Source organism: Candidatus Limnocylindrales bacterium, assembly GCA_035626395.1.
Classification (GTDB): domain Bacteria; phylum Desulfobacterota; class Binatia; order UBA1149; family CAITLU01; genus DASPNH01.
Window position 1 is genome coordinate 2,501 of sequence record DASPNR010000002.1, and the last position, 56,857, is coordinate 59,357.

General features: G+C 65.9%; 57 protein-coding genes, 4 tRNA genes, 2 rRNA genes and 1 pseudogene (2 of these 64 cut by a window edge). 49 read left to right on the forward strand and 15 right to left on the reverse strand.

All coding sequences use genetic code 11. The annotated features are described in order from the left end of the window. From VEC57_00340 to VEC57_00360, 5 genes are all read left to right on the forward strand, one after another. Positions 1-1,827 (forward strand): 23S ribosomal RNA (locus tag VEC57_00340) (it extends 1,178 nt beyond the left edge of the window). 106 nt (positions 1,828-1,933) lie between these two features. Continuing rightward, positions 1,934-2,047, forward strand: a 5S ribosomal RNA gene (rrf, locus tag VEC57_00345). Between the two features lie 146 nt (positions 2,048-2,193). Next, entirely contained in the window at positions 2,194-4,488 is a 2,295-nt protein-coding gene (locus VEC57_00350; GenBank protein ID HYB97564.1) for a nitrite/sulfite reductase, read from the forward strand. Positions 4,489-4,491: 3 nt separating this feature from the next. Next, positions 4,492-5,070, forward strand: a complete 579-nt coding sequence (locus VEC57_00355; protein HYB97565.1) for a hypothetical protein — start codon at positions 4,492-4,494, stop codon at positions 5,068-5,070. Positions 5,071-5,461: 391 nt separating this feature from the next. Continuing rightward, complete coding sequence (locus tag VEC57_00360; GenBank protein HYB97566.1) at positions 5,462-6,613, forward strand: sigma 54-interacting transcriptional regulator; 1,152 nt, start codon at positions 5,462-5,464, stop codon at positions 6,611-6,613. Positions 6,614-6,632: 19 nt separating this feature from the next. Here the strand turns inward: VEC57_00360 and VEC57_00365 are convergent, their stop codons facing one another. Continuing rightward, on the reverse strand, positions 6,633-6,845 hold the full coding sequence (locus tag VEC57_00365) for a hypothetical protein (GenBank protein HYB97567.1): 213 nt from the start codon (positions 6,843-6,845) through the stop codon (positions 6,633-6,635). A gap of 549 nt (positions 6,846-7,394) precedes the next feature. Here VEC57_00365 and VEC57_00370 point away from each other — a divergent pair. The 16 genes from VEC57_00370 (at position 7,395) to VEC57_00445 (ending at position 23,057) form a co-directional block, all read left to right on the forward strand. Further along, the gene (locus VEC57_00370) at positions 7,395-7,535 is read left to right on the forward strand and encodes a Flp family type IVb pilin (protein ID HYB97568.1); all 141 of its coding nucleotides are present in this window, start codon (positions 7,395-7,397) and stop codon (positions 7,533-7,535) included. 90 nt (positions 7,536-7,625) lie between these two features. After that, positions 7,626-8,162 carry a prepilin peptidase gene (locus VEC57_00375; GenBank protein HYB97569.1) on the forward strand — a complete coding sequence of 179 codons (537 nt, stop codon included), beginning with the start codon at positions 7,626-7,628 and terminating at the stop codon, positions 8,160-8,162. Positions 8,163-8,172: 10 nt separating this feature from the next. Further along, positions 8,173-8,997 carry a Flp pilus assembly protein CpaB gene (gene cpaB, locus VEC57_00380; protein HYB97570.1) on the forward strand — a complete coding sequence of 275 codons (825 nt, stop codon included), beginning with the start codon at positions 8,173-8,175 and terminating at the stop codon, positions 8,995-8,997. Positions 8,998-9,104: 107 nt separating this feature from the next. Then, positions 9,105-10,526 carry a type II and III secretion system protein family protein gene (locus VEC57_00385; GenBank protein ID HYB97571.1) on the forward strand — a complete coding sequence of 474 codons (1,422 nt, stop codon included), beginning with the start codon at positions 9,105-9,107 and terminating at the stop codon, positions 10,524-10,526. An 11-nt stretch (positions 10,527-10,537) separates the two neighbouring features. Continuing rightward, positions 10,538-10,849 (forward strand): hypothetical protein, encoded by a 312-nt coding sequence (locus VEC57_00390; protein HYB97572.1) that lies wholly within the window; start codon positions 10,538-10,540, stop codon positions 10,847-10,849. A gap of 46 nt (positions 10,850-10,895) precedes the next feature. Then, a complete protein-coding gene (locus VEC57_00395) occupies positions 10,896-11,312 on the forward strand; it encodes a TadE/TadG family type IV pilus assembly protein (GenBank protein HYB97573.1) in 417 nt (138 codons plus the stop codon). Between the two features lie 13 nt (positions 11,313-11,325). After that, on the forward strand, positions 11,326-12,384 hold the full coding sequence (locus tag VEC57_00400; GenBank protein ID HYB97574.1) for a pilus assembly protein TadG-related protein: 1,059 nt from the start codon (positions 11,326-11,328) through the stop codon (positions 12,382-12,384). Between the two features lie 80 nt (positions 12,385-12,464). Continuing rightward, entirely contained in the window at positions 12,465-13,538 is a 1,074-nt protein-coding gene (locus VEC57_00405) for a pilus assembly protein TadG-related protein (GenBank protein HYB97575.1), read from the forward strand. 247 nt (positions 13,539-13,785) lie between these two features. Further along, entirely contained in the window at positions 13,786-14,994 is a 1,209-nt protein-coding gene (locus VEC57_00410) for an AAA family ATPase (GenBank protein HYB97576.1), read from the forward strand. Positions 14,995-15,023: 29 nt separating this feature from the next. Continuing rightward, positions 15,024-16,346, forward strand: a complete 1,323-nt coding sequence (locus VEC57_00415; GenBank protein HYB97577.1) for a CpaF family protein — start codon at positions 15,024-15,026, stop codon at positions 16,344-16,346. An 11-nt stretch (positions 16,347-16,357) separates the two neighbouring features. Next, entirely contained in the window at positions 16,358-17,326 is a 969-nt protein-coding gene (locus VEC57_00420; protein HYB97578.1) for a type II secretion system F family protein, read from the forward strand. 12 nt (positions 17,327-17,338) lie between these two features. Further along, complete coding sequence (locus VEC57_00425) at positions 17,339-18,301, forward strand: type II secretion system F family protein (protein HYB97579.1); 963 nt, start codon at positions 17,339-17,341, stop codon at positions 18,299-18,301. Between the two features lie 36 nt (positions 18,302-18,337). Then, entirely contained in the window at positions 18,338-19,333 is a 996-nt protein-coding gene (locus VEC57_00430; GenBank protein ID HYB97580.1) for a tetratricopeptide repeat protein, read from the forward strand. Between the two features lie 48 nt (positions 19,334-19,381). After that, entirely contained in the window at positions 19,382-20,371 is a 990-nt protein-coding gene (locus VEC57_00435) for an NADPH:quinone oxidoreductase family protein (GenBank protein ID HYB97581.1), read from the forward strand. Further along, positions 20,368-21,669: a D-alanyl-D-alanine carboxypeptidase gene (locus VEC57_00440; GenBank protein HYB97582.1), complete on the forward strand. Its 1,302-nt coding sequence runs from the start codon at positions 20,368-20,370 to the stop codon at positions 21,667-21,669. The genes VEC57_00435 and VEC57_00440 overlap by 4 nt, the downstream gene beginning before the upstream one ends. Before the next feature lie 122 nt (positions 21,670-21,791). After that, positions 21,792-23,057, forward strand: a complete 1,266-nt coding sequence (locus VEC57_00445) for a hypothetical protein (protein HYB97583.1) — start codon at positions 21,792-21,794, stop codon at positions 23,055-23,057. 55 nt (positions 23,058-23,112) lie between these two features. Here the strand turns inward: VEC57_00445 and VEC57_00450 are convergent, their stop codons facing one another. The 8 genes from VEC57_00450 to VEC57_00485 form a co-directional block, all read right to left on the reverse strand. Next, positions 23,113-23,973, reverse strand: a complete 861-nt coding sequence (locus VEC57_00450; protein HYB97584.1) for a GDSL-type esterase/lipase family protein — start codon at positions 23,971-23,973, stop codon at positions 23,113-23,115. 145 nt (positions 23,974-24,118) lie between these two features. Beyond that, entirely contained in the window at positions 24,119-24,787 is a 669-nt protein-coding gene (locus tag VEC57_00455; protein ID HYB97585.1) for an SCO family protein, read from the reverse strand. Beyond that, complete coding sequence (locus VEC57_00460; protein HYB97586.1) at positions 24,784-25,578, reverse strand: ABC transporter permease; 795 nt, start codon at positions 25,576-25,578, stop codon at positions 24,784-24,786. Before VEC57_00460 ends, VEC57_00455 begins: the two co-directional genes overlap by 4 nt. 4 nt (positions 25,579-25,582) lie before the next feature. Further along, positions 25,583-26,506 carry an ABC transporter ATP-binding protein gene (locus tag VEC57_00465; protein HYB97587.1) on the reverse strand — a complete coding sequence of 308 codons (924 nt, stop codon included), beginning with the start codon at positions 26,504-26,506 and terminating at the stop codon, positions 25,583-25,585. Continuing rightward, complete coding sequence (gene cyoE, locus VEC57_00470; GenBank protein ID HYB97588.1) at positions 26,503-27,417, reverse strand: heme o synthase; 915 nt, start codon at positions 27,415-27,417, stop codon at positions 26,503-26,505. Before cyoE ends, VEC57_00465 begins: the two co-directional genes overlap by 4 nt. Continuing rightward, entirely contained in the window at positions 27,414-28,343 is a 930-nt protein-coding gene (locus tag VEC57_00475) for a COX15/CtaA family protein (GenBank protein ID HYB97589.1), read from the reverse strand. The genes cyoE and VEC57_00475 overlap by 4 nt, the downstream gene beginning before the upstream one ends. After that, a complete protein-coding gene (locus VEC57_00480) occupies positions 28,333-28,557 on the reverse strand; it encodes a hypothetical protein (GenBank protein ID HYB97590.1) in 225 nt (74 codons plus the stop codon). Before VEC57_00480 ends, VEC57_00475 begins: the two co-directional genes overlap by 11 nt. 76 nt (positions 28,558-28,633) lie before the next feature. Then, positions 28,634-29,347 carry a carboxypeptidase regulatory-like domain-containing protein gene (locus tag VEC57_00485; protein ID HYB97591.1) on the reverse strand — a complete coding sequence of 238 codons (714 nt, stop codon included), beginning with the start codon at positions 29,345-29,347 and terminating at the stop codon, positions 28,634-28,636. A 245-nt stretch (positions 29,348-29,592) separates the two neighbouring features. On the opposite strand from VEC57_00485, the gene VEC57_00490 reads away from it, so the two are divergent. Genes VEC57_00490 through VEC57_00500 form a run of 3 tightly spaced genes read left to right on the forward strand, consistent with a single transcriptional unit; the run spans position 29,593 to position 32,503 of the window. After that, entirely contained in the window at positions 29,593-30,987 is a 1,395-nt protein-coding gene (locus VEC57_00490; protein ID HYB97592.1) for a glutamine synthetase family protein, read from the forward strand. Positions 30,988-30,995: 8 nt separating this feature from the next. Continuing rightward, positions 30,996-31,727, forward strand: a complete 732-nt coding sequence (locus tag VEC57_00495) for a gamma-glutamyl-gamma-aminobutyrate hydrolase family protein (GenBank protein ID HYB97593.1) — start codon at positions 30,996-30,998, stop codon at positions 31,725-31,727. After that, positions 31,724-32,503 (forward strand): glucose 1-dehydrogenase, encoded by a 780-nt coding sequence (locus tag VEC57_00500; GenBank protein ID HYB97594.1) that lies wholly within the window; start codon positions 31,724-31,726, stop codon positions 32,501-32,503. The genes VEC57_00495 and VEC57_00500 overlap by 4 nt, the downstream gene beginning before the upstream one ends. Before the next feature lie 50 nt (positions 32,504-32,553). On the opposite strand, the gene cysC is transcribed toward VEC57_00500, so the two are convergent. From cysC to VEC57_00525, 5 genes are all read right to left on the reverse strand, one after another. Then, the gene (gene cysC / locus VEC57_00505) at positions 32,554-33,168 is read right to left on the reverse strand and encodes an adenylyl-sulfate kinase (GenBank protein ID HYB97595.1); all 615 of its coding nucleotides are present in this window, start codon (positions 33,166-33,168) and stop codon (positions 32,554-32,556) included. Between the two features lie 109 nt (positions 33,169-33,277). Next, on the reverse strand, positions 33,278-33,478 hold the full coding sequence (locus VEC57_00510) for a hypothetical protein (protein ID HYB97596.1): 201 nt from the start codon (positions 33,476-33,478) through the stop codon (positions 33,278-33,280). 183 nt (positions 33,479-33,661) lie between these two features. Next, the gene (gene rpsU, locus VEC57_00515; protein HYB97597.1) at positions 33,662-33,859 is read right to left on the reverse strand and encodes a 30S ribosomal protein S21; all 198 of its coding nucleotides are present in this window, start codon (positions 33,857-33,859) and stop codon (positions 33,662-33,664) included. A gap of 155 nt (positions 33,860-34,014) precedes the next feature. Beyond that, a tRNA-Arg gene (locus VEC57_00520) sits at positions 34,015-34,090 on the reverse strand. A 78-nt stretch (positions 34,091-34,168) separates the two neighbouring features. Then, on the reverse strand, positions 34,169-34,972 hold the full coding sequence (locus tag VEC57_00525; GenBank protein ID HYB97598.1) for an inositol monophosphatase family protein: 804 nt from the start codon (positions 34,970-34,972) through the stop codon (positions 34,169-34,171). Positions 34,973-35,049: 77 nt separating this feature from the next. On the opposite strand from VEC57_00525, the gene ispE reads away from it, so the two are divergent. The 10 genes and pseudogenes from ispE (at position 35,050) to VEC57_00575 (ending at position 42,703) form a co-directional block, all read left to right on the forward strand. Continuing rightward, positions 35,050-35,952 (forward strand): 4-(cytidine 5'-diphospho)-2-C-methyl-D-erythritol kinase, encoded by a 903-nt coding sequence (gene ispE / locus VEC57_00530; GenBank protein ID HYB97599.1) that lies wholly within the window; start codon positions 35,050-35,052, stop codon positions 35,950-35,952. 9 nt (positions 35,953-35,961) lie between these two features. Continuing rightward, a tRNA-Gln gene (locus VEC57_00535) sits at positions 35,962-36,033 on the forward strand. A 112-nt stretch (positions 36,034-36,145) separates the two neighbouring features. Then, positions 36,146-37,087: a ribose-phosphate pyrophosphokinase gene (locus tag VEC57_00540; protein ID HYB97600.1), complete on the forward strand. Its 942-nt coding sequence runs from the start codon at positions 36,146-36,148 to the stop codon at positions 37,085-37,087. 27 nt (positions 37,088-37,114) lie between these two features. Next, on the forward strand, positions 37,115-37,747 hold the full coding sequence (locus VEC57_00545) for a 50S ribosomal protein L25 (protein ID HYB97601.1): 633 nt from the start codon (positions 37,115-37,117) through the stop codon (positions 37,745-37,747). Positions 37,748-37,750: 3 nt separating this feature from the next. Further along, positions 37,751-38,362, forward strand: coding sequence for an aminoacyl-tRNA hydrolase (gene pth, locus VEC57_00550; GenBank protein HYB97602.1), 612 nt, complete (start codon positions 37,751-37,753; stop codon positions 38,360-38,362). A gap of 8 nt (positions 38,363-38,370) precedes the next feature. Then, positions 38,371-40,056, forward strand: coding sequence for a sodium/proton-translocating pyrophosphatase (locus VEC57_00555; protein HYB97603.1), 1,686 nt, complete (start codon positions 38,371-38,373; stop codon positions 40,054-40,056). 31 nt (positions 40,057-40,087) lie between these two features. Beyond that, positions 40,088-40,531 (forward strand): 30S ribosomal protein S6, encoded by a 444-nt coding sequence (gene rpsF / locus VEC57_00560; GenBank protein ID HYB97604.1) that lies wholly within the window; start codon positions 40,088-40,090, stop codon positions 40,529-40,531. Positions 40,532-40,674: 143 nt separating this feature from the next. Continuing rightward, positions 40,675-40,878, forward strand: a pseudogene (gene rpsR / locus VEC57_00565) (30S ribosomal protein S18). Between the two features lie 13 nt (positions 40,879-40,891). Continuing rightward, on the forward strand, positions 40,892-41,416 hold the full coding sequence (gene rplI, locus VEC57_00570; GenBank protein HYB97605.1) for a 50S ribosomal protein L9: 525 nt from the start codon (positions 40,892-40,894) through the stop codon (positions 41,414-41,416). 6 nt (positions 41,417-41,422) lie between these two features. Beyond that, on the forward strand, positions 41,423-42,703 hold the full coding sequence (locus tag VEC57_00575) for a DUF1329 domain-containing protein (protein ID HYB97606.1): 1,281 nt from the start codon (positions 41,423-41,425) through the stop codon (positions 42,701-42,703). A gap of 152 nt (positions 42,704-42,855) precedes the next feature. Here VEC57_00575 and VEC57_00580 read toward each other — a convergent pair whose 3' ends face one another. After that, positions 42,856-43,944, reverse strand: coding sequence for an AI-2E family transporter (locus VEC57_00580; protein ID HYB97607.1), 1,089 nt, complete (start codon positions 43,942-43,944; stop codon positions 42,856-42,858). A 115-nt stretch (positions 43,945-44,059) separates the two neighbouring features. Here VEC57_00580 and VEC57_00585 point away from each other — a divergent pair. The 15 genes from VEC57_00585 to VEC57_00655 all read left to right on the forward strand — a co-directional run. Beyond that, a tRNA-Val gene (locus tag VEC57_00585) sits at positions 44,060-44,134 on the forward strand. Between the two features lie 124 nt (positions 44,135-44,258). After that, positions 44,259-46,175 carry a threonine--tRNA ligase gene (thrS, locus tag VEC57_00590; protein ID HYB97608.1) on the forward strand — a complete coding sequence of 639 codons (1,917 nt, stop codon included), beginning with the start codon at positions 44,259-44,261 and terminating at the stop codon, positions 46,173-46,175. Next, positions 46,172-46,768 (forward strand): translation initiation factor IF-3, encoded by a 597-nt coding sequence (gene infC, locus VEC57_00595; GenBank protein ID HYB97609.1) that lies wholly within the window; start codon positions 46,172-46,174, stop codon positions 46,766-46,768. Before thrS ends, infC begins: the two co-directional genes overlap by 4 nt. Continuing rightward, on the forward strand, positions 46,755-46,952 hold the full coding sequence (gene rpmI / locus VEC57_00600) for a 50S ribosomal protein L35 (GenBank protein HYB97610.1): 198 nt from the start codon (positions 46,755-46,757) through the stop codon (positions 46,950-46,952). The genes infC and rpmI overlap by 14 nt, the downstream gene beginning before the upstream one ends. 33 nt (positions 46,953-46,985) lie before the next feature. Continuing rightward, positions 46,986-47,342, forward strand: coding sequence for a 50S ribosomal protein L20 (gene rplT / locus VEC57_00605; protein HYB97611.1), 357 nt, complete (start codon positions 46,986-46,988; stop codon positions 47,340-47,342). 22 nt (positions 47,343-47,364) lie between these two features. Then, positions 47,365-48,390, forward strand: a complete 1,026-nt coding sequence (pheS, locus tag VEC57_00610; protein HYB97612.1) for a phenylalanine--tRNA ligase subunit alpha — start codon at positions 47,365-47,367, stop codon at positions 48,388-48,390. A gap of 9 nt (positions 48,391-48,399) precedes the next feature. Continuing rightward, complete coding sequence (gene pheT / locus VEC57_00615) at positions 48,400-50,796, forward strand: phenylalanine--tRNA ligase subunit beta (protein ID HYB97613.1); 2,397 nt, start codon at positions 48,400-48,402, stop codon at positions 50,794-50,796. Continuing rightward, a complete protein-coding gene (locus tag VEC57_00620) occupies positions 50,793-51,125 on the forward strand; it encodes an integration host factor subunit alpha (GenBank protein ID HYB97614.1) in 333 nt (110 codons plus the stop codon). Before pheT ends, VEC57_00620 begins: the two co-directional genes overlap by 4 nt. Further along, entirely contained in the window at positions 51,122-51,517 is a 396-nt protein-coding gene (locus VEC57_00625; GenBank protein HYB97615.1) for a MerR family transcriptional regulator, read from the forward strand. Before VEC57_00620 ends, VEC57_00625 begins: the two co-directional genes overlap by 4 nt. A gap of 9 nt (positions 51,518-51,526) precedes the next feature. Continuing rightward, positions 51,527-52,831 carry an ammonium transporter gene (locus tag VEC57_00630; protein HYB97616.1) on the forward strand — a complete coding sequence of 435 codons (1,305 nt, stop codon included), beginning with the start codon at positions 51,527-51,529 and terminating at the stop codon, positions 52,829-52,831. 87 nt (positions 52,832-52,918) lie between these two features. After that, a tRNA-Pro gene (locus VEC57_00635) sits at positions 52,919-52,995 on the forward strand. A gap of 135 nt (positions 52,996-53,130) precedes the next feature. Continuing rightward, on the forward strand, positions 53,131-53,871 hold the full coding sequence (gene surE, locus VEC57_00640; protein ID HYB97617.1) for a 5'/3'-nucleotidase SurE: 741 nt from the start codon (positions 53,131-53,133) through the stop codon (positions 53,869-53,871). A gap of 29 nt (positions 53,872-53,900) precedes the next feature. Continuing rightward, the gene (locus tag VEC57_00645) at positions 53,901-54,413 is read left to right on the forward strand and encodes an adenine phosphoribosyltransferase (protein ID HYB97618.1); all 513 of its coding nucleotides are present in this window, start codon (positions 53,901-53,903) and stop codon (positions 54,411-54,413) included. A gap of 40 nt (positions 54,414-54,453) precedes the next feature. Then, positions 54,454-55,674: a Coenzyme F420 hydrogenase/dehydrogenase, beta subunit C-terminal domain gene (locus VEC57_00650; GenBank protein HYB97619.1), complete on the forward strand. Its 1,221-nt coding sequence runs from the start codon at positions 54,454-54,456 to the stop codon at positions 55,672-55,674. Between the two features lie 130 nt (positions 55,675-55,804). Further along, a protein-coding gene (locus VEC57_00655; GenBank protein HYB97620.1) for a hypothetical protein crosses the window boundary here: on the forward strand, positions 55,805-56,857 show its 5' portion. It continues 2,805 nt past the right edge of the window; 1,053 of the gene's 3,858 nt are visible here — the first part of the coding sequence; it begins with the start codon at positions 55,805-55,807; its stop codon lies beyond the right edge, outside the window.

A 56,857-nucleotide genomic window follows, 5' to 3' on the forward strand; every position in this document is an offset into this window, starting at 1 on the left:
ACTGGTCGAGTCAGTCCGCGCCGAAAATTCAACGGGGCTAAGCATGTCACCGAAGCTGCGGATCGGATCACGCCTACGGGCGTGGTCAGGTGGTAGGGGAGCATTCCACTAGCCTGCGAAGCGTGACCGTAAGGACGCGTGGAGGTCGTGGAAGAGCTTATGCAGACATAAGTAGCGATAAAGAAGGTGAAAAACCTTCTCGCCGAAAGTCCAAGGTTTCCTGAGTAAAGATAATCTTCTCAGGGTTAGTCGATACCTAAGCCGAGGCCGAAAGGCGTAGGCGATGGAAATCCGGTTAATATTCCGGAACCGTCGAGTCAGCGTTTGACTGAAGGGGTGACGGAGAAGGGCAGGTCAGCCAGGTGTCGGACATCCTGGTTTAAGCGCGTAGGCGGGAGCAGTAGGCAAATCCGCTGCTCCGTTAACGCCGAGACGTGATGACGAGTGGTTCCTACGGGAACCACGAAGTGATTGATCCCATGCTTCCAAGAAAAACCTCGTAGGGAGTTGGCTAGACGATCGTACCGCAAACCGACACAGGTGGACGGGTAGAGAATACCAAGGCGCTTGAGAGAACTCTGGTTAAGGAACTCGGCATAATGACACCGTAACTTCGGAAGAAGGTGTGCCACCGGTAAGTGAAGGGACTTGCTCCCCTAGCTGACGGTGGTCGCAGAGAGCAGGGGGTAGCGACTGCTTACCAAAAGCACAGGACTCTGCGAAGTCGCAAGACGACGTATAGGGTCTGACGCCTGCCCGGTGCCGGAAGGTCAAGAGGACTCGTTAGCCCGCAAGGGCGAAGCGGGGAATCGAAGCCCCGGTAAACGGCGGCCGTAACTATAACGGTCCTAAGGTAGCGAAATTCCTTGTCGGGTAAGTTCCGACCTGCACGAATGGCGTAACGACTTCCCCACTGTCTCAACCAGGGACTCAGCGAAATTGCACTCTCGGTGAAGATACCGAGTACCCGCAGAAGGACGGAAAGACCCTGTGCACCTTTACTACAACTTTGCAGTGAAGCTAGGGACAACATGTGTAGGATAGGTGGGAGGCTTTGAAGCGTGGGCGCTAGCCTGCGTGGAGCCAACCTTGAAATACCACCCTTGTTGTTTCTGGTTTCTAACCGCAGCCCGTTACCCGGGTTCGGGACATTGCATGGTGGGTAGTTTGACTGGGGCGGTCGCCTCCAAAAGAGTAACGGAGGCGCGCTAAGGTTCCCTCAGGCCGAATGGAAACCGGCCGTCGAGTGCAAAGGCATAAGGGAGCTTGACTGCGAGACAGACATGTCGAGCAGGTGCGAAAGCAGGTCTTAGTGATCCGGTGGTTCCGCGTGGAAGGGCCATCGCTCAACGGATAAAAGGTACGCCGGGGATAACAGGCTTATCTCCCCCAAGAGTTCACATCGACGGGGAGGTTTGGCACCTCGATGTCGGCTCGTCACATCCTGGGGCTGGAGCAGGTCCCAAGGGTTCGGCTGTTCGCCGATTAAAGTGGCACGCGAGCTGGGTTCAGAACGTCGTGAGACAGTTCGGTCCCTATCCTCTGTGGGCGCAGGATACTTGAGAGGAGCTGTCCTTAGTACGAGAGGACCGGGATGGACGCACCTCTGGTGTTCCGGTTGTCGCGCCAGCGGCATTGCCGGGTAGCTACGTGCGGACGGGATAACCGCTGAAAGCATATAAGCGGGAAGCCCCCCTCGAGATAAGGTATCCCTGGGCCTTCGGGCCCCTGAAGACCCCTCGTAGACCACGAGGTTGATAGGCTGGGTGTGGAAGCGCAGTGATGCGTGGAGCTAACCAGTACTAATAGGTCGTGAGGCTTGGTTTTCCTCATGTGTGAGTTACCAGCAGAGACTGCTGAAGCACCTCCAACTCGATTGCAGTTGTCGAAAGCCTGCTCGTCCGGGCGTCATCGCCAGCGACGAGCGACTGTTTCCGGTGGCCATAGCGGAGGGGATCCACCCGTTCCCATCCCGAACACGGAAGTTAAGCCCTCCAGCGCCGATGGTACTGCACACACAGTGTGGGAGAGTAGGACGCTGCCGGATCTCTTGAAGGCCTGGATCATAGGATCCAGGCCTTTTTTTGTTCCCGTACCGCAACCGCGCCTGCGCGCTCCGTCGCTGCGATGGTAGTTGAGGGAGGTTTCAACCGTGTTAAGACTCGGGTTCGCCGGGAGGCGACGAGGTCCCCTATGCTGACTTGGAAGGAAGCGCTGGCAGATCGCATGCCACCCGAACTGGCGCGCGAGATCGACATCTACGAGACGCAGATCGAGCTGAAGCGCCAGGGCAAGATTGACGACAAGGTTTTTGCCGAGACGCGATTGCGACGCGGGACCTATGGCCAGCGCTATGACAACGGTCAGCGCGACGACGGTACGGGACCGAAGGAGCTCGAGTTCCCGGACCGCTCCCTCACCAAGGGCCCGGAGACGTTGTGGCACGCGCCGGGAATGCAGCGGATCAAGATTCCCTTCGGCGGGCTGACGGCGCGGCAACTCGAGGTACTGGCAGACCTCGCTGAAGAGTACTCCGACGCCATTTGTCACGTCACGACGCGACAGGACATCCAGCTCCACTTCGTCCACATCGAGGACACGCCGGACCTGATGCGCCGCCTGGCCGCGGAGGGGATAACGACCCGCGAAGCCTGCGGCAACTCGATTCGCAACGTGACCGGCTGCCCGCTCGCCGGCGTGTGTCGAGCCGAGACGTTCGACGTCACACCCTACGCCAAAGCGACATCGCGTTTCCTGCTAGGTCATCCCGACTGCCAGGACCTCGGGCGAAAGTTCAAGATCGCTTTTTCGGGCTGCGCTGAAAACCCGTGCGGTCTGGTGTTCATGCACGACCTCGGCTTCATCGCACGTACGCGCGTGGTCGACGGACACGAGCAGCGCGGCTTTGAAACGTACGTTGGCGGCGGGCTCGGCGCGGTACCGTACCAGGCCAAGCTGTATGATGAGTTCATACCGGAGTCGGAAATTCTGCCATTGGCGCAGGCGATCGCGCGCGTTTTCGCCAGGCTCGGCGAGAAGAAGAACAGAGCCCGCGCCCGCATGAAGTTTCTGGTGGCCAAGCTCGGCTTCGAGGAGTTTCGCCGGCTGGTCGAGGAAGAGCGGCGCATCCTTCCGGCGGACGACGCCTGGACCGCCTTCCTGTCGGGCGTGCGCGCAGTAGAGGCGGCTCCAGTGATCGACGGCGGCGTGCCTGGCGGCGCCGACATCGATGCCGGGCGCTTCGAGCAGTGGCAGCGGACGAACATCTACCGTCAGCGTCAGCCAGGCTACGTCGTAGCCACGGTGACCCTGCCGCTGGGTGATGCCACCTCATTCCAGATGCGGCGGCTCGCGGACATCGCGCGCCGCTTCTGCGGTGACAGCATTCGCGCCACGGTAGACCAGAACATTCTTCTGCGCTGGGTACGTGAGGCCGACCTGCCGGCTTTGTACGCGGCACTCGAGGAGATCGGCTTGGGCGAGCCTGGCGCCGGCAGCATCGTCGACATCACGGCATGCCCCGGGACCGATACCTGCAAGCTCGGAATCGCCTCCTCTCGCGGACTGGCGGCGGAGCTCCAGGAACGGCTGGTCGCGCGCTCCATCCATCTCGATCAGGCTGTTCGTGACCTCCACATCAAGATCAGCGGCTGCTTCAACTCGTGCGGACAGCATCACGTTGCCGACCTCGGATTCTACGGCGTCAGCCGCAACGTCGGCGGCCGAACGGTACCCCATTTCCAGGTGGTTCTGGGTGGCCGGTGGGATCGCAACGGCGGGGCCTATGGTCTGGCGATCGGAGCCGTCCCATCAAAGAGAATTCCGGACGTCGTCGACCGGATGACGGAGCGTTACGTTCGCGAACGAAACAAGGACGAGCGTTTCCAGGATTTCTGCGCACGCATCGGGAAGCGGGAGCTGAAGGCGCTGCTGTCGGACCTGATGGAAGTCCCGGCGTACGACAAGGACCGCGATTTCTACTCCGACTGGCGCGATCCTCGCGAGTTCACGCTCGGCGACCTCGGTGTCGGCGAGTGCGCCGGCGAGGTCGTATCTCTGGTCGAGTTCAGCCTCGCCGAATCGGAAAGACGGGCTTTCGAAGCTCAGTTGCTGCTGGAATCGGGGCAGGTCGAAGCCGCGGATCACATGGCTTACTCGGCGATGATTGAAGCGGCCCGCGCGCTGGTTCGCGTCCAGTACCCCGACCTCCGCGACGATGCCGAAGAGATCGTGCGCGAGTTCCGCACCCGCTTCTACGACACCGAGTTGTTCTTCGACAAGTACGCCGGTGGGCGTTTCGCACAGTTCCTGTTCAAGCGTCACGAGGATGCGCAGCGCCGGAGCTTCAGCGAAGAGCGTGTGCGCCAGCTCATCGAGGAAGCTTCGCTGTTCATCGAAGCGGCGCATGCCTGCGACGCGAAGCTGGCCTCGCGCGGGGTGATGCCCGCCGTCTCTTCGTCCGGCGACGATCCCGCTCGGGTACAGTAGCCGATGGAGCCGTATCGACTCGGTCTGAAGCTGTTTGCCGAGGGCGCGAAGGAGATCGCGCTCACGGAGTTCATTCCGATCTTCCACCGCTGGATTCGGGATCGCACCTTCGACGGCCCGCTGCTCGACGTTGCCGACTACAGCCACGTCCACCACGGGCCGGGCGTGCTTCTGGCGGGGTTCGACGCCAACTATTGTATGGACGTCGGCGACGGCAGCCTTGGGCTGATGTGGTACAACAAGCGACCGACGCAGGAGTCGGTCGCCGACGTCCTCGTACGCGGGGCTCGGCGGGCGGTGGAGATGGCCCTACGTCTGCAAGACGAGCCTGAGTTGCGCGGCAGGCTGTCATTCACCGGGTCCCCAGTCCTGGTGTTCGCCAACGATCGTCTTCATGCGCCCAACACGACCTCTGGCTGGTCCTACGTAAGTCCGGGGTTCGAGTCCCTGGCGGCGCGGCTTTATGGCGGCAACTCCCGTATCGAACGACAGGACGACCCGCGAGAGCGCCTGGCGGCGCGACTGCACAGCAACGACGGTAGCGCCGGCTCTCTTGACGATTTGGCCGCTCGGCTCCGATAACTCCCCCATCTGGGCGAAGGCGCGTTGCAGAGCAGCCTGTGGGGCAGCCTGCCGCGCGGGATCATTGCCGCACCGTCAACTTATCATTTCATAACTTCCTGCCGTGGCGGTCTGCGCAGGTGCCGCTGGCATTGGACCACCCATTTTGGTGCGGGGATTGATCCGCATGCGCCAATCCGCCCCGACTTCCGTGGCATTGCACGATCGCCATCGATCGCTGGTGCTGATCTTTCCGGCCCACGCCGATCGCGTCGTCTGAACACGGCGTAAGCAAATGGTTTGAGGCACTGCAGCGATAGGGCTTGCCGCACCATCGCAGACACGGCTAATTCGCCGGAGCGTACACCGGTCTGCGACCGAGTGACGCGCTTCGGAGAGGAGCCGAAGGCAAATGCGTGCAGAATTTTTCGAAGAGGGCGAGGTCCGCAGAGGCGACGGGGTGGACGCGGGTCGAGGCGGCGATGGGATGGCGATCGTGTCCGAGGAGCGGCCAATCTTTGGCGGACACGGCGAGGCGCTGATCGGGCAAAGCCCCGCTTTTTTGCGGGTGCTACGCAAGATTCCGAGACTCGCGGCGTCCGACGCCACCGTGCTCATCACCGGTGATACCGGCACCGGCAAGGAGTTGATTGCGGAGGCGATCCACAACTGCAGCAACCGGCGGGGCCGTGCCTTCATTGCCGTCAACTGCGGCGCTCTTCCGGAAGAGCTGGTCGAGAACGAGCTGTTCGGCCATGCCCGCGGCGCCTATACCGGAGCTGCGGCCACCGGCAAAGGGCTTCTGGCAGAAGCCGAGGGCGGCACCCTGTTCCTGGACGAGTTGAACAGCTTGAGCCTGTCGGCTCAGGCCAAGATCCTTCGCTTCCTGCAGAACCGCGAGTACCGGATGCTTGGCTCCACGAAGCTGCTGCGAGCCAACGTTCGGATCATTGCCGCAACGAACGTGGACCTGCGAAAGCACGTCGATCAGAGCCTGTTCCGGGCCGACCTCTTCCATCGCCTCCACGTGCTGTCGATCGAGCTCCCGCCGCTGCGCGAACGTCTCGAGGACATCCCGCTTCTGGCCCAGCACTTCCTTGGCAAGTATGCCCGCGACTACGGAAAGGGAACGATGCGGCTTTCGCCAGCGGCCCTGCGAAAGCTTTCGGCCTATCCTTGGTACGGAAACGTGCGAGAGCTCCAATCGGTGCTCGAGCGCAGCGTGCTTCTGGCGGGATCGCCGGAGTTGCAGGCGGACGATGTCGACCTGCCAATGCTGGACACCCCCGAATTCCGTGAGGATGAGCTGGAGGATGAGCCCGAGGAGGCTCGGTCAGGTGCTGAGGCGTTGGGACAACGCGAAGCGACGACGACTTTCCGAGAGGCGAAGGAGCGGATGATTCGCCAATTCGAGCGCACCTACCTGATCCAGGTGATGGGAGCGGCCCAGGGAAATGTCTCGAGAGCTGCGCGGCTCGCTGGAATGCAGCGCAGGGATTTCCAGCGGCTGCTTCGTAAGCACGACGTGCGGCGCCCGGAGCCGCGCGGATGGTTCGATACGTAAACCGGCAGCGGCTGGCTGCTCAGTGCAGCCAGCGGCGGTCGGGCTTCGGCAGGGCAAAGCCGTTGCGGTCGATGAGACGGGAGCGCGTGCGCGGAAACACGGCCGCCACGTTCTCCTTCTTGGCTTGTGCGGGAGTCTCGGTCACCGGAGCCAGCATCAACTCACGCTCCAGCGCGAGCTCTTCCGCTTGCTTCCTTTCCTGCTCCACATCCTTCTTTTCGCGCTTGGGCATGTCCCCCTCCTCGCCGGATCGAATTGCCGCGTCGCTACGAATCCCACCGAGCACGCGTTCCGGCTGCCCGTGGCAGTGCAAAGCGAGTGCCATAGCAACGGCCGCTCGTGCGCCCTTTCCAAGGCAGATCGCGGACCAGCAGGGGGCGGAGATGACCCGTGTGCTGTCGCGGTCTACCCAGTGGCACCATTGTCCGCACGGCCGTGCGGGCGGCAACCCGCATGCTGTGCGGCAGTTTTGTCGCACCGACTGCGGGGGCACGCCCGCAGGACATCCTGCGCGATTTTACTGAGGATTTGCGCGAACTGATCGAAAGACACGTACGCGGTGGATCGTCTCGGCGCGCGTTTGTGCGGGGTACGAAGCGGGGGCAAAGCGCAGCCCCACAAAAACGCGTGTCAATTCCACATCTTTCATGAATCCGACGACCTGGCATCCCGATTGCATAATGGGGGCAGGAGCCGATTGGCAGGGGAGTAGGGACGAACGACTCTGACCAGGCTTCAGTAAACAAAGGAGTGCAGAAAAATGGGACGTTTTGTTGCTTTCTTGAAGGATGAGACTGGCGCGACGGCGATTGAATACGGCCTTCTGGCCGCTCTGATCTCGATCGCGGCCATCACGGCCATGACCTCCGTGGGCACGAACCTGTCGGCCAAGCTCGACGAGGTCGCCACGGCGCTCAGCTAAGACCTAAGGACGAGGCAACTCCGAACAATGCTCGCCTCGGCTCGCAAGGGCCGAGGCGAGCGTGTCTCGCGCACCGGGGAGAGAAGTGAGGTGGACTTCACGATCCAGGTGGCTCTAGTAGGAACCGTCGCTATCGCGGCGGTGACCGACATCATTGGAAGCCGTGTTCCGAATTGGCTCACGCTTTCCTCGTTTCTACTCGCAGTCACTCTTCATACCATCGCAACCGGCACCGACGGCCTGCTCTTCAGCCTGGCCGGCGCGGCGGCCGGATTCGCACTTTTGATCCCGTTCTATGCCCTCGGCGGCATGGGCGCGGGCGACGTCAAGTTGCTCACCGCTGTCGGCGCCTTCATGGGCGCGCAGCAGGTCCTCTGGGTCTTCATTTTCGCAGGTCTTTTTGGCGGGCTGTATGCCGTCGGCCTGCTGCTTCTGCAGGCGTTTCTGCAGTTCGGCGCCGCCGGTGCCGCCAAGGACGTGCAATCGCATCTGAAGACCATCGTGCTGACGGGCGGCGACTTCCGATCCTGGACTTCCACCCTCCGCTCGTATCCCAAGCTCCGCTACGCAGTGGTGATCGCACTTGGCGTGGCCGTGACGCGATTCCTGGAAGGATCGCTATTGTAGGAGGTAGACCATGCGCCGTTATCGACCGTTCATTCTTTTGGGCCTTGCTGGAGTTATTGCTTTCTCGACCAGCAGCATGGTCTACCGATGGCTTCGAGCCCAGGCCTTTGCCAGTCAGGCCGTGGTGGAATCTCCGATCAAGACCGAGGAGATTGCCGTCGCCAGCTACAACATCCCGCGCGGTGCGACGATCACGCCGGAGATGCTGAAGACCGCGGCGCTGCCCACCGAAAGCCTGCCCGAGGGGTGCTTCAAGTCGGCGGAGCTGCAGACGCTGGTCGGCCGCGTGGCGACCATGGACGTCGTCCAGAACGAGCCCCTTCTGCAGGCCAAGCTCGCTCCCGTGGACGGCAGCGGCGGCGTCGCGGCCATTCTCGATCCGAACAAGCGGGCGATGTCGGTGGCCGTCGATGACGAGGTCGGCGTGGCCGGGTTCGTGAAACCCAGCGATCGGGTTGATCTTTTTGCGACCCTCGAGACCGAGGACGAGGACCGCGGCGTGGTCACGAAGCTGGTGCTGGCCAACACCCTGGTCCTGGCCATCGGGACGGAAATGATCCGCACGGGCAAGGACGAAGAGGCCAAGCCGGTCAAGGTCATCACTCTGGAAGTGACGCCGGAGGAGGCCGAGAAGCTTGCGTACGCTTCGACGCGCGGAAAGTTCCGCCTCGCCCTTCGCAGCCCGCTGACCAAGGATGATATCCTCACGAGCGGCGCGACGATCGACACGCTGCTCAACTCGTACAACGAGGGACCCGAGCGTGGTCAGGGCGCGAAGCCCGGCGCCAGCGTGCAGCTGATCAAGGGCAAGGACGTAACGTTGGTGGCGTTTTAGACGGCACCTTACTTGCACCTATTAACAACGACGCACGGTAGCGCCGTGCACGAACGCAAGGAGAGGCGATGATGGAGCGGACAGCAGGAAGGACGACTCGAGAGGCAATGATGATCATCGCATCATCGTTCCTCTTGCTTGCGCTGCCGCTGTGGAATGTGGCGGGTGCCGAGCAGGCCGAGACCGTGCGCGCCAGCGCCGCTCGTATGCTCGAGGTGCCGATCGGGAAGTCCGTGGTCGTCGAGAGCCCGGTCGCCATCACCCGCGCCTCTCTTGCCAACCCCGCCGTCGCCGACGCCGTGGTCCTGTCGCCTCGGCAGGTCTACATCACCGGCGTCGCCGTGGGATCGACGAACCTGACCCTTTGGACCAGCGACACCGAGATCTACAAAATCTTCGACATCACGGTTTCGCCGGACCTCGTGGACCTGAAGGACCAGCTTCACCGTCTGTTCCCGGAGGAGACCGGCGTGCGCGTCAGCGCGAGCCGCGAGCACCTGACGATCTCCGGGACCGTCTCCAGCACTACGCGCCTGGCCCACATCGCTTCGGTGGCCGAGGCCTACGCACCCGAGAAGGTCGTCAACCTCCTGCAGGTCGGCGGCGTCCAGCAGGTCATGCTCGAGGTTCGGGTGGCGGAGATGAACCGCGAGCTCATCCGCCGCCTCGGCATCAACATCGGGTACCTCTCGGCCAATTCCAACGTCTTCGGCGTCACCACGCTCAACGATCTGTCGGCCGTCGTCTCGCCTCGGGATGCCACTTTCCTGCCCGGCGCCGTCGGTGCCGGCACCTCGGCCCTGAAGGTCTCGCCCTTTGGCTACGTGCCGGTCATGGCCGACGCCATCCTGCGCTGGCAGACGGGTGACGCGGACTGGACCGCCTTCATCGACGCGCTGAAGGAAAATGGCCTGGTCAAGATCCTGGCCGAGCCAACGCTGGTGGCGCTCAGTGGGCAGGAGGCCAACTTCCTCGCCGGCGGCGAGTTCCCGGTGCCCGTGCCGCAGAGCCTCGGCACCACCACGATCCAGTTCAAGAAGTTCGGAGTCGGTCTCAACTTCACGCCAACCGTGCTCGGTCAGAACCTGATCAGCATGCGCGTGTCGCCGGAGGTCTCCGAGCTCGACTTCACGAACGCGATCGTCATTCAGGGTTTCCTGATTCCGGCCATCAGCACCCGGCGCGCCTCCACGGTCGTCGAACTGCGCGACGGCCAGAGCTTCGCCATCGCCGGCCTGATGCGCTCGACGGTGCGTGAGAAGCTCTCGAAGTTCCCGGTTCTCGGCGACGTGCCGGTTTTGGGCACTCTGTTCCGCTCGAGCGAGTTCCAGAAGAACGAGTCGGAGCTGATCATCCTGGTCACGCCGCGCCTGGTGCGTCCGATCGATTCGGCCACGGCGCCGCTGCCGACCGACGCCTTCATCGAGCCCAACGACTTCGACTTCTACGGCATGGGTCGCATCGAGCTGACCGAGCATTCGGATTCCCCCCGCAACCTCGAGGGCGAGTTCGGCCACGTCAACCCGTAAGGAGAGTGGAAATGATTTCTCGCACGCATTCTCGAGTCGCTTCTTTCCTGCTCGTTGCCGTGCTGCCCGCGGCGGTGGCGGCGTGCGACATCCCCGGACCCCGGCCGCAGGTTCTGCACGAGAGCTTCGGCCATGCACAGGTCTGGAATCGTCAGGCGCATGCGCTCGACCCCGACGCGAGCGCGGACATGACGCCTGTCCGTACGATGCACGGCGGAGCGGCAGCGGCCGCTCATGCCGAGTACGTCAAAAGCTTCACGCCCAAGCCGGGCGCTGGAGCTGCGCGATCCTACAGCGGTCTCAGCGGCATCGCTGGCGACTAACCTTGGTACAAGTTCAGTAAGCGGTGAACCAAGGGGGTAATGCCACATGAAAGCCAACGAGAAAGGAATGGCAGCGGTGGAATTCGGGCTCGTTCTGCCGATTCTCATGCTGCTGGTCTTTGGAATCGCCGAGTTCGGAATCGCGTTCTATCGGGAACAGGTGCTGACGGGCGCCGTGCGCGAAGGCGCCCGCAAGGGGGTGGTCGCGACTTCTCCGCGACCCAGTGAAACCACGATCAAGGACACCGTCATCACCTATCTGACGAACATGGGTTGGACGGCGTCGACCGCCACCGTTTCGGTGGTGGGAGCGCAGGGCGCTTCGGGATCTCCTCTGACGGTGACTGCGACGTATCCGACCAGCTTCGCAGTTCTTTCCAAGCTCATGCCGATGACCGGGATCGCGGTGGACGCCAGTGGCAACGCCAGCCTCAGCGCGACCGTGACCATGGAACTGGAGTAGGGGAGGGCCGGACATGAGACGACCCATCACCACGCGCCGCGAATGCGGCTCCATATCCATTTTTGCCGCCGTAGTCGCGATCGGCTTCATCGGCGTCACGGCTTTGGGAATTGATGTCGGCTACGGCCTGCTGACGAAGGCGCAGCTTCAGAACGTCGCGGATTCGGCGGCGCTGGCCGGCAATCATCAGCTCGCGCGGCTCTACGACGCGCTTGGCAACCGCGACACCAGCACCTACACGCTGACGGAGTCGGACAAGGCGTCGATCATCCGGTCGATTCAGACGTATGCGCTGCGCAACGAGGCGGGTGGCAAGGCCATCAACGTGCTTCCGGGCGACGTGCTGTTCGGTCGCTGGAACAGGAGCACCGGCGAGATCACCCCGACCGATACGGGCGTCAACGTCATCCGTGTCGTCGCACGGCGCGATGGGTCGGCCAACGGCGTGCTGTCGACACTCATGAGCTCGACCATCGGCGTTCACTCGTTCGATGTCCGCGCCGATGCGTCAGCGGTCCTGACACCGGTTGATAAGGTCCCGCCTGGTGGTGTCGGGCTGCCGGTGGGCATCGCCAAGGCCTGGTTCAATCATCCGGGCTCGCCCTGCGGTGGAAATTCCGCCATCCGTCTGTATCCGACCGGTACATTGATCGGCTGCGCGGGCTGGCACACCTATACCGACGCTCCGGCGTCGGCTTCCAAACTGCACTCGATCATCGACGGAATCCGAGCGGGCACGTTCAAGTCCCCAGGCGTCAAGGCCGGCGACAGCTGGATCTTCCAGGGCGGCGTCGACGCCAGCGTCTTTCCCGACCTGCGCGATCTGTGGCGCCAGAACCGGGACAGCAATAACGAGTGGAAGGTCCTTTTGCCGGTGTACGACAACGCGAGCTGCGAGAACGTCAGCGGCTGGACCAAGATAGTGGGCTTCGCGACAGCGGTCATCACGAACGTCACGACTTCACCGGCGAAACAGATCGATGCTCGTGTCGACTGCGACGTCATCAGCTACGGGGAAGCGGGAGGAGAGGATTACGGCACGCATGTGGCCGGAGGACGACTGATCGACTAAGACCTGGCGGAAAGAGGTGCTGCGGCGGGGTGCCCCCGTTCCCTGTCGCAGCCCGATCTTGCCCGTTATGGGGGAGCAGAATGCGCGAGTTCAAAGAACGCAATCGGGAGCGAGGCGCCATCACGATCTTGGCCGTGGGTGGCGCCATCGCTCTTTTGGGAATGGCCGGTCTCGCAATCGACGTCGGCTATGCCGTGCTCACGCGCGTACAGCTGCAGAACATCGCCGATGCCGGCGCCAGCTCCGGAAGCCGCGAGCTGGGCCGCGTGTACGCGGAGCTCGGCCCGACCAGGGACTATCGCTACTACACGCTCACCGAAGCGGACAGGGCGCGCATCCTCGCCAACATCAATGAGTTCACGACGCAGAACGAGGCGGCGGGCAACGCCATCTCCATCACCGGCGACGACGTCATCTACGGCACCTACGATAACGCCTCCGGCCAGGTGACGCCGACGATGACCGGGCCCGAGGCGGTGATCGTGAAGGCCCGGCGGGACGAGACCGCCAACGGGTCGGTCTCTACGCTGCTCAGCCATGTCCTTGGCGTGGACACGTTCCAGATCAGCGCCAGCTCGGCCAGCGCCGGCGTTTCGGCGGCTTCCTGGATTCCAGGCGGCACCGCCGACATTCCGGTCGCGATCTCCAAGGCGTGGTTTTCCCAGCACGATTCGCCGTGCGGCGCCGATTCGGCCATCCGCTTCTACCCGACGGGCTCGACGCTCGGCTGCGCGGGCTGGCATACGTTCAATGAGTCGCCGGCAAGCGCGGCCAAGCTCAAGCACATCCTGAACGGCCTGACGGCCGGGACCTATCAAACGCCCCCGATCAGCGTCGGATCGACGATCTTCAACTTCAACGGCGGAACGATCGAGTCCAACTTCGACGAACTCCAGAAGCTCTACAACAAGAAGAAAGATGCGCAGGGCAACTGGCGCGTGCTGATTCCTGTCTACGACATGGCCGACTGCTCCAATCCCAACGGCCCGCTCAAGATCATCGGAGTGGCCCACGCGCGCATCTGGTCGGTCAAGGACGCACCGAGCAAGCAGATCGACGCCAACGTCGAGTGCAAGGTGATCGAGTTCGGCAGCGGCGACGGCAACGCCGGCAATTACGGTACGGTGGTGTCGAAGCCACGGACGATCCAGTAACGGGAGACGGAAGGAGTGCCGCGTCCGAACGTCGAGATTCGCATCCATGTCCGCCCTTACGGCTGGGCAGGCATGGGTTTGCACCTCGGCACGAGTGCCCGCGGAGATAATCGCTTCCTTGGCAGCAACAGCAGTGTGACAACTCAGCGCGACGGGAGACGGTTCGGCCAAGGTGGCGGCCCGAGCCATGGGACCCTGTCGCTGGTTCGAAAGGTGATTCTGTAGCCGCCGCCACGAGGCAGGCAAAATGGCGAGTAGGATAGGGGTCAGGCTCGAGATCGAGAACCCGGGGGTTCGGCAAGCGCTCGAGCAATACGTGGCGTCGCTGGGCGAATTCACGCTTCAGCGCGAGGAAGACCCCGGCCTCCCCCAGCTTCTGATTCTCGGGCTCGATGAGACGAACCCGAGCGAAACGTTCGCACGCATCCGCAGTGTGCAGCAGACGTCTCCGTCCACGGACATCTTTTTGACGGCCGGGCGCGCGGATCCGCAGCTCCTGCTCGAGGTCCTGCGCGCGGGCGTCAAGGAATTCCTGACGCAGCCGCTTCGCCCCGAAGAGGTCCAGCATGCATTCCAGCGCTTTCGGGAGCGCCATGCGGAGGCGAACGCCGGCGAGCTCAAGCGATCCGGGAAGATCCTCAGCGTCGTCGGCGGCAAGTCCGGAGTCGGCACGACCACCGTCGCCATCAATCTCGCCACCGCGCTGCACGCAGGCGGGCAGCGCGCGGTGGCCGTGGTGGACCTGAACCTGCGCGGAGGCGACGTGCCGGCCTTCTTCGACATCAACCCGATGCGAAGCATCCGCGACATCGAGCTGGACCTCTCGCGCCTGGACAACACGTTCCTGGCAGGAATGATGAGCAAGCACGTCAGCGGCATCGACGTCCTCGCCCTCGGAGACACCGACCTGGCGGGCGTGCACGTTTCTTCGGAGTGCGTCGACCGGACGCTCAAGCTCATGCGCGCGATGTACGACTTCGTCGTCGTCGACTGCGGTCACAACATCGACATGGCCACGTACGCAGCGTTCGGCCTGTCGGCCAGCGTGCTGCTCGTCTCGACGCTGAGCGTGCCGGTGGTGCGGCGAACCAAAAGGCTGCTGGACCAGCTGCGCGGCGAGGACGGGACGGGTCTGGAAGGCAGCAGCTTCTATCTCCTGATCAACGCATACACTGATCGAGAGGAACTGATCCTGACCGAAACGCGCGACGTGCTGCAGCTCAAGCCCCAGTGGCTCCTGCCGCGCGACTTCGACACGGCCACCGATGCCCTGAACAACGGCCGGCCGATCGTGGAGTTCGCTCCTCGATCGTCCCTGTCCAAGGCGATGATCAAGGTCGCCTCGGATCTGGCAGGCGCAGCGGCTGGACCGCCGCGTGCATCGTTCCTGTCGGGAGTGTTCCGCTCGGTGAGCGAGAAAATCGTCAAAACGAATCCGAGCCCTTCGGTGGCGTAGGGCCGCAAGTGCAGGGCAGGTGGTGAACCATGGCAATGGCAGCAAGCAATCCTAGACCGGCAACCGTCGCGACGGGCTCGGGCTATCACGAGCTCAAGGGCAGAGTTCACGAACGCGTCATCGAGGTCCTGGACCTCTCGGCCGCCGCGGCGCTCGACGAGGAGTCGCTCAAACGCGAGCTCGGGCGTCTGATCCAGCGCATCCTGACCGAGGAGCAGGTCCCGCTGAACATGCGGGAGAAAGAGCAGCTCGTCGTCGACATCCAGAACGAGGTGCTGGGGTACGGCCCTCTCGAGCCCCTGCTGAACGACGCGACCGTCAACGACATCCTCGTCAACAACTTCCAGCAGGTCTACGTCGAGCGCGCCGGCAAGCTGCAGAAGACCGATGTGCGGTTCCGCGACGACGTCCACCTGCGCAAGATCATCGACCGCATCGTCAGCGGGGTCGGCCGGCGAATCGATGAGTCGATGCCGATGGTAGACGCGCGCCTCCCCGACGGCTCTCGCGTCAACGCGATCATCCCGCCGCTGGCCCTCGATGGCCCCGCGGTCTCGATTCGTAAGTTCAGCCGCGACCCGCTCCAGCTCAAGGACCTGGTCGGCAAGAAGTCCCTCACTCCCGAGATCGGCGAGATTCTCCAGCGCATCGTCAAGGCGCGCCTGAACGTCATCATCGCCGGCGGCACCGGTTGCGGTAAGACGACCATTCTCAACATCCTGTCGGGGTTCATTCCCGACGACGAGCGCATCATCACCATCGAGGATTCGGCCGAGCTTCAGCTGCGCCAGGATCACGTCGTGCGACTGGAGACGCGGCCATGCAACGTCGAAGGCAAGGGCGAGGTCACGCAGCGAGAACTGGTCAAGAACTGTCTCCGAATGCGTCCGGACCGGATCATCCTCGGCGAAATTCGAAGCGGCGAGGCCCTCGACATGTTGCAGGCCATGAACACCGGCCACGACGGCTCGCTGACCACGATCCACGCGAACACTCCACGCGACGCGCTCACCCGCGTCGAGACGATGGTGGCGATGGCGGGCCTGAACCTTCCGACCAAGGCGCTTCGTCACTACATCTCGTCGGCCATCGACGTCATCGTGCAGATGACCCGTCTGTCCGACGGCAGCCGCAAGCTGACCAGCCTGTCCGAGGTGACGGGCATGGAAGGTGAAATCATCACCCTGAACGAGATCTTCTGTTTCTCGCAGACCGGTGTCGACGGTCAGGGCAAGGTCAAGGGGCGCTTCTCGGCGACGGGAATCCGGCCGAAGTTCGTGCAGAAGTTCGAGACCATGGGGCTTCACGTTCCCCCTGATCTCTTCAATCCGCACCGAGTCTACGAGATCTGAGGGGACGGATCATGGCACCACTGGTCTTTGCAGCAGCAATCTTCTTCACAGTGCTCCTGTTCATCATGGGGGCGTACTATCTCTACGACCACGCCATCTATGGCGACCAGGCTACGACGGTCCGCCGACTGCGTGCGCAGGGTGAGTTCAACCCGCGTGCCACGGCGGTCGAGATCGTGCGGCGCGACGCGATGTCCCAGGAGGCCTGGTACACCACCATCCTGGGCCGGGTTGCACCGCTGGCGGCGATCAAGCGGCTGCTCAAGCAGGCCGACAGCGAGATGCCCGTAAGCGTTTTCCTGCTGCTGACGTCGATCTTCTTCATCGCCGGTGCGCTGATCGGTCTGTGGCTGCGCCTCGGTCCCATCGTCACCGGCGGCCTGGCAATGGCGGGCGGCCTTGCACCGCTGATGTACCAGCGCCGCAGGCGCGCCATCCGGCTCAAGAAGATCGAGGCGCAGCTGCCGGAGGCGCTCGACCTGATCGCCCGTACGCTGCTGGCAGGCCATGCGTTCATCATGGGCCTGAAAATGGTCGGAGATCAGATGGAGGATCCCGTACGCGCCGAGTTCAAGAAGACGTTCGACGAGATCAGCTTCGGCGTCTCGGTAGCGGACTCGATGAAGGAACTGTCGGAGCGAGTGGACTCGGTCGACATCAAATTCTTCGTCACCTCGCTCCTGGTGCAGCTCGAGACCGGCGGCAACCTGGCCGAGATCATCCAGGGGATCTCGCGGCTGATCCGCGCGCGGTTCGAGCTCCACGGCAAGGTGCGTGCGCTGTCGGCCGAGGGCCGCATCTCGGCAATCGTGATGTTCTCGCTGCCCTTCCTGCTCGGAATGGCGCTCTACTACATCAACCCGACCTACATGTCGCTGCTGTTCACCGATCCGGCAGGGAAGGCGATGCTTACCGGCGGCTTCCTCATGATGATGTTCGGCATGTTCGTCACGCGCCGCATGGTTCAGATCAAGGTCTGAAGGAGACTCGTCATGAACATGCCGTTGATGACCATCGCCCTCATGAGCTTCCTTGCCGCCTTTCTGGCGGTCATGGGTTTCGTGCTGCTGTACGAGAGCCGCCGCGACGGCAAGGGCTGGCAGCAGCGCGTCCGCGGCCATTCCCGCGACGCGCGGCCCGAGACCGGTGCGGCCACCAGCGGCTTCGGCTACTTCCGCGACCGCATGATGGGGTTGCTCGAGAGAGTCGGCCAGGCCAACCAGAACCAGCGCAAGGAAGCCGAGGTTTCGGCGCTGCGCCGCTCGCTGACCAGCGCGGGCTACCGCAAGGAAAGCGCGCCGGCCATCTTCACGGGGTTCAAGCTGCTGCTGGCGGTGGTGGTGCCCGGATGCCTCGTGCTGATGCCCATCCCCGCGCTCGATCATGCGCCGACCTTCCAGCGCATGTTCGCGTACGTGCTCGCAGCCGCCGTCGGTCTTTACGGGCCCGAGCTGTGGCTCACGCAGATGGTCAAGAAGCGCAAGCAGAAGATCGTCAACGCGTTTCCGGACGCGCTCGATCTGCTCGTCGTGTGCGTGGAAGCCGGACTCGGTCTGGACGCCGCGGTCGGCCGCGTCGGCAAGGAGCTGATGCTGGCGCATCCCGAACTGTCCGACGAGTTCTCGCTGCTCGCGCTCGAGCTGCGTGCTGGCCTGCCGCGTGCGCAGGCCCTGCACAACCTCGGCCGTCGCGTCGACATCGACGAGGTCAAGAACCTCGTTGCTCTGCTGATCCAGACCGATCGTTTCGGCACCAGCATCGGGCAGGCGCTGCGGGTACACTCGGACGCCATGCGCACCGATCGCGCGTTGCGAGCCGAGGAAATGGCGGCCAAGCTGCCGGTGAAGATGCTCTTCCCGCTCATGTTCTTCATCTTCCCGGTCCTGTTCATCGTGATTCTCGGTCCGGCAATCATTCAGGGCATGCGCATCCTGCTGCCGGCCCTGCAGACCTGACGCGGACGACGAGACGGCATAGCGAGAGGTGGCGATATGAAGGTCTCGATTTCATGCGGGCGCGCAGGCGCTCTGGCGGTGGCCTGCCTGGCCCTCGGCGTCAGTGCATGTGCGGTCCCCAAGGCGCTCCAGACTCCCATCGAGCGCAGTACCTACCGCGACATCCTGGAGCGGCAGGCCGAGGGGGTGGCCGTCGAAGAGGAGACGCTCAAGAAGCTGCCGCCGATGACGGCAGCCGACTATGAACGGCTCGGGGACACCTACCTCATGCAGAACAAGCTCGGGCTGGCCAACGTCAAGTACGTCAAGGCGCTCGAGCTCGATCCGACGGCATGGAAGGTCCGGTACAAGCTGGGTGTCCTCCTGCTCAAGCAGAACGTTCCGCAGCAGGCGCTGCTGTACTTCAACGAGATCGTCACCATGGACTCGATGAACGCGCGCGGCCACGAAGGCCGCGGGCGAGCCCTGCTGGCGATGGGGCAGCACGAGGAGGCGGAGAAGGCGTTGCGAACGGCGCTCGACCTGGACTCGGGCCTCTGGAAGGCGCACGAGACCCTCGGAGTTCTGTGCGATGCGCTGGGGCGATTCCCCGAAGCCATCGAGGCGTACCAGACCGCGCTGAAGATCCAGCCGAACGAGCCTTCCGTCCTCAACAACCTCGGCGTCGCCTACTATCTCAGCAAGGACTACGGACGCGCGATCTCGACTTTCGAGCGTGCGCTGACGGTGACGCCGGCCGGTGAGCGCGCGCGCGTCTACAACAACCTCGGCCGAGCCTACGCCAAGACCGGAAGCTACCCGCGCGCGTACGAGGCATTCCGCAAGGGCGCCGATCCGGCCAAAGCGTACAACAATCTCGGGCTCATCTATCTGGAGGATGGCCGCACCAAGCAGGCCGCGTCGTGTTTCCAGAAGGCAATTCACGCAAGCCCGACCTACTACGCCGAAGCGACGGAGAATCTTCGCGCCGTGCAGGCGGGCCTCTCGAGCCCCGAGGACGGACCGCTGCGCGTGGCCGCGGCGTGCCCATAGGCGCGCGCACGACTTCGCAACACGTCGCGCTTGTGCTAGCTGCGCGACATGCGAGCCGTCGTCTGTAAGGAGTTCGGTCCGCCCGAATCTCTCGTCATCGAAGAGCTGCCGTCGCCGCCGCTCGCCGCGGGGCAGGTGCGCCTGGACGTGCACGCGTGCGGCGTCAACTTCCCCGACACGCTGATCATCGACAACAAGTATCAGTTCAAGCCCCCGCTGCCGTTCTCGCCCGGAGGTGAGGTCGCCGGCGTGATCAGCGAGGTCGGCCGTGATGTCGAGGGCTGGGCCGTCGGCGATCGCGTGGTCGCGATGTCGGGCTGGGGCGGCTTCGTCGAAGAGATGGTCATCGACCCCAGCCGCCTGATGCGAGTGCCTGACGGCATGGACATGGCCACTGCGGCAGGGTTCACGATGACGTACGGCACGTCCCACTATGCGCTCAAAGATCGCGCGGCCATACGGCCGGGCGAGACGCTGCTCGTGCTCGGCGCCGCCGGTGGCGTCGGCCTGGCAGCCGTCGAGCTCGGAAAGGTGATGGGTGCGCGTGTGATCGCGGCAGCCGGCAGCGACGAGAAGCTCGAAGTGTGTCGCAGCTACGGTGCGGACGAGGTGATCCACTACGGCCGCGAGAACCTCAAGGAGCGCGCCAAGGAACTGACGGGCGGCGCGGGTGCCGACGTGATCTACGATCCGGTCGGAGGCGATGCGTTCGACGAGGCCATCCGCTGCATCGGCTGGGAAGGCCGCTACCTGGTGATCGGCTTCGCCAGCGGACGCATCCCGCAGCTCCCCGTCAATCTGGTGCTCCTCAAGAGCTGTCAGGTCGTGGGCGTATTCTGGGGAGCGTTCACAGCGCGCGATCCGGAGCGAAACAGTGCTCACCTTGCCGAGCTCGCCAGCTGGTTCGCGCAAGGGCGGCTGCGTCCGCTCGTCAGCAGCAAGTATCCGCTGGAGCAGGCCAGCGTCGCATTGCGGGCAATGCTCGATCGCAAGGTTACGGGCAAGGTCGTGCTGACGACGGAGCGGGCCGGAGCGTGACCATCTTCGTCGCGCACGGCCCGGCGGCCGCGCGCCGCCGAATCGTGCAGACCATCGTAACTGCCGCTGTGGCCGTCCTCGCCACCGCCGCACCCGTGCGCGGCCAAGAGCGAATCGATCTGGTCTGGCACGCAGAGACTCTTTCGGGCAAGGCCGTGATGTCCAAGGCGCCCGACCGGCTGGTCAACCCCGCTTCGGTCGTCAAGGTCGCCTCGACGTTTCGCGCGCTGCAGCTGCTCGGACCGTCTCATCGCTTCGACACCACGTTTGCGGCCACCGGCGGCGGCGCGCGCCGCGATGGCGTGCTGGCTGGCGACCTCGTCGTCGTGGGCGGCAAGGACCCCGACTTCCATTTCGAGAATGCGCTGCTGGTGGCGCGCGAGCTCAACCGTCTCGGCATCCGCGAAGTGGCGGGCGATCTTGTCGTGGACCGCAATTTCTGGATCGGCTGGGAGCGCGGCGCCGCCGGCCGCGAGGCGGAGCCGGACAGGCGGGCCCACGCGATGGCGCAGCGGCTCCTCGATGCGCTGAATCCGGAAAAGTGGAGCGAGGAGAACAAGCAGGCGTGGGCGGACGCCGCGCAACGCCGCAGCTGGCCGCCGGCATCGCCGCCGTCGATCGTTTTCCGCGGTGGCATTCGACTTCAGGCGGCGCCGGAGCGGACGCCTCTGCTGACCCACCGGTCGGAGCCGCTGTCGACCGCGCTGCACCGTTTCAACGTCTTCTCCAACAACGACATCGAGCGCCTCGATGCCACGGTCGGCGGCCCTGGCGATCTGGCCGCGTTCCTGACGAAGCGCTGGGGGCAGGCAGCCGCCGGGATCCGTTTCGAGACGACGTCGGGGCTGAACAGCAATCGCATGAGCGGCCGCCAGATCGTGCGCCTAGTGCGCGAGCTGCACCAGCTGCTGCAGCAGCACGGGCTCCAGCTCGGAGACGTTCTGCCGGTCATGGGCTGCGGCGACAGCACGCTGCGCCATCTGTTTCCTCGCCTGCGCGAGGATGGCAGCGCCGACGGCATGGTGGGCAAGACCGGCACGCTGAACACGACAGACGGAGGCGTCTCCGCGCTCGCGGGGATGCTGCCGGCCAGCGAGCCGGTCCTCTTTTTCGTGGCGGCTCCTGGGGCCGGCCACGCACTGGCGCGCGCGCGCGCTGCCGAGGAGGATTGGGTGGGCCGCCTGATCAAGCAGCGCGGACCGCTCCAGCCGGCGCGCTGCCCGGCCGAGGTCAAGACCTCCGATCTGCATGCGCAGGTCGTGCCTGCGGCGCCCGCGCAGCCTGCCTCGGCGCCCTGACGCGCCGGGTTGTCTTCCGCCCCCTTTGCTGGCAAGGAACGTCGGTTCATCCGCGTACTTGCGGCGCGTTTCCGCGCCTCCCGCGCGTGTTACTGCAAGCGAACCGAAGAGGAGTTCCATCGATGCCCGATCTCGTTCCCGCCCATGGCGGGTTTGCCGAACCGTTGTCCTGTGATGTTCCCGAGGCGCAGCGCGCCGCCGTTCTCGCCGAGGCGCAGAGCCTGGTTCGGGTGCCCGTATCGGATGCCGATCTCTCCACCGTCTATCGTTTCGGGGATGGGGCCCTGACGCCGCTGCGCGGGCCGATGTGCTCGAGCGTCTACAACCGCGTGCTCGACGAGATGGTCATCGAGCACGACGGCAAGCTGTATGCGTGGACGATCCCCCTCTCGCTGCCCGTGACCTCCGAGATGGCGCGCCGGCTGTCGGTGGGGCAGAAGGTCGCTCTGACGAATGGCTCGGGCGCCATCGTGGCCACGCTCGAGGTCGAGGACATCTTCGAGTGGGACAAAATGCGCTACATCGCCAAGGTGTACGGCACCGAGCGCACCGACCATCCTGGCGCCGACATGGTGCTCAAGGGCGACGCGGACAAGACGCACCTGATCGGCGGCACCATCGCCGTGCTGCCGCAGCCGAAGCACCCGGTGCTCGGACGCCACATCCTGTCGCCGCTGGAGACGCGGGCACTGCTGCGCGCACACGGATGGGATCGCGTGGTTGCGTTCCAGACGCGCAATCCGCTGCACCGCGCGCACGAGTACGCGCTCGTCTACGGCCTCGAGCAGCTCATCCGCCAGGGCCACAATGCCGGCGCCTGCCTCAATCCGCTCATCGGCGAGACCAAGGGCGACGACGTCAATGCGGTCGTTCGCATGCATACCTATGAAGCGCTCATCGAGTCCCGAGGCATCGGCGAGGGCGACAGCGATCCGAAGCTCTGGGGCCCGCGCGGCGAGCAGGTGCCGGACCGTGTGATCCTTCTCGGTCTGGACATCAAGATGTTCTACGCAGGCCCGCGAGAGGCGATCATGCACGCCATCTATCGCCAGAACTACGGCTTCAGCGACATCATCATCGGCCGCAAGCATGCCGACGCGCCCTTCCACGACGGCACGCCGATCTGGGGTGACTTCGACGCGCAGGAAATTTTCGACAACCTCAAGGGCGACCTGCAGATCAAGCCGCTCAAGGTCGGATTCGCGGCCTACTACGAATCGGTCGGCCGCGTCGACCTCATGGACGAGCACAAGGGCGAGCAGCCGGTGTTCATCTCGGGCAAGCAGGTGCGTCAGACGCTGATGGAAGGAAAGCCGGTCGATCCGCGCATCATGCGCGAGAGCACCTCACGGATCCTGGCGCAGGCGATGTCGTCGCAAAGCTCCTGATGTCCGGTCGACGGGGCCCGCGGCACGGCGCCGCGGGCCCGTCGAGCGCGAACGTTCAATCGCAGGAAGGATCGGAACCGTAGATCCAGTTCGCGACCGTCGAGACGGTGGTCTCGTCGAGCATCGGGTGGAACTGGGTCAGGTCGTCGAGCTGCAAATCCGCCCGCGGGACGCCGAGCGCGCGCACGATGGACAGCGCGAACAGCACTTCGCCGAGAGCCTGCGGGTGCACGCCGTCCTTCGTCCACTCTGCATCCGGCGCCTGCGAGTAGGCTCGGCACGCGTCGCCAGCCCAATCCACGATCGTATGACCGCCGGTGGCGGCGATGTCTTCGAGGACCATGTTGTGGTCGACGAAGTCGTTGACCCGCTCGTAGCGCACTTCCCAGCTGGCGGTAGCGTGCGCGTGGTCGAGCGGCGGCGTCGAGGCCAGCATTATGCTCAGCGAGGGTGCGGCGAGCCGGGCTTGGTCGATGGTGGCCTGGACGGCGACGGGGAAGCTGCGCGGAGAGTCGGGGTCGTTCTCGAATGCCAGCCTCAGCGCACGCCCGGAGTCCTGGAACATGACCCAGTCGTAGGGAATCTCGGAGCTGAGAAGGTCGCGGCCGATGCGGCGCGCGTAGCGGATGTAGTGCGAGCCGCGCTGGCCGATGGCTTCGATTTCGAGCAGCTCGAAGTCGCAGTAGGCGGCGGCCAGAAGATGGCGCACGAGCGCGGCGTAATGATACGGCGTTCCCAGGATGCCGACCGTGATGCTGTCGCCGTAGAACAGCACGCGACTGCCGGGATCCATCTGCACGCTGGCCGGGATGATCGCGCTGCACTCCGCGTTCGCGCTCCCCGTCGCACCGAGCGCGGTGGCTACCGCCAGCACGGTTGCGCGCAGACGGGTATGCAGCCGTCGGTCGGCTCTCATCCTGTGTCGCATAATGGATTCTTCGCCCCCAGCCCACCGGCCAGGAAGCCGGTCCACAAGTAGGCAACGAAAGACGGGTACAGTCAACGAATTGTTGTTGCGGCGGCACGCGCCGTCGCCGCGTGGCGCGCGGACTGGCCGCCGATCATGCGCCGACGCGCCGAAGGTCGGATCGAAGGCGCGCGAGCTGCTCCGGATCGTCGCTGGCATAGACGCCGCGGATGTCGCCGCGCCCGTCGACGAGGATCAGACGGATGCTGTGCACGACCGCGCCTTCGCGCTCCAGGACCGCCTCCAGCTCGTCCTTGCCGGCATCGGGGCCGAGCAGTTCGCTGGCGGTGCCGACGCTCGAAAGGAAGCCTTTTCGGATCAGCCCCAGGACCTCGTCCGTCGGACCCGTGACAAGGTGCCAGCCCTCCGAGCGGTCGATTCCGTGGCGCGCCGCATAGGCGGCCAGCGCTTCTGGGGTGTCATTCTGCGGATCGACACTGAACGAAACGAGGGCCAGCTCCTGCGGCGGCACGTCACGCCGAATCGCCTTGAGCTTCTCGACCACCACCGGGCATGGACCGGGGCAGGTCGTGTAGACGAAGCTGGCGACCCACGGCCGCCCGACAAGGTCCGATCGCGATATCGGGCCGCCGCTCTGATCGACGAGGCGAAAATCAGGAACGTGCGCGATGATGGGCAGCGAAGGCGCCGGCCGCACCAGAACGAACAGGCCAAGGGCCGCCAGCGCAGCGCCGGCGCCAATCATCGCGCCGCGCGTGATGCGCGCGATGTGCAGCGACGAGGGTCGGGCCGGCGTGGTCACGGGACGCTGGTGCCGGTGCGGTCGGATGCCACGCGCACCGATGCCAGGACGCTAGCGCCGGCGAAGAGCAGCGTGGCGATCCAGCATGTGGCGATCGACGGCAGCGCTGCCGTTGCCGGCGTCTGTCCGAGATACAGCGCATGACGAAGCGCGGCCACCCCGTAGGTCAGCGGGTTGATCGCGATGATCCAGGCCAGCCACCAGGGCGTACCCTCCGCTGGAAAGAATGCCCCCGAGAGCAGCCACATCGGCATGAGCACCGACGTCATGATGGCGTGAAAGCCTTGCGTGGAATCCATGCGCCACGCGATCAGCATTCCCAGGCCCGCCAGCGCAACCGACAGCACCACCATAACCGGGATTGCTGCGATGATCCCGGAAACTTCCACCGACATCCCTGCCAGCGGCGCAAGGATGCAGACCACGAGCGCCTGCCCGACGGCGAGCGTTGCCGTGCCGGCGATCTTGCCGAGGACGATGGCGGAGGTCGGCACCGGCGCCACCAGCACGCCCTGCAGGAACCCGCTGTTGCGGTCGTCTATGATCGAGATGGTCGCGAAGATGGCGGTGAACAGCAGGATCATCGCCACGACGCCGGGAAAGAAGTACTCGCTGTAGCCTACCTGGGCCTGGCTGCCGGCGCGGAAGGACGCGCTCAGGCCGGCACCGAAGATGAGCCAGAAGAGCACCGGCTGCGCGAGCGCGCCAAAGACGCGGTTGCGCTGGCGCAGGAAGCGCACGACCTCGCGCTGGGCGAGCGTGTAGACGGCTGTGGAGAAGCTGGTGGTCACGACGTCATTCGCTCCAGAAGCGGTGGCCGGTCTCGTGAATGAAAACGTCCTCGAGCGTGGGATGGCCGAGGCTGATGGACTCGATGCGGTCAGGGATCGCCTCGTAGATCTGACGGATCAGCAGATGAGCGTCCGGCCGCTCCAGGCGCACCGTTCCATCAACGGTGATCGAGTCATGACCGAAACGCTCGAGCAGCTCCGCGCGAAGCCCGGCCGGATCGGGCGTCTTGATCGTCAGCACGTCGCCGCCGATCTTGCGGCGTAGCGCATCGGGCGTGCCCGACGACACCAGTCTGCCGTGGTCGAGAATTCCGAGGCGATCGCATCGTTCGGCCTCTTCCATCAGATGCGTCGTCACCAGCACTGTGGTGCCGCTGCGGGCGCGCAGGTCGGCGAGGTACGACCACAGATCGCGCCGCGCGCCGGGGTCGAGACCCGTCGATGGCTCGTCCAGGATGAGGATCGATGGGGCCGAGAGCAGGCCCTTGGCGAGCTCGACGCGGCGCTTGAGTCCGCCCGACAAGGTCTCGACGATCGCAGCCGTGCGGTCGGAGAGGCCGAGGCGCGCCAGTGCGGCATCAATGGCTGCCTGCAGCTGGCTTCCTCGCAGACCGTAGAGACGCCCGTGGTGTGTCAGGTTCTCGCGCACGGTCAGCTTGACGTCCAGGCTCGGCGACTGGAACACCACTCCGATGGCGCGGCGCACGGCCGTGATGTCGCGGGCCAGATCGATGCCGGCCACCGAGACTCGGCCCTCGCTGACGGGCAGAAGCGTGGCCAGGATGCGAAACAGCGTCGTCTTGCCCCCGCCGTTGGGCCCGAGCAGCCCGAAGATCTCTCCGGGTGCGACCTCGAAGCTGACGTCGGTGAGTGCCCGATGTGCGCCGTAGCTGTGACCGAGACCCGCAACGGTGACGGCAGCGGTCATCGGGCAACGCTCCACCATGCGCGCTCCACGAATAACGCGGCAAACAACGCCGGCTGGTAGATCACCGAGCACAGCAGCAGGCGCCGCGCCGCTGTCGCCGTGCGCTCGCGCGCAGCCACCAGGCTGGCGCGAAAATAGAAGAGGCCTGCCGCCAGCGCGCACCAGAAGTAGAAGCTGCCTGCAGCGCCGGCGGCCGTCAGCAGCAGCGAGACCGGAATCAGCGCCAGCGAATACACGACCATCTGGCGCGCCGTTGCATCGCCGCTCCCGTCGACCACGACCAGCATCGGAAAGCCGCCGCGTGCGTAGTCATCGCGATACATCCAGCCGATGGCCAGGAAGTGAGGGATCTGCCACAGGAACAGGATCGCGAACAGGACCGCCGCGCCGGCGCCGATCTCGCCGGTGGCCGCGGTCCAGCCGATCACCGGCGGCAGCGCCCCCGGGACCGCGCCGGCCAGCGTCGACAGGGGCGTGAGCCGCTTCATCGGCGTGTAGACGAACAGGTACGTCGCCACCGTGACGGCATTGAGAACGGCCGACAGCAGATTGACCGTCACGGCAAGATAGACGACGCCGCCGATGGAGAGCGCCGCGCCGAGTGCCATGGCTGCCGTTGCCGACACGCGCCGCGCCGGCAGCGGACGGAAGCGCGTGCGGTCCATGGACTCGTCCGTCTCGCGCTCCAGATATTGATTGAGAGCACCCGATCCCGAGCACGAAAGAGCGGTTCCGATGAGGACGTGCACGAGCATGAGCGGTGCGTTGGCCGCGTGCGCGGCGAAGAACCCGACGGCGACCGTCAGCAGCACCATCAGCGTGATGCGCGGCTTGGTCAGCTCGAGATAGACCTGCGATCGATCGACCGCCGCCGAACGGCTCGCGCGCAGCGGCGTAGAGGCGCTTCTCATGCCGCCAGCCCTCGCTCGGGAGCGGTGGCGGGAAGCGGCCGCACGCCGAGCGCGCTGCGCGCGGCGTGAAGGTTGAGGACGACGGTCGCACCCAGAATGGCCGCGCCGCACGCCACGTGCAGGGTCGGCAGCCAGGCCTCGAGCACGGTCGCCTGACGGTCGTACTCCATGGACTCCGTGACGATGAAGGAGCCGATCCCGAGCACGATCTGCACGGCCATCAGCGACACCAGCAGCCGCGTGCACGGCAGCTCCACCTCCTCGCTCAGCGCCTGCGCGCGCCGCCGCAGCTCCAGCACCAGACACAGGACGAGGCCGGCCAGAACGACGTGCGAGTAGTAGAGGGCGCTGCCGGCGAGCGGACGCACCGACACGCCCAGGTGCCGGATGAAGATGCCGAGGCCGAGTTGCGCCACGACGGCTGCCAGCAGCATTGCCGCCAGCGTCCGGTCCGTTGCGGCCACGGGCTCGCGGGCATCAGACCAGCCGGGCGCCGTCACCGTGGCCACGGCGATCATCGAAGCGAAATACATCTGTCCGACCAGGCCATGCACCATGGCAAGGTCCAGGGACAGATGCAGGACCCGCAGTCCGCCGAGCAATGCCTGCACCAGAACCAGCGCCGCCGCAGCGAAGCCCAGGCGCCGGGTCAGCGTGTCGGGATGGCGCCAGACCTGCCAGAGCAGAAAGGCGGTCCAGGACGCGACCAGAAACGCGATGATGCGATGCAGGTGCTCCGTACGCACGTTTTCGATGCGCCACCAGCCAGGGGGGTTGAGTTCGCCGTAGGCGAGCGGCCAGTCCGGGACCGCCAGCCCTGCGTCCCGGCTGGTCACGAGGCCGCCGGCCACGATCAGCACGAAAGCCGCGGCAACGCCTATCCGTGCGGTTCGATGGACGCTCGGGCGGACATCTTCACGGGACATGGATGCTACCGATGAGCACGGCGACGCTGACGGCGGCCAGCAGCGCGGCTGCCAGCACTGGCCACAGGCGTTCGGTCGGCGCCGCAACCGGCGCGTCCGCCGATGGCACGCCGGGCAGGGAGCCGGGAGAGGTCGCGCTCCAGACGGCGATGGCGAGCGCAACGGCTGCGGTGCTCGCCCAGATCGCGGTTTCTAGGAGGGAAAGTCGTCCCAAAGGAAGGGAGCTCCAAAACGAAAAAGCCCGCCCTCCATGGCTGGAGGGCGGGCTCGGACCTTAGCGCGAGGGTAGGTTACTTGCCAGCGAACGAGAAGTCGGCTGTGGCGGCGCCGTCGGCCACGGTGACGCTGGCGGTCTTGGTGCCGAGGTTCTCATGCCAGGCCTCCACCGTGTAGTTGCCCGCCGGAACGTTGTCGATCGTGAAGGAGCCGTCGGCTGCCGTCACCGCATGGAACGGGTGCGTGAAGACGCCGATGTAGGCGGACATCCACGGGTGAACGTCGCACTTGACGTGCACCGGCATCTCCGGGGTCGAGAACTTCTTCTTGATGACCTGGTTCTGGATGGGCATGGCGTTGTTGAATTGCGGGCTTTTGGTGGGCAGCGCGTGCACGTTGTGCAGCGTGGCGTCGCTGTTCTTGATCTCGACGACCTGGTCGACCTGCGCCGTCAGCACGTGCGGCGTGTACATGCAGCCCTTCTGATCCAGCACGACGGACGTCGTTGGCGTATCGAACTTCTTGTCTGCCGGCAGGCCCTCTTTGACGTGGACGATGACATTCTGAATGCCGCCGTCCGCGCCGATGACCATCACCTCGCCCTGCCGTCCTTCGGGATTGAGCTTGTCGCAGACGGGGTCGGCGGTCATCTGGATCTTGCGACGCTCCGGAGGTGTGCCCTCGAACTTGACCTTGCCGGTGATGGAGCCGGCGAGGGCGGGGGCTGCGCCGAGGCTGCAGGAAAGGAGCAGCGCCGCGGTCGTGGTCAGAGCGATCGACTTCTTCATAAAGGTCCTCCAGTCGCGATCCGATGCGTTGGGGTTTGGGTTGATCGAAGGGTCCACCACAGGCCGTCCGTTGAGGCCTCGTGCTCATTTGATACCCACCGGCACGCCGTTATTCAACCGGGCGGGCAGCGGCGGCTGCTCATTGCCCATGGGAAAATCTGCGCGCCGCCGTCCTTGCCGCTACACTAGCGGCCTGGCGCCGGCGGGAGCCGCGGCCGACAGGCAGGGATCCAAGGGAGACGATCATGACCGATGCAGCTTCAGGAAGGCTTTCCCTGTCCGAACTCGAGCGGCTGATCCGGTCCGGTGAGATCGACACCGTCATGACCGTCTTCCCGGACCTATACGGACGCCTGGTGGGCAAGCGCATCACCGGCCATTTCTTCCTGGAGGAGACGGCCGCCGACGGCATGCACTGCTGCGACTACCTGCTGGCATGCGACATGGAGATGGACCCGGTGGCAGGCTACGAGTTCGCGTCCTGGCAACGCGGCTACGGCGACATCCTCGCGCGGCCGGATCTCGCGACGCTCCGTCGTGCCGGCTGGCTCGAGCGCACCGCCGTCGTCTTCTGCGACTTGTTCGACGAGCACGATCATCAGCCGGTGGCGGTTGCGCCGCGAACCATCCTGCAGCGCCAGCGCGAGCGCGCGGCCGCGATGGGCTTCGTGGCCAAGGCAGGGTCGGAACTGGAGTTCTTCCTGTTGCGCGAGAGCTACGAGGAAGCCGATGGAAAATATTTCGCGGGCCTGACGCCGTTCGGGCGCTACGTCGAGGACTACCACATCCTGCAGGGCGCGCGTGAAGAGCCGATCGTCGGCGCGATTCGCCGAGCCATGGACGCGTCGGCGGTTCCTGTCGAGTTCAGCAAGGGCGAGTGGGGCCCGGGCCAGCACGAGATCAACCTTCGATACGGCGAGGTGCTCGAGATGGCCGACCGGCATGCGCTCTACAAGGAAGCGGCCAAACAGATCGCGGCCGCCCACGGGCATGCGCTGACTTTCATGGCCAAGTTCGACGAGGCACTGGCCGGCAACAGCTTCCACCTGCACATGAGCCTGTGGAGCAAGGACGACGATAGACCCGTTTTCGCCGGCGACAGCCCGCTTCCGGGTTCCGACGTCGCCGCCTCGGATGCCTTCCGCTGGTATCTGGGCGGGCTGCTGACGCACGCCCGCGAGTGCATGTTGCTGTTCGCGCCCAACGTGAACTCGTACAAGCGTTACGTAGCCGGCAGCTTCGCGCCCACACGCATCGCCTGGTCCTATGACAACCGCACCGTGGGCTTCCGCCTGGTCGGCAGCGGCAGCTCGCTGCGAGCGGAGTGTCGAGTCCCAGGCGGCGACGCCAACCCCTATCTCGTCATGGCCATCGCGCTGGCGGCAGGCCTCGACGGCATCGAGCGGCGCGTCGAGCCGCCCGCGCAATTCCGCGGCGACGCGTACCAGGCAGGCGAGCTCCCCTGCGTGCCTCTGAGCCTCGAAGAAGCGCTGCGCGAGTTCCGATCCAGCGCCTGGGTACGCAGCGTCCTCGGGGACGCTGTCGTCGACCACTATGCACACTTCGCCGAGATCGAGCTGCAGAAGTTCGCGCGTGTCGTGACGACATGGGAGCGGCGGCGTTTTCTGGAGAGGGGATGAGGATGAGGATGGGAAGACCGGCCGTCGGAATCACAACGTACACGCCCGCTGGCAGCGATACCGCGTTGTACTCGCTTCCGCGCGACTACATCGATGCGCTCGCTCGCGCAGACGCCTCGCCGGTGTTGATGGTGCCGCACGGAGCCGACGCGCTGGATCGGCTCGACGGTCTGGTGCTGACGGGCGGTGGCGACATCGATCCGTCCATCTACGGTGCCGATTGGCACGAGACCAATTACTTCGTCGATCCGGTGCGCGATCGGTTCGAGCTCGACCTGGCGCGCGAGGCCATGGAAAGCGGCCTTCCGCTGCTGGCCATCTGCCGCGGCCTGCAGATCGTCAATGTCGCGCTTGGCGGGACGCTGGTCGCGCATCTGCCCGAAAGGTACGGCGAGGCCGTGGCGCACCGCGCTGTTCCGCGCAGCCCGGTCGGACACTGCGCGATCATCGCCGAGCGTTCGTTGCTGGCCGAGGTCGTCGGGGCCGAGGTGCTGGAGGTGCACTCGTGGCATCACCAGTGCGTGGACCGGCTGGGGCGGGGCCTGACGGCGACGGCGCACGCGGAAGACGGCGTCGTCGAAGCGCTGGAGCTGGAGAACGCACGCGGCTGGATGCTGGCCGTGCAGTGGCATCCGGAGCTCGGCGCGGCTTCGAGTCTGCGTCAGCAGGCGATTTTCGACGCATTCGCGCGCGCGGCGGCGCTGCGGCGCGAGCAGCGATCGGTTGCAGGAGGTGCATGATGGATCGGCTGGCCGGCAAAGTGGCGATCGTGACCGGGGGCGGCGGCGGCATCGGCAAGGCCACCGCCATGGCGATGGCGCGCGAAGGCGCCAAGGTGGTCGTGGCCGACAACCGCATGGAGCCGGCCAGCGCCGCGGCGCAGGAGATCGTCGCGCGCGGCGGCAAGGCGCAGGCTTTCGAGGTGGACGTGCGCGTGAGCGAGCAGGTGGCGGCGCTCGTGGCGTTCGCGGAGCAGGCTTACGGCGCGCTTCACGTGATGTTCAACAACGCCGGCGTCTTCCATGACGACGATGGCTCGGTTCTCGATACCGAGGAGGCGATCTGGAACCTCGTCATCGATGTCAACCTCAAGGGCGTCTTCCTGGGCTGCAAGCATGCCGTTCCGGCGCTGCTGCGAAGCGGCGGTGGCTCGATCATCAACACGGCATCGTTCGTCGCGGTGCTGGGAGCAGCGGTTTCGCAGAGCGCGTATACGGCCAGCAAGGGCGGCGTGCTGGCGTTGACGCGCGAGCTGGCGGTGGAATGGGCGCGCAAGGGCATCCGCGCCAATGCCCTGTGTCCGGGGCCGATCGACACGCCGTTGCTGGCCGAGCTGCTCAAGGACCCGGCGGCGCGCCAGAGAAGGATGGTGCACATCCCGATGGGCCGCCTGGGAAAGGCCGAGGAGATCGCCGAAGCAGTGGTGTTCCTGGCCTCCGACGAATCATCCTATGTGACCGGCACGACGTTCCTCGTCGATGGCGGCATCGCCGCCGCCTACGTCACGCCGGAATGAGGGATCGGGCACCGCTGGCAGCCGCGCCGGAACGGTGCCCGACCTTCCTGCTACGCGCGCGGAATGAAGCCGCTGCTCTCGAGGTACGCGACGATCTCGCGCAGGTTCTCCTCGGGCGTCTTGCCGGCAGTGTTGATGATCAGCTCGGCTGCCTCGGGCGCTTCATACGGCGCGGAGATTCCCGTGAACTCCGGAATCTCCCCGGCCCGGGCCTTCTTGTAGAGGTTCTTCGGATCGCGCCGCTCGCACTCGTCCAGGTCGCATTGCACGTAGACCTCGATGAATCGGCCTTCGGGTGCGGCCTTGCGGGCGATCTCCCGGTCGGCGCGGTACGGCGAGATGAAGGCCGTGATGTTGACGACCCCGGCGTCGGTGAACAGCGCGGCCACCTCGCCGATGCGGCGGATGTTTTCGGTGCGATCCTTGGGCGAGAACCCGAGGTCCTTGTTCAGACCGTGCCGAACGTTGTCGCCATCGAGGACGAAGGAGCGCACGCCGCGCTCCCACAGCGCCTTCTCGAGGAGGTTGGCCAGGGTCGATTTGCCCGAGCCGGAAAGGCCGGTCAGCCATACCGTGCATCCACGGTGGCCATTGATCTGCTCGCGCTCGTCGCGCGTTACGGTGGTCTGGTGCCAAACGATATTCTTCGACTTCGGTTCCGACATCTTCCTGCTCGTGCTGCTCTCGGGAAATGTTCGAGCGCCGCCGCGACGAGCGCAGCGGCAGACTAGCGGGCGGCCGAGATTCCGTCGCTAGCGGCGAAGACGGTCAGCCTCAGCGAGGCTGCTCGAGCTTCTTTCCGTACGTGACCTGACCTTTGTCGATGCGAAGGGAGAAACCGCAGTCGGGATTGATGCAGACCCAGGCCTTGTAGAGAACGGAGGCGCCGTCGGTCCCATAGTCGGAAAGCGGCACCAGGTGACCGTCTCCGCACTTCATGCACTTGGGGAACTCCATCTCCACAGCGTCCTTCACAACCCAAGTCGAGTCGGGGAGATGTTGCCACGCGCGCGGGCTGCGACGCGTAGACAACTCGGCTGGACCCCGCTGAGCGGGAAGCTACCGCACGACCCCCAGTCGGTCAAGGAAACCGCCGGTCCCTTTCCGGCTCCGGAGGCGCCGGACGTAGCAGGACCCGCGGCCCCCGGCGGTGCGGTCTCAGGCGTTCTGCCTCTGCGCGCGACGCAGCGCCTTGCGACGCTTGCGCTCGGCCTCCTGCCGCTTTCGCTTCCGACGAACGCTCGGCTTCTCGTAGAACGCGCGAACCTTCATCTCCTTGAAGACGCCCTCGGCAGCCAGCTTCTTCTTGAGAACACGCATTGCGCGCTCCAGCGAGCCCTCGACACGTACCTCCATTCGCAACTCCTCGACGACCGGCCGCAGAAATGAGATCGCGGCGCGGTGCGTAATCGACTGACCCTATCGAATGCGGGGCCCGCAAGTCAACCGACCCGACAGGGCAAATCGCATGAACGCAGCCCGGAGGGGCCGCGGATGTGGCAAAGAAGAAATGGTGCCCTCGACAGGACTCGAACCTGTGCACCCGGCTCCGGAGGCCGGTGCTCTATCCACCTGAGCTACGAGGGCCCGCGATGGCCGCATGGCTGCAGCCGACGCCGGTCTCCTTACCCGCCTCCCCATGCAACTGAAAGCCGGGCGCGTTGGCTATGGTGCGCTCAGAACCTGTGTCCGTGCCGACAACTCGCCAAGGACCGCCACGGCCTGGGAATGGATGTGGCCGTTGGTGGCCAGGATGCGCGGAAGCCAGGCATCGTACTGTCCGGCGTCAAAATCGCTGACCGATCCGCCCGCCTCCTCGACCACCAGCCATCCGGCCGCCGTGTCCCAGGGCTGCAGCTTCCACTCCCAGAAGCCATCGAATCGGCCGGCGGCAACGTAGCAGAGATCGAGGCTGGCCGAGCCGTAGCGGCGCACGTCCTGGGCGCGCAGGATGAAGAGGCGGAGGTAGTCGAGATAGGCATCGATGTGCTCGCGCCGGTCGTAGGGAAAGCCGGTGACGAGCAGTGATTGCGCCAGCGCCTGCGTCGCCGACACTTGGAGGGCCCTTCCGTTGCAGAACGCGCCGCCGCCGCGCTCGGCGGTGAACATCTCGTCCTTGCACGGGTCGTAGACCGCGGCGGCCTGCGGCCGGCCGTGCTCCAGATAGGCAACCGACACGGCGAAGTGGGGCAGCCGGTGCACGAAGTTGGTGGTGCCGTCGAGCGGATCCACGTACCAGCAGGGACCGTCGCTGGCACGCTGGCCGACGTCTTCCTCGGCCACGATGGCGTCGTCCGGAAACGATCGCGCGATGCCGTCGATGATGATGGACTGCGCGCCGCGATCGATCTCCGTGACCAGGTCCACCGCGGATTTGAATTCGACTGCGCGATGCCCGCCCATCGCAGCGGCGATGTAGGCGCCGGCGCGCCGCGTGAGCTCGATGGCAAGCGAGGTTCGAGCGAGCACGCATCCTGGTTGTCACGCGACCCTACGACCGTCAAACTGCCGCGGTGAGCATGCCAGCATCGTCAGGTGCAGCCTTCGTGCGTGCTCCGGCCAAGGTCAATCTCTACCTTCGCGTGCTCGGCAGGAGACCCGACGGCTATCACGAGCTGGACTCGCTGATGTTCGCCGTCTCGCTCTACGACGAGCTGACGATCCAGGTAAATCCTTCGCGGCGCCGCGCGATCTCGTGCCGCGTCTCCGGCGCCGAGCGCGTTGCGGGCGGCGCCTCCAACCTGGCGGCGCGCGCGGCCGCTGCGATGCTCGAGCATCTGGGCGTCCGCTGCCGCGTCGCGATCCGGCTTCGCAAGAACGTGCCGTTCGGTGCCGGCCTCGGCGGCGGGAGCAGCGATGCCGCGGCTGTCCTGCGTGTGCTGCCGCGCCTGCTGGGACGGCGGCTGCCGGCGGCAACGCTGCGCGCGATGGCACTGCGGCTGGGGGCCGATGTCCCCTTCTTCCTCACCTGCAGACCGGCGCGCGCCCGCGGCATCGGCGAGCGCTTGAGCCTCGTCGCCGGCGTGCCCGAGGGCGCGCTGGCGATCGTGGTCCCGCCCTCGCGCGTGGACACGGGATGGGCCTATCGAACGGCGCTTCCTGGTTTGACTTCGGGCAGGTCGGTCTCTAGGCTCCCGCCCTTGCCGCGCCGGCTCGACGCCGTCGACTCTTGGTTTTTCAACGACTTCGGTGTGGGCATCGAACGTGCCGTGCCGGAGGTTCGGGTCTGCCGCGAGCGGCTTGCCCGTCTCGGCGCACGAGCCACGGTGCTGTCGGGCAGCGGGTCGGCCGTGGTGGGCTGGTTCGACGACATGGCCGCAGCGAAAGCGGCCGCTTCGAGCTTCGCGCCGCCCGACAAGGCCTATGCCGCCAGGATCCTGCGCAGCGCTCCGCGCCCGCAGTCCGCACTCGCAGCCGCGCTCGAAAACCGTGGTCGAAACCGCGGTTGAACCGATTGATGGGCGGTCGCCAAGTGGTAAGGCACCGGTTTTTGGTACCGGCATCCGAAGGTTCGAATCCTTCCCGCCCAGCTCTCATCGAGAGGCAGCAGGAAGACTCGCCGGAAGTGCAGGGGGGCCGCGCGGACCAGACGGCCGCGCGCAGGGATGCAGGGAGCGCCGACGGCGCAATGATGTAGCTGAGATGAACTCGCTTCAGGTCTTTGCCGGCAACGCCAGTGTGGCGCTCGCCGATTCCATCTGCGCCAAGCTCGGCGCCAAGCGCGGGCGCGCAGAGATCAGGCGTTTCAGCGACGGCGAGATCTTCGTCGAGATCCACGACAACGTGCGCGGCGCCGACGTCTTCGTGGTTCAGTCCACGTCCATGCCGGGCAACGACCACATCATGGAGCTGCTGCTGATGCTGGACGCGCTCAAACGCGCGTCGGCGAAGCGCGTGACGGCAGTCGTGCCCTACTACGGCTACGCCCGCCAGGATCGCAAGGTCTCCCCGCGCGTGCCGATAAGCGCCAAGCTCGTGGCCGATCTGATCGTGACGGCCGGTGCCATGCGCGTGATGACGATGGAGCTGCACGCGGGGCAGATCCAGGGCTTCTTCAACGTTCCCGTCGACAACCTCTACTCCAATCCGGTGCTGCTGCCGCACATCTCGCGCGCCGTCGGAGACATGCCCATGGCCGTGGTTTCGCCGGATGCCGGCGGCGTCGAGCGCGCGCGAGCCTATGCCAAGCGGCTCGAGGCGACGCTGGCCATCATCGACAAGCGGCGCGTGCGAGCCAATGCGGTCGAGGAGATGCGCATCATCGGCGACGTCTCGGGCTGCGCCGCGGTGCTCATCGACGACATGATCGACACCGCCGGCACGATCTGCACCGCGGCCGCCGCCTGCATCGATGCCGGCGCAAAGAGGGTCATCGCCTGCACGACGCACGGCGTTCTGTCGGGCCCCGCGGTCCAGCGCATCAGCGACTCGCGGCTCGATACCGTCATCGTCACCGACACCATCGCGCCGCGCGAGGAAGTCGTCGGCAATCCCAAGATCCGGATCGTCTCGGTCGCCGACCTCATGGCCGAGGCCATCCTGCGCACGCATCAGGAAGAATCGATCAGCTCCCTGTTCCAGTAGGAGCAATGGTCCACCGAGGAAGGAATCATGCGAAGCATCGAGCTCAATGTCAGTCGTCGCGATAACGCCGAGAAGACCAAGACCCTTCGCCGTAGCGGCGCGCTGCCCGGCGTTTGCTACGGTGCCGGATCGGGAACCGTCAGCGTCAAGGTGGACGCGCACGAGTTCTCGCGCAGCGGGCTGAGCGGCCGCGGCGCGCACCTCATCCGCTTCCGCAGCAGCGAAGGGGCGCTCGATCAGCGCCTGGCGTTGATCCACGAGATCCAGACGCATCCGGTGACGGGCAAGCCGCTGCACGTGGACTTCCTGCGCATCGACGAGAACAAGCCGGTCACGACGCGCGTGGCCCTGGCTTTCGTCGGCAAGGCCAAGGGCATCATCGACGGCGGGATCCTGCAGCCGATCGTGCGCGAGATCGACGTTCGGGCGCTGCCGGCCAACCTTCCCGAGCAGGTCGACGTGGACGTGACGCCGCTCGGCGTCCACGACTCTCTGCACGTGGCGGACCTGGTGATGCCGGCCGGCGTGGAGGCGGTGTTCACCGAGAACTTCACGATCGTCACGGTTGCTGCGCCGACGGTGGAGGCTGCGCCGACGCCGGCGGAGGGCACCGAAGCTGCCGCGGCCCCGGCTGCGGAGGCTGCAGCCGCCGCGAGCTGAGGCGTGCCGGAAGCCGACCCGGCGAAGCTGTGCGTCGTTGGACTCGGCAATCCGGGAGAGGAATACGTCGGCACGCGGCACAACGTCGGCTTCGAAGTCGTCGACGTTCTGGCTGCCAGATTTGACACCCACATCCGGCGTCCCGAGTTCGGGGCGCTGACGGCAGTGCTGAGCATCTGCCGTTCCGAGGTGTTCGTGATGAAGCCCCAGACCTACATGAACCGGAGCGGCCGCAGTGCGGCCGAAGCGCTGCAGGCCCTCGCTCTGCGGCCGGACCGCCTTCTGGCCGTCTACGACGACCTGGACCTGCCGCTCGGCCGCCTGCGCATCCGCCAGGGCGGCAGCACGGGCGGACATCGGGGCGTGGCCTCGCTGGTGGCCGAGCTCGGCAGCGAGGACTTCGCGCGACTGCGGGTGGGCATCGGACGCCCGCCCGCCGGCGTCGCCACGATCGATCACGTCCTGTCGCGATTCACGGCAGCGGAGAGCGAGGCTGCCGCCAGGGCTGTGGCAATGGCCGCCGACGCCATCGAATCGATCGTGCGCACCGGAATTCGCGCAGCGATGGAGATCTTCAACCGCGCGCCCGTTCCGCCGCAGCTGGCCGCCTCCTGAGCGAGCGCATGCTGACTCTGCTCCTCTATCTGACGCCGCTGGCGGGCATCCTTGCGCTGTTCTGGAACGCGAGGGCGCTGTCGGTGCTGCGCGAGGAGCCGGCGGGCGATTCTTCATTGCAGACCGCGGCCGAGGCCCTCGCGGACGCCGACCGGTCGAACGTGGCGGCGTTGCGCGGTCGCGCCGCGATAAGCGCGGCCGCGTTCTTCGTGATCTGTCTTGTCTTCATCGGCCTCGACGATGCCTTTGCCTATGCGCTCGGCGCGCTGCTGACCGTCGTGGCCGGTGAGCGTGCCAGCACCGCCGCCCGATGTGGCGCGGCGCGAGCGGCCGAAGCGGCTCGCGGGGTCGGCAGCGACGCGGCCACGCGCATCGCAGCAGCAGCGGGCTCGGCGGCGGCCGTCTCGACGGTGGCGATCTCGCTCGTCGCCATCGCCGTGCTCCACTGGTTCTTCGGACATCCCTCGGATGTCGCGGTGCTCGCAGCCTTCGCCCTGGGGGCAGCGGTGATGGCGGCCTCCGCGATCGCGCCCGTCCGGGCGACGGGCGATGCGCCCGGCTCGATGATCGCGACGGGTCTTTCGGCAGCGCCGTCGGCCTGGAGCGCAGCGGCCGCCGGATTTGCCGGCTACTCGTCGGCGATCGTCATTGCCGTCGTGCTGGCGGCAACGAGCACGCCCAAAGAGCTTTACGGGCTCGCCAGCGGGCTTTCCGAGCCACTGGTGCTGCAGGCGCAGCTGATGAGCTATCCCGTCGTGCTGGCGATGCTGGGCCTGATGGTAGCGGTCGCTTGCAGGCCGTTGCTCGGCGCCGCGGCGTCGGGCTCGCGCAGAACCGGCGCATTGGCGGCATCGGTATTCGCGCTCGTCTCGCTGCTGCTGACGGCGGCCACCGACATCGCCTTTTCGGTGTGGTGTGCTCTCGTCGTGGGCATGGCCGGCGGCGTTGCCGTTGGCCAGGTTCGCGCTGCGACTTCGGATGCGGCGGTCGGCCGGGGCATGCCTGGGGGCTGGCTGTCGCTGCTGGCGTTGGCGGTTCTCGTGCTGGGCTGTCACGCGCTGGCCGGCGCCTACGGCATCGCGATGGCCGCGCTCGGCACCATGGTCACTGCCGGCACGACACTGGCTTTTTTGGTAAGCCGCGGCGTTGCGACCCGTGCCGAAGGCATCCTCGTCGCCGCCGATGCCGGAGAAGACGCGCGCCGCAGCGCTGCGCAGGCCGCCGCAGCTTGCCCGCGCGTCCACGCTGGCCTTGCCTCCGCCTCGGCCGTCGTCACGGCGGTGGCATTTTTCCTCGCCTTCCAGCGCTCGGCCGCAGGCGCGCCAGGCCGCGGCGGCTCGCTGCGCGTGCTGCTCGATGACCCGCATGTACTGGCGGGCGCGCTGGCAGGCGCTGCCATCGTCAGTGCAGCCTCGGGCCGGCTCGGTCAGGCGCCTTCGCTGGCAACGGCGGCACTGATGACGGCGGTGCTCGTCATCGCCCTGGCCATTGGCAGCGAGGCGGCGGCAGGGATGCTGGTCGGCTCATTGGTCGCAGGCGCCGTGCTGGTGCTGACGAACCGAGCCGCCGAAGATGTCGCCGAACCGGCGCAGGCGCGGTCGCCGGAGAGCGGCTGTGCAGGCGCCGTGATGGATCTGATGGTTCCCATGATGTCGATGATCGCGCTCGTGATCGCGCCGCTCCTGGCGCGGTGACCGGCGCCCCAGCAAGAGGAAGACGTTCGATATGCGTCCGTACGAAACATTGGTCGTGTTGAACTCCGGTCTCGGTGAAGAGACCGGAAAGCTGGTCTCGCGGTTCGAGACCATCATCCGAAACGGAGGGGGTACCCTCGACGCGAGTCGCGACTGGGGGGTGCGCGACCTGGCGTATCCGATTCACAAGAACGCGCAGGGCAGATACTTTCTGTTGGAGTATCAGGCCGAGCCGCCGGTGGTGAAGGAGCTCGAGCGCAACCTTCGCATCATCGAGGGCGTCCTGCGGTTCGTCAGCGTCCAGCAGGAGCACACCGGCCTGCCCGAGCCTCGAGTCCAGCGCGACTACGGCGACCGGCGCGACGTACCGTTGCACGAGATGCGCGCCGGCCTGGATGAGACCGAGCCGGTCGCCGACGAGGACGTCGCAGTGGCCGCCGAAGACGAAGGCGCCGCCGGCGCCGCAGAGGAATGAGGGGAGATCCGATGGACGACAAGACGGAAGGAAGAGGCGGCCGCGACGGCGGCCGTGGAGAGCGCGGCGGAGATCGAGGCGGCGAGGGCCGTGGCGGGGATCGCGAGAGGCGCCCGCGTGGCCGCTTCGGGCGTGGACGCGGACGGCGGCGCGTCTGCCGGTTCTGCGCGGACAAGTCGCTGAACCTCGACTACAAGTGGTCGGAGATTCTGGAGACGTTCGTCAGCGAGCGCGGCCGCATCGTGCCGAGCCGCACCACCGGAACCTGCGCCAAGCATCAGCGCCGGCTGACTGTGGCCATCAAGCGCGCCCGCAACGTGGCCCTGCTGCCGTACAGCGCCGGCTGAGGAGACTGATTCCATGGAAGTGATTCTGCGCGAAGACGTGCCCGAGCTGGGCATCATCGGCGACGTCGTCAAGGTCCGCCCCGGTTATGCGCGTAACTACCTGCTCCCTCGCGGGATGGCGGTCGTGGCCGATCGCCGCAGCCTGGCTCAGCTCGAGCATCAGAAGAAGCTGATCGAGATCAAGAAGCAGCGCGAGCGTGGAACCTACGAGCGGCTCGCCGGCTCCCTCAAGGGCCTCAAGGTCGAGATCGAGGCACGTGCGGGGCGCGGCGGTAAGCTGTTCGGCTCGGTGACGAACCAGGACGTCCATCGCCTGCTGGTCGAAAAGGGCTTCGAGATCGACCGGCGACGCATCGAGCTGCGCGAGCCGATCAAGGAGATCGGCGAATTCCCCGTGCCGGTCCGCGTGGGCCAGGACATTTCCGCGACGATCACGGTGGTCGTACGGCCGCTCGGCGGCATGCTCGAAGGAGGGGCGGAGGAGGAGAGCGCGGCGCCGGCGGCGACCGAGCCGGCGGTGCAGTCGGAGCAAGGCTGATCCGCCGTGCGAGCACGCGCACTCTGCATCGCGATCATGCTCGCCTTGGGTGCGGCGCGCGGCGCCGTTGCCGACGTCACACCCGGCGAGATCATCGAGAAGTCCAACTCCACCAAGGTGACCGAGCTGGTGTCACCGGGCGTGCTGTGGGCGGTCAACAACGGCATGGATCTGACGATCGTGCCGTACGAGAAGATCCCGCTCCCGTCCGCGTATCAGCAGGCCACGGAGAAGTACTCGGCGCAGTGCTCCCTGGATGATCGCAACGTCCTGAACAATTGGGTGGCGGGGCGTCCCTTTCCCGTCGTCGATCCCGACGACCCGAAGGCGGCGCCCAAGATCATGTACAATTTTCAGGACACGCATTACTTCACCGACGATCTCAACCTCCATCTCGTCGACGCCGACACCGGCTCGCTCTACGTCGACGCCAAGGGCAACCGGCATTACCAGGTCGAGCGTCATTTCGTCGCGGACTGGCTGCGCGTGCTGCAGTACACGGGTCGCATCCACCATCCGCCGGCGCCGGTGCTGACGCCGAACAACGATCAGACCTTCCGCAAGTCGGGCCTGTATCCGCTGATCGAGCCTTTCGACCTCAAGGGCGTCGGCGGCATCAGCTACCGGTATCTGGACCTGGTGCGCCAGGATGACACGTGGCTGTATCTGCCGTTCGTGCGGCGCGTGCGGCGCATGTCGAGCGCGCAGCGAAGCGACGCGCTGTTCGGCCAGGACATCGACGTCGACAGCTACGGCGGCTATGCCGGCCAGATCCCGTGGTTCGACTGGAAGTTCATCGGCGAGAAGCCGATGCTCGCCTCCCTCCACGGCGTGCGCCTGCCTCCCGAGCCGTGCAAGAAGGACGGCGGCATGACGTTCTGCGAGAACTGGGAAAAGCGCCCGAGCGTCTACATCATCGAAGGCACGCCGAAGGTCTCCAACTACGCCTACTCCAAGCGCGTCATCTACGTCGACAAGGAAACCTACTTCATCATCTATTCGGACCTCTACGACCACGCAGGTCAGCTCTGGAAGGTCGTGATGCAGAGCATCCGCACATCCAAGCGTCCCAACCCGAAGGTCGCCTACGAGTACGACGAGCCGCGCATGTTCATCTACGCCTTCAGCGTCATCGACATGCAGCTCATGCACGGCACCCGCGCCGCCATTCCCGGCATCGCGTTCCAGGACGAGCCGGGCTGGTACATCGACGTCGGCTTCGACAAGCCGCAGTCGGCAGGTGAAGATTGGTTCACCATTGCCGGCCTCATCGCCGGCGGCCGCTAGCGAGGCGGACGGCGGGATCGCACGCCATCTGCGGGCGTGGCCGCTCTTCGCTCCTCCGGCGTACGCGGAGTACGCCTCCGTGGCTCACCGCTGTGCGGGCCCGCATCTGGCCGCACGCTCGGCTCCCCGGCGCCCGCCTCGGGGAGTAAGAGCTATTCCACTTCGACGATGACTTCGCGTTCTCGCAGCGAGAGCATGCGTTCGCGGTAGATGGTGACGACCGACATCGCCGCGGCCAGGACGGCCGGGCCGGCGAAGAGGCCGAGGAGGCCGAAGAGGTTGATGCCGCCGAGGATGCCGAAGAACAGGAGCAGGGTGGGGAGCTTGGCCTGGCCGCCGATCAGGAGCGGACGCAGGAAGTTGTCGACCGAGGAGATGACCAGGCCCGACCAGGCCAAGAAGATGAAGCCCCGCACGTAGTCGCCGGCAATGAACAGGCCGATGACGACCGGGATCCAGACCAGTGCGGCGCCGCCCACGGGCAGGAACGCGAGGAGGAAGGTCGCCACCGACAGCAGCAGCGCAAATGGCACCCCGGCCGCCCACAATCCGATGAACATGAGAACGGCCTGCACGAGCGCCGTTGCGGCGAGGCCTTGGACCACCGCGAGCAGCGTCGTCTGCAACCGGTCGAAGATCTTGCGCTTGTCGGCCGGCGCCATCGGCAGCGATTCCTCGAGGTATTCGAGCATCGCGGCGCCGTCGCGGAAGAAGAAGAAGAGCGTGAACATCAGGATGCCGATGCCGACGAAGAAGGCCAGGACGTTGGCGGCGACCTCGCCGGCATGGGCAGCGACGAACTGCGACAGCCAGCGGATGCCGGACAGCATGAACGAGGTCGGGTCCATCTCTTCGCCGGCGAGCCGCTCCTGCGCCCAATCCCACGCCGGCGCGATCATCCAGTGGTTGCTGACGTCGTCGAGAAGCTGGACACGGTTGGCGGAAACGAACGCTGCCAGGTTCTGGTAGCCGGATACCGCCTCGCGGGCCACGACGCCCGACAGCACCAGCCCCGGCACCACGGCCAGCAGGAAGACGAGGGCGGTGGTGATGGCGGCGGCGGCGCCCGGGTTGCGCGGCATCGCCCGCAGTATCATCCGGTAGGCGGGATGGAAGACCGCTGCCAGAACGCAAGCCCAGCCGATCGGCGTGGCATAGGGCGCCAGAAGACGGATCATCAGCAGGCCCAGCCCCACCAGCGCCACCAGCAGGAAGGCGGTTGAGAACGTATCCCGCGTCATGTGTCCCCATCGTAATGGAGCGCGACGCGTTGCGACAGCGCGAGCGGCAGGTTGACTCCCGCCTCCGTGGTTGTTAACCAAGTCGCCGTTTTTGCGCCGCAAAATTCGGCGCCGTAGGCACGTAGCTCAGAGGAAGAGCACTACCTTGACACGGTAGGGGTCGGCGGTTCAATTCCGCCCGTGCCTACCAGTTTCTGAGCAAAGAGGAGGAGGAGCGAACGCCGGAACAACCGTCAGCAACAGGACCCGATAAACGCGGCCGTCCCACCGCTTCCTCGTTGCCAAGCAGCCCGGCTCAGTCGTCGATCACGCGAATGCCACAAGAAATCACCGTCACCCTGCCGGGCGGCGGCATTCGTAGAGTTCCGGCGGGCACCACCGCCGCGCAGGCTCTCGGCGACGACCTTCCTCGAGGCGCCATCGGAGCCCTCGTCGACGAAAAGCCGCGCGACCTGTTCGCTCCGCTCCACAACGACTGCAGCGTCGCGCCCATCCTTCCCGATTCTCCGCAGGGGCTCGATCTTCTACGCCATTCGACGGCTCATCTGCTCGCGCACGCCGTCAAGCGCCTGTACCCACAGGCCCAGGTCACCATCGGCCCCGTCATCGAGGACGGCTTTTTCTACGACTTCCAGTACGACCCGGGCTTCACGCCCGAGGACCTCGAAAAGATCGAGGCCGAGATGGCAAAAATCGTCGCGGAAAACCTCCAGGTTTCGCGCGAGGAGCTTCCCCGCGACGAGGCCAGCGCGTACTTCCGGTCCATCGGCGAGCAGTTCAAGGCCGAGATCATCCGCGATCTCGACGATGCCGTGGTCGGCCTCTATCGCCAGGGCGAGTTCGTCGATCTGTGCCGCGGCCCGCACGTCCCGAGCACCGGGCGGCTGGGCGCCTTCAAGCTGCTCAGCGTGGCGGGGGCGTACTGGCGCGGCAACGAGAACAACCCGATGCTCCAGCGCATCTACGGTACGGCCTGGCCGGACAGGAAGGCGCTGAAGGAGCACCTCCAGCGACTGGAAGAAGCCAAGCGGCGCGATCATCGCAAGCTCGGCAAGCAGCTCGGCCTGTTCAGCTTCCACAAGGAAGCCCCGGCCAGCCCCTTCTTCCATCCCGACGGCGCCACCGTCTACAACCTGCTCGTCGACTACGTGCGCGCGCAGTACCGGCGCTACGATTACCGCGAGGTCATCACGCCGCAGGTGCTCGATGTCGACCTGTGGCATCGCTCCGGCCACTACGACAACTATCGGGAGAACATGTACTTCACCGAGGTCGAGGAGCGCCAGTTCGCGGTCAAGCCGATGAACTGCCCCACGCACTGCCTGATGTACTCGGAGGACCTCCACTCCTACCGTGACCTTCCGATCCGCTTCGCCGACTTCGGACGTCTGCATCGGTTCGAGCGCTCGGGCGTCACCCAGGGCCTGACGCGCGTCCGCACGTTCTGTCAGGACGACGCGCACATCTTCTGCGCGCCCGAGCAGATTTCCGACGAGATCCGCTCGGTCATCCGAATGATCGCCGACGCCTACCGTGTCTTCGGCTTCACCGAGACGCGCGTGTACCTGTCGACCCGTCCTGAGAAGTCGATCGGATCCGACGATATGTGGAACCTTGCCGAAGCGACGCTGAAGGAAGTCCTTCAGAGTGAAGGCGTGGATTACCAGCTCAATGCCGGTGACGGCGCGTTCTACGGTCCGAAAATCGACTTCTGCGTCCTCGATGCCGTCCGCCGCGAGTGGCAGCTGAGCACGATCCAGCTCGACTTCTCGCTGCCCGAGCGCTTCGAGCTGCGCTATGTCAGCTCGGCCGGCACCGAGCAGCGGCCGGTCATGATCCATCGCGCGATGCTCGGCTCGCTCGAGCGCTTCCTCGGCATCCTGATCGAGCACACCGCTGGCGCGCTGCCGCTTTGGCTTGCGCCGGTGCAGGTGCAGCTGGTCACGGTGACCGACAATCAGAACGAGTACGCCGAAGCATTGGCGCAGCGGCTGCGGGATGAGGGCTTCCGCGCCCGCGCCGACGTTCGCAACGAGAAGCTCGGCTTCAAGATTCGAGAGGCTCAGACTCGCAAGATCCCGGTGGTCGGGGTCGTGGGAGACAAGGAAGTGGCGGGTCAGAGCGTCGCGCCCAGGCTTCGTGGGGGGGAGCAGGTACCTGCGATGAGCCTGGACGCATTCGTCGGCTGGCTGCGAGAGCGCAGTCATCCCGGCAACGGAGGTGTACCATAGCCAAGGCACAGGATTTTCGCATCAATAGCGAGATACGCGCCCGCGAAGTGCGCGTGATCGACAGCAACGGCGACCAGCTCGGCATCATGACTCTGAACGATGCGCGCGCGATCGCCGAAGGGAAATCGATGGATCTCGTCGAGGTCGCCGGCACCGCCCAGCCGCCGGTCGTGCGGATCATGGACTTCCACAAGTTCCGCTACGAGCAGCGCAAGAAGGTGCAGGAGTCGCGCAAGAAGAGCACGTCTCCGGCGCAGCAGATGAAGGAGGTCAAGCTCCGTTCGCGGACCGAGGCCCACGACATCGAGTTCAAGACGAGCCACATCCGGCGCTTCCTGGCCGCAGGGCATCGGGTGAAGATCACGGTCTTCTTCAAAGGCCGGGAGATCAGCCGGCCCGACATGGGCAAGGCGATGCTCCTGAAGGTGTTGGGCACGATCACCGATGTGGCCGCCGCCGAAGGCGAGCCGCGGCTGGAAGGCCGAAACATGTCGGTGGTGGTCGTGCCGACCAAGCAGAAGCCGGAGAAGCCGGAGAAGTCGGCGGCCAAGCCGCCCAAGCCGGCAGAGGGAGAACACAATGCCGAAGGTTAAGACGAAGAGAGGAGCCGCCAAGCGCTTCTCGGTGACGGGGAGCGGGCGGATCAAGCGCGGGCGCGCATACCACCGCCATCAGCTCTCCTGCAAGACGCGGAAGCAGAAGAGGCGCCTGCGCACGGCCACGATGGTGGCCGACGTGGACGTCAAGGCGATCAAGCGCATCCTGCCCAACGACTGACGCGGGCGACGCGCCGCCAAGGAGAGATCAGCAATGCCAAGAGTCACACGTGGCACCAAGGGCCACCGCCGCCACAAGAAGATCCTGAAGATCGCCAAGGGCTACGTCGGAGGGCGCAAGCTCTATCGGCAGGGCCGCGAGACCGTCGAGAAGGGCCTGACCTACGCCTACCGCGACCGCAAGGTCCGCAAGCGCGACTTCCGCCGCCTGTGGATCGTGCGCATCAACGCGGCTGCACGCGACGAGGGCCTCAGCTACGCCCTGTTCATGCACGGCCTCAAGCAGGCCGGCGTCGAGATCGATCGCAAGGCGCTCGCCGAGATGGCGGTCAACGAGCGCGCGGCGTTCTCGGAGCTCGTGGCGTTGGCGAAATCCAAGCTGGCGGCCTGAGCAGCGGCGGGTCGCATTGGCGATTTCCGAACAGGAGCCAGAGAGCATCGCGGCCGAAGCGCTCGATCGGATCCGAGCGAGCGCCGAGGCCTCCGCGCTCGAGGCCGTCAGAGTCGAGTTCCTCGGCAAGAAGGGGCGTCTGACCGGTGCCCTGCGCGCGCTGGGCAAGCTGCCGCCGCAGGAGCGGCCGGTATTCGGACAGCGGGTCAACGCCGCCAAGGAATCGCTCGAGGCCGCCATTGCCGCGCGCGAAGCCGACCTTCGCGCGCTGGCGCGGCAGGCGGCGCTCGAGTCGGAGTTCGTCGATGTCACGCTGCCCGGGTTTGGAGCGCCCCTCGGCAGCATCCACCCGCTGTCGCGCACGTTGCGCGAGATTTGCGACATCCTCGGCGGCCTCGGCTTCGAAATCGCCGAAGGCCCGGAGGTCGAGGACGACTACCACAACTTCGAGGCGCTCAACATTCCGCCCGACCATCCCGCCCGCGACATGCACGACACCTTCTTCGTGCGGGGCGGCGGGGTGATGCGCACGCACACGTCGCCGGTGCAGATTCGCGTCATGAAATCGCGCAAGCCGCCGATCCGAATCATCGCGCCCGGCGCCGCCTACCGCATCGACGACGACGCGACGCATTCGCCGATGTTCCATCAGGTGGAGGCCCTGATGGTGGACCGCGGCATCACGTTCGCTCACCTCAAGGGCGTGCTGACGGCGTTCGTGCAGCAGTACTTCGAGCGCGATCTGCCGGTGCGACTGCGACCGAGCTTCTTCCCGTTCACCGAGCCGAGCGCCGAGGTCGACATCGGCTGCGTCGTCTGCGGCCGGGACGGCAGCGACTGCCGGGTGTGCAAGGGCACCGGCTGGTTGGAGGTCCTTGGCGCCGGCATGGTCGATCCTGTCCTGTTCCGGCACGTCGGGTACGACGCCGAAGAGCTGACCGGATTCGCGTTCGGCCTCGGCGTGGAACGCGTGGCGATGCTCAAATATCGCATCGACGACATCCGCCTCTTCTACAACGGCGACCTTCGGTTCCTGCGTCAGTTCTGAGAATCCTGCATGCGCGTCTCGTATCAATGGCTGTCCGAGCTCGTTGCCGATCTGCCTCCTCTCGACGATGTCGTACGGTGCCTGACGATGGGCGGGCTCGAGGTCGAGTCGGTGGAAAAGCCGAAGCTCGCCTACGGAGAGGCGCTGGTCGTCGCGCGGATCGCACGGATGGAGCCGCATCCCAACGCCGACCGCCTGACGCTGTGCCACGTCGACGACGGCGGGCCGCTGCGCCAGGTCGTGTGCGGCGCGCGCAACATGCAGGAGGGCGACACGGTGGTGCTGGCGCGGCCGGGCTGCGAGCTGCCCGGCGGACTGCGCATCAAGGCCGCCAGGCTGCGAGGCGTCGAGTCGCAGGGGATGCTGTGCTCGGCATCGGAGCTGGGGCTCGAGCAGGAGAGCCAAGGCATCCTCATCCTCGAAAACGGCCTGACGGCGGGCATTCCGGCAGCGCGGCTGCTCGGGCTCGACGACGTGATCCTCGAGGTCGCGATCACGCCCAACCGCGGCGACTGCCTGAGCATGCGCGGAATCGCGCGCGAGGTCTCCGCGCTGTGCGGCGCCTCGCTGCGGCCGATGGCGGCGGCGCCGGCCGTGCGTCTCGGTGAAGGCGCGGTTCCCGTTTGCATCGAAGTACGCGACCGCTGCTCGCTCTATCGCGGCGGCGTGCTGCGCGGCGTGCGCGTTGCGGCCTCGCCCACCTGGCTGCGAACGCGGCTTGCGGCAGCGGGCCTGCGCTCGATCAACAATGTCGTCGACGTGACCAACTTCGTTCTTCTCGAGCTCGGTCAGCCGCTTCATGCGTTCGATCTGCCGCTGCTGGACGGCCCCGAGATCCGGGTGCGGCTGGGCCGGCCGGGTGAGCGGCTTCGCACTCTCGATGATCGAGACCTCGAGCTCGACGGCGACGATCTCGTGATCGCCGACGCGCGCCGTCCCGTCGCTCTGGCCGGCGTGATGGGTGGCGCCGAGACGGCCGTGAGCAACGGCACGCACGAGATCCTGCTTGAAGCCGCGGTCTTCGATCCGGCCGGCGTGCGCCGCACCTCCCGCCGCCACTCCATCGCCACCGACTCCTCCTATCGTTTCGAACGCGGCATCGACGCGACGTCGGTCGATTCGGCGCTGGCGCGGGCGATGGCGCTGCTGCAGGAGCTCGCGCTGGCCTCGCGTGACGAGGCCGTCTGTGCAGACGGAGCATCGCCGACCGAGGTCCGGCGCATCACGCTGCGTCCGGCGCGCGTGCAGCAGGTGCTGGGCGTGGCGGTCGAGACATCGCAGATCGGCGACATTCTCTCTGCGCTCGGTTGCGAGGTCGCAGCGCGCCAGGAGGATGGCGCACTCGCCGTCGGCGTGCCGGGCCACCGCATCGATCTGGAACGCGAGATCGATCTGATCGAGGAGGTCGCGCGCGTGCGCGGCTACGACGCCATTCCAGCCGTCCTTCCGCACATGCCGATGATGCGCGTGCGCATCTCGCGCCACGAGCGTGCGCAGCGCGACCTGCGCGCACTGCTGACGGCCTGCGGTGTGAGCGAGCACCTGGCGATGACGTTCGCGACGGCGCACGACAACCGGCGTTTCCCGGGGCTGCACGAAGGAGAGCCCGTGCGTCTGCTCAATCCCGTGCGCGCGGGAGAAGACGAGCTGAGGCGCAGCGTGCTGGGCTCGCTGACGGCAGCGGTACGGGTCAATGCGGCGGCGGCACAGCCGCGCATCGACCTCTTCACGATCGGCTCGACCTTTTTCCGGGGAAGCGGCGGCCAGGTGGAGCAGCGCCAGAGCCTGGGCATCGTGCTCTGCGGCGCCCGGCCCGGCCGCGGGCCGGGAAGGAACGAGCCGCTGTCGTTCGGCGACCTCAAGGCCATCACCGAGAGGGTGCTGACCCTGCTGGCTCCCGGCCTTGCAGCGCGGTTCGTTGCAACGAGTGCGCGGGCGGAGTACCACCCGCGATCCTGCGCCGCCGTTCAGGTGGGCGAGGCGGTCCTGGCCCACCTTGGCAAGCTCCATCCCGATATCGCGGAACAGCTGGAAATTACAGAAGAAATCTTCCTGGCCGAGATTGACTACCCGAGGGTCGTTGAGTATTCTCCGCGCCATCCGGGGCTGCGTCCGATCCCGCGCTACCCGAGCTCGACGCGTGACGTTTCACTTCTCGTTGCGCGCACGATGCCGGCTGGTGCCGCGATCGAGGCAGTGGAGCGTCTGGAGGATCCCTGCATCGAAAGCATCGTCGTGTTCGACGAGTACAGCGGAGCGGGTATCGGTCAGGACGAGAAAGCGCTTGGCTACACGATCGTGTACCGTGCAGCCGATCGAACGCTCACCGACGCCGAGGTGACGGCCCTGCATGAGAAGGTTTCAAACGTGCTGATCGAGCAACTTCGGGCGCGGGTTCGTACATGACAGCTCCCGATCTTCCCTGGGCGGCACACGAGGCGTCGCGAATGACCAAGGCCGAAATCGTCGAGCGCATCTACGAAAGGGTGGGGTTCTCCAAGAAGGAGGCCGCCGAAGTGGTCGAGTCGATCTTCGAGGTCATCAAGGCCCGACTCGAGCAGGGCGAGAAGGTGAAGATCTCCGGGTTCGGCAACTTCGTGATCAACGAGAAGAGGCCGCGCAAGGGGCGCAATCCGCAGACTGGTGAGGAGATCGTCATCACCGGTCGCCGGGTCCTCAGCTTCAAGCCGAGCCAGGTCCTCAAACGGACCATCAACTCGGACGGCGCGGCGTGAACGAGGAAGGCGAGGAGCACGGCGACCTTCAGAACGTCGAAGTCGCCGAGGGCACGGGGCTTCCGCCCGACAAGCTCTACTTCAAGATCGGCGAGGTGGCCAGAATCGTCGGGGTCAAGCCCTACGTCCTGCGCTACTGGGAATCCGAGTTCAGCGTCATCAAGCCCGGCAAGACGCGCTCCAAGCACCGCCTCTACCGCCGCAAGGACGTGGAGACGCTGCTCCGAATCAAGGACCTGCTCCACCACCGGCGCTTCACCATCGAAGGGGCGCGCCGCCAGCTCCGCCAGGATGCGGCTGCCGAAAGCGGAGGCGCCGTCGGCGGCGTCGAAACCGAGTCGCTGCGCGAGATCCGCGACGCCCTGATCCAGATCCGCGATTCGCTGTCCTGATCGTACAGGATGAGGCCCGCGACGACAGCCGCGCTCCTCCTCGCTCACGTCTTCCTGTGGCCGGCGCGCGCCGCGCACGCCGTGGAAGTCCCCATCATCGATTCCGGCGACACCGCATGGGTCCTGGTATCGGCGGCGCTGGTGCTGCTGATGACGCCGGGCCTGGCGTTCTTCTATGGCGGCATGGTGCGTCCCAAGAACGTGCTGTCGTCGCTCATGCACAGCTTCGTGGCCATGGGCGTGATGACGGTGCAGTGGGTCGTGTTCGGCTACTCGCTCGCGTTCAGCGATAACAACGCGTTCATCGGCGGCACGGGCTATCTGTTGCTGAACGGCGTGGCCAACGATGCGCCGTGGCCCGGCTACACCATCCCCCACAGCGTCTTCATGGGCTTCCAGATGATGTTCGCGATCATCACGCCTGCGCTGGTCAGCGGCGCGATCGCCGAGCGCATGCAGTTCAAGACGTGGGTCGTCTTCATCCTGCTGTGGGGAACGCTGGTCTACGATCCGATCTGTCACTGGGTCTGGGCGTCGGATGGGTGGCTGTTCCGAATGGGTGCGCTCGATTTTGCTGGCGGCACCGTCGTGCACATCAGCTCGGGCGTCTCGGCCCTGGCGCTGACGCTGCTGCTGGGGCGGCGCATCGGCTACCCGCACACGCCGATGAAACCCCACAATCTCGGCATGACGCTGCTCGGCACGGGCCTTTTGTGGTTCGGCTGGGTGGGCTTCAACGGCGGGAGCGCGCTGGCGGCCGACGCTACCGCCGCCAATGCATTCGTCGCGACCCACGTCGCGGCGTCCGCTGCGGCCATCACCTGGTCGCTCGTGGAGGCGAGCCATCGCGGCAAGGCCAGCGCGCTCGGCTTCGCCTCGGGCGCAGTGGCAGGTCTGGTCGGCATCACGCCCGCGTGCGGGTTCGTGGGCGTGGGCGGCGCGCTGGCCATCGGCGTGACCGTGGCGCTGGCCTGCTACGGCGGCGTCATGATGAAGCACCGTCTCGGCTACGATGACTCCCTCGACGCGTTCGGCATCCATGGCATCGGCGGCGCCTGGGGTGCCGTAGCCACCGGCATCTTCTGCGTCGCCGCGCTGACGCCCGACAAGGCCGGCGGGCTGCTCGATGCCGGCAACGTCGGACGCGTGGGCGTGCAGGCGATCGGCGCCGCCGCCACCCTCGGCTATGCATTCGTGGTCACGCTGGTGCTGGGCAAGATACTGGACGCGACGATGGGCCTGCGCGTCAGCGAGGAAGACGAGCGGCATGGCATCGATCTGACCGCGCATGGCGAGACCGGCTACGACCTCTAGTCACGCGACTCGTGCGCATAGCGCGCATCTCGAACGACGGCTCAGTTGCCTTGCGATCCGCGCCTGCTATCGTCCGCGGCCTCTCGACGGGGTGTGGCGCAGTCTGGTAGCGCACTCGCTTGGGGTGTGAGTGGTCGCTGGTTCAAATCCAGTCACCCCGACCATCCGGGGACTGGCTCCATTTCGGACCTTCGAAATGGCGCCCGTCCCCGCATTCCACGCACGCGTGATTTCTTCCGCACCGACGCCGTCTTGGCCACCTTGACCTCCGGAGACCACGAAGGAATCATCCGCGCCTCATGCTGCTGGCCTGCAACGACGACGGAATCCAATCGGCAGGCCTGCTGGCGCTTGTCGAGTCCCTCCAACAGATCGACGAGGTGGTGGTGGTGGCGCCGGACCGCGAGCGCTCCGCCGTCAGCCACGCGCTGACCCTGGAGCGGCCGCTGCGTGCCGAAGAGATTCGCCCCGGCTGGTTCGCGGTCGACGGCACGCCGACCGACTGCATCAACCTCGCGCTCAACGGCCTGTTTCGTGACCGGCGGCCCTGGCTGGTCGTCTCGGGCATCAATCGCGGCGCCAACCTCGGCGACGACATCACGTATTCGGGAACGGTATCGGCGGCCATGGAGTCGGTGCTTTTGGGCATTCCGGCCGTGGCCTTCTCGCAGGTCGGCCGGGTAACGTTCCAGTACGCCGCAGCCGCCTCGTTCGCCGCGGCGCTGGTGGCCTCGCTTCGCGGCCGGCCGCTGCCGCCGGACACCCTTCTCAACGTCAACGTGCCCGACAGCGCGCCCACCGGCTACGCGATCACGCGTCAGGGCAAACGGCGCTACGGGGACGCGATCGTCGAGAACGTCGACCCGCGCGGCCGCAAGTACTACTGGATCGGCGGCTCCGAACTCGAGTTCGATGATGCGCCGGGAACCGATTTCACCGCCATCCGCGATGGCCTGATTTCGGTGACGCCGCTGCATCTGGACCTGACCAACTACGATTCGATCAAGGCGCTGGCGTCGCTCGAGCTGAGCTGGCCGTGAAACCGGCGCCGGCGCGCCGCAGGTTGCAAATGGATATCTCCGCTTTGATCCGCGACGTGCCCGACTTCCCCAAGCCGGGAATCCTCTTCAAGGACATCACCCCCGTCCTGGCCAACGGCGATGCGCTGCGCGCCGTCGTCGATCGCATGGCGGAACGCTACCGCGGCCGCATCGACGCGGTGGTGGGCATCGAGTCGCGCGGCTTCCTGCTGGGAGCGCCGGTGGCCTACGCTCTCGGCGTCGGCCTTTGCATCGTTCGCAAGCCGGGCAAGCTGCCGCACGACCGCCACACCGTCACCTACGATCTCGAGTACGGCAGCGACTCCCTCGAGATCCACAAGGATGCGCTGCCCCACCACGGTCGTGTGGCGGTGATCGATGACCTGCTGGCCACGGGAGGAACTGCACGAGCCACCGTCGAGCTGGTTCGCGCCGCCGGCGGCAGCGTCGTCGAATGCGGGTTCCTGATCGAGCTCGCGTTTCTCGGCGGCGCGACGCGCTTGCAGCCGACGCCGACGTTTGCACTGCTGCGATACGACTGAACGTTATGGAGCCGACCGAGCTGCCCGCGCTGGAGCGACCGTGAAGGAACATCCGTACAAGGAAAAGCCCACGTTCAAGGACATGATGAACGACGTGGTCGAGTACGGCTCGTGCTGCGAGTGCGGCTCGTGCGTGCTGGTGTGTCCGCACAACGTCATCGAGTACATCGACGGCAAGCCCAAGCAGACCGCCAAGGCCACCGCGCCTTTCGACTACTGCGGCATCAGCGAGGGCATCGGCTGCGACGTCTGCGCGCAGGTCTGCCCGCGTCTGGCCCCGCGCGAGTTCCAGCTCCCTTCCAGCGTCTTCGGAGGCCAGGAGGGGCGTCTGTATCGCGGCGGCTTCGGCACCTACCAGGAGATCTACGCCGCTCGTGCCAAGGATCCGCGCATCCTGGAGGTGTGTCAGGACGGTGGGGTCGTCACCGCCTTGCTCGTTCACCTGATGCAGACCGGCCGCATCGACGGCGCCATCGTCTCGGCCCCCGATCCGGAGCGGCCGTGCGCGCCGAGGCCCATCTGCGCAACCACGGTGGACGAAATCGTCGAAGCCGCAGGCTCCTGGTACACCTACGTCCCCAACGACCTGGCGCTCCAGCAGGCGGTGGACAAGGACTGCCAGCGCGTCGCCTTCGTCGGTGTGCCCTGCCAGGTCACGCCCGTGCGCAAGGCCGAGCTGCGCGACACCGGCTTCATCCGCACCGACACCAAGCGCGACAAGATCATCGATCGGCAGACCAAGAGTTTGAAGGACCCGGTCAGCCGCATCGCCGTTCGCATCGGCCTGCTGTGCTCGGAGGTCTTCGATTTCGAAGGGCTGATGGTGCGCAAGATCGAAGGCGAGCTCGGCATCCCGCTGACGGACGTCAAGAAATTCAACGTCAAGGGGGAGGTGCTCGTCTACCGCAAGGACGGGGAGCTCGTGAAGATCAACCTGCGCGAGGCGCAGGAGCACGCGCGCCCCGAGTGCCATCACTGTGGAGACTTCTCCGCCGAGCTGGCCGACATCTCCTGCGGCGGCGTGGGCTCGATGGACTGGACCATCACCATCACGCGCACGGATCTGGGGCGGCGCGTCATGCAGGACATGATCGATGCGGGGTTGCTGGAGGTGAGGCCTATCGAAGACTTCGAGAACTCGCTCAAGGTCCTGCTGCGGCTGGCGCGCCGGCAGCATCAGCGAGTGCCGGTGGGGCCCGGCGGCTTGCCGGCGGTGCGGCCGAGCTACTACCGGCCTTCACCGGACGGCGCCGGCAGCTGAGGGTCCGCGCCGCCGGCTCGATTTCCCAATCCATTCCTTGACTCAGGCTGCGCAGCCGCCATAGCTTCGCGCGCGAAGCGGGGGCGCCGCCGCACGAATAATCGTCCGTCCGATCCTGGGGAGGGTCTTCATGCAGTACGTATCCAAGCTCGGCCTGGCCGGGCTCACCGCCGCAGCGTTGGCGCTGGTCTCCCATCACGCCGACGCCCGGTGCATCGATCCGAGCGACAACAGCGTGGACAACGCCGCCCACTGCCTCTTCGTCGACAAGAGCGAGGAGGATTGCCGGCTCGGCTTCGCCGTCGACATGGACGGTACGGGCACGCCGCCCGCGGATCCCAAGAAGATCGAGTGCGTGGACGGCGACGCCTGCGACGGTGACGGCGCGGTCAACGGCGTCTGCGAGTTCCGCGTCGGCGCGTGCGTCAACGTCCCGACGATGAACTGCGCTGCGGCCGCCGGTGACGGCGTCGCCGTGACGAAGCCGTCGCTCAAGGACGCCAGCGATGCGATCAAGCGGCCCGACGCCGTCTACAACCGGCGCACCATCGGAGAGGCCATCGACGCCCTGCTGCCGTCGGCGGGCGAGGCATGCACCGACCCCGACCTTCCCGTGCGCGTGGCGTTGAAGGCCAAGAAGGGCACGTGCGGCTCACCGTCGGGCCAGAGCTGCAGCAGCGATCACGAGTGCGACGATTACTGCCTGCCCTCGTTCAGCGGCAACAAGGCCCTGGTCGCTGCCACGCTGCTGATGGGCGACGACAGCATCGACAAGGCCAAGTTCAAGCTCACCTGCCTGCCCGCAGCGGCCGGCAGCCAGGGCGCCGAGGCCTTCCAGATCTCCAACGCCTCCGATCTCATCGGCGGACCGCTCGCGATGGGCAAGGTCGGCGACTGGATGATCCGCAACGGCAACGTCCGCGTGGTCATCCGCGACGTGGGCCGCGAGCATTCGTTCAGCCTGCTCAACGGCGGCCAGATCATCGACGCCGATCTCACGCGCGACGACCCCGCCGAGGATCGCGACAGCTGGCAGGGCATTCAGCCCCTGATCCATGTCTCCTCGACGCAGGCCACCGACAGCATCGTCGTCATCAACGACGGCAGCGACGGCAATCCGGCCATCATCGAGTCGAGCGGTCCCGACGATCTGTTCGACACGATTCAACCCGACGTGCTGGTG

Bases quoted from the DNA above. Each gene is read 5' to 3' on its own strand.
- VEC57_00350 (HYB97564.1), top strand. From the start codon at position 2,194: ATGCTGACTTGGAAGGAAGCGCTGGCAGATCGCATGCCACCCGAACTG.
- VEC57_00355 (HYB97565.1), top strand. From the start codon at position 4,492: ATGGAGCCGTATCGACTCGGTCTGAAGCTGTTTGCCGAGGGCGCGAAG.
- VEC57_00360 (HYB97566.1), top strand. From the start codon at position 5,462: ATGCGTGCAGAATTTTTCGAAGAGGGCGAGGTCCGCAGAGGCGACGGG.
- VEC57_00365 (HYB97567.1), bottom strand. From the start codon at position 6,845: ATGCCCAAGCGCGAAAAGAAGGATGTGGAGCAGGAAAGGAAGCAAGCG.
- cpaB (HYB97570.1), top strand. From the start codon at position 8,173: ATGCGCCGTTATCGACCGTTCATTCTTTTGGGCCTTGCTGGAGTTATT.
- VEC57_00385 (HYB97571.1), top strand. From the start codon at position 9,105: ATGATGATCATCGCATCATCGTTCCTCTTGCTTGCGCTGCCGCTGTGG.
- VEC57_00390 (HYB97572.1), top strand. From the start codon at position 10,538: ATGATTTCTCGCACGCATTCTCGAGTCGCTTCTTTCCTGCTCGTTGCC.
- VEC57_00395 (HYB97573.1), top strand. From the start codon at position 10,896: ATGAAAGCCAACGAGAAAGGAATGGCAGCGGTGGAATTCGGGCTCGTT.
- VEC57_00400 (HYB97574.1), top strand. From the start codon at position 11,326: ATGAGACGACCCATCACCACGCGCCGCGAATGCGGCTCCATATCCATT.
- VEC57_00405 (HYB97575.1), top strand. From the start codon at position 12,465: ATGCGCGAGTTCAAAGAACGCAATCGGGAGCGAGGCGCCATCACGATC.
- VEC57_00410 (HYB97576.1), top strand. From the start codon at position 13,786: ATGGCGAGTAGGATAGGGGTCAGGCTCGAGATCGAGAACCCGGGGGTT.
- VEC57_00415 (HYB97577.1), top strand. From the start codon at position 15,024: ATGGCAATGGCAGCAAGCAATCCTAGACCGGCAACCGTCGCGACGGGC.
- VEC57_00420 (HYB97578.1), top strand. From the start codon at position 16,358: ATGGCACCACTGGTCTTTGCAGCAGCAATCTTCTTCACAGTGCTCCTG.
- VEC57_00425 (HYB97579.1), top strand. From the start codon at position 17,339: ATGAACATGCCGTTGATGACCATCGCCCTCATGAGCTTCCTTGCCGCC.
- VEC57_00430 (HYB97580.1), top strand. From the start codon at position 18,338: ATGAAGGTCTCGATTTCATGCGGGCGCGCAGGCGCTCTGGCGGTGGCC.
- VEC57_00435 (HYB97581.1), top strand. From the start codon at position 19,382: ATGCGAGCCGTCGTCTGTAAGGAGTTCGGTCCGCCCGAATCTCTCGTC.
- VEC57_00445 (HYB97583.1), top strand. From the start codon at position 21,792: ATGCCCGATCTCGTTCCCGCCCATGGCGGGTTTGCCGAACCGTTGTCC.
- VEC57_00450 (HYB97584.1), bottom strand. From the start codon at position 23,973: ATGAGAGCCGACCGACGGCTGCATACCCGTCTGCGCGCAACCGTGCTG.
- VEC57_00465 (HYB97587.1), bottom strand. From the start codon at position 26,506: ATGACCGCTGCCGTCACCGTTGCGGGTCTCGGTCACAGCTACGGCGCA.
- cyoE (HYB97588.1), bottom strand. From the start codon at position 27,417: ATGAGAAGCGCCTCTACGCCGCTGCGCGCGAGCCGTTCGGCGGCGGTC.
- VEC57_00475 (HYB97589.1), bottom strand. From the start codon at position 28,343: ATGTCCCGTGAAGATGTCCGCCCGAGCGTCCATCGAACCGCACGGATA.
- VEC57_00485 (HYB97591.1), bottom strand. From the start codon at position 29,347: ATGAAGAAGTCGATCGCTCTGACCACGACCGCGGCGCTGCTCCTTTCC.
- VEC57_00490 (HYB97592.1), top strand. From the start codon at position 29,593: ATGACCGATGCAGCTTCAGGAAGGCTTTCCCTGTCCGAACTCGAGCGG.
- VEC57_00495 (HYB97593.1), top strand. From the start codon at position 30,996: ATGGGAAGACCGGCCGTCGGAATCACAACGTACACGCCCGCTGGCAGC.
- VEC57_00500 (HYB97594.1), top strand. From the start codon at position 31,724: ATGATGGATCGGCTGGCCGGCAAAGTGGCGATCGTGACCGGGGGCGGC.
- cysC (HYB97595.1), bottom strand. From the start codon at position 33,168: ATGTCGGAACCGAAGTCGAAGAATATCGTTTGGCACCAGACCACCGTA.
- rpsU (HYB97597.1), bottom strand. From the start codon at position 33,859: ATGGAGGTACGTGTCGAGGGCTCGCTGGAGCGCGCAATGCGTGTTCTC.
- VEC57_00540 (HYB97600.1), top strand. From the start codon at position 36,146: ATGAACTCGCTTCAGGTCTTTGCCGGCAACGCCAGTGTGGCGCTCGCC.
- VEC57_00545 (HYB97601.1), top strand. From the start codon at position 37,115: ATGCGAAGCATCGAGCTCAATGTCAGTCGTCGCGATAACGCCGAGAAG.
- VEC57_00555 (HYB97603.1), top strand. From the start codon at position 38,371: ATGCTGACTCTGCTCCTCTATCTGACGCCGCTGGCGGGCATCCTTGCG.
- rpsF (HYB97604.1), top strand. From the start codon at position 40,088: ATGCGTCCGTACGAAACATTGGTCGTGTTGAACTCCGGTCTCGGTGAA.
- rplI (HYB97605.1), top strand. From the start codon at position 40,892: ATGGAAGTGATTCTGCGCGAAGACGTGCCCGAGCTGGGCATCATCGGC.
- VEC57_00580 (HYB97607.1), bottom strand. From the start codon at position 43,944: ATGACGCGGGATACGTTCTCAACCGCCTTCCTGCTGGTGGCGCTGGTG.
- thrS (HYB97608.1), top strand. From the start codon at position 44,259: ATGCCACAAGAAATCACCGTCACCCTGCCGGGCGGCGGCATTCGTAGA.
- rpmI (HYB97610.1), top strand. From the start codon at position 46,755: ATGCCGAAGGTTAAGACGAAGAGAGGAGCCGCCAAGCGCTTCTCGGTG.
- rplT (HYB97611.1), top strand. From the start codon at position 46,986: ATGCCAAGAGTCACACGTGGCACCAAGGGCCACCGCCGCCACAAGAAG.
- pheT (HYB97613.1), top strand. From the start codon at position 48,400: ATGCGCGTCTCGTATCAATGGCTGTCCGAGCTCGTTGCCGATCTGCCT.
- VEC57_00620 (HYB97614.1), top strand. From the start codon at position 50,793: ATGACAGCTCCCGATCTTCCCTGGGCGGCACACGAGGCGTCGCGAATG.
- VEC57_00630 (HYB97616.1), top strand. From the start codon at position 51,527: ATGAGGCCCGCGACGACAGCCGCGCTCCTCCTCGCTCACGTCTTCCTG.
- surE (HYB97617.1), top strand. From the start codon at position 53,131: ATGCTGCTGGCCTGCAACGACGACGGAATCCAATCGGCAGGCCTGCTG.
- VEC57_00645 (HYB97618.1), top strand. From the start codon at position 53,901: ATGGATATCTCCGCTTTGATCCGCGACGTGCCCGACTTCCCCAAGCCG.